At 70.4% G+C, this 56549-nt stretch carries 53 protein-coding genes and 4 tRNA genes (2 of these 57 only partly in view); 32 read left to right on the top strand and 25 right to left on the bottom strand.

What is annotated here, in order from left to right; genetic code table 11:
• The 4 genes from BLV39_RS01625 to BLV39_RS01640 all read right to left on the bottom strand — a co-directional run.
• Window positions 1-7: the beginning of a serine/threonine-protein kinase gene (locus tag BLV39_RS01625; protein WP_090786333.1), read on the bottom strand. It extends 959 nt beyond the left edge of the window; 7 of the gene's 966 nt are visible here — the first part of the coding sequence; the start codon lies at window positions 5-7; its stop codon lies beyond the left edge, outside the window.
• Complete coding sequence (locus tag BLV39_RS01630) at window positions 4-759, bottom strand: NUDIX hydrolase (RefSeq protein WP_090786336.1); 756 nt, start codon at window positions 757-759, stop codon at window positions 4-6. The genes BLV39_RS01625 and BLV39_RS01630 overlap by 4 nt, the downstream gene beginning before the upstream one ends.
• 101 nt (window positions 760-860) lie before the next feature.
• Entirely contained in the window at window positions 861-1721 is an 861-nt protein-coding gene (locus BLV39_RS01635) for a MaoC/PaaZ C-terminal domain-containing protein (protein ID WP_090786338.1), read from the bottom strand.
• A complete protein-coding gene (locus BLV39_RS01640; RefSeq protein WP_090786339.1) occupies window positions 1721-3040 on the bottom strand; it encodes a 3-oxoacyl-ACP reductase in 1320 nt (439 codons plus the stop codon). Before BLV39_RS01640 ends, BLV39_RS01635 begins: the two co-directional genes overlap by 1 nt.
• Window positions 3041-3079: 39 nt before the next feature.
• On the opposite strand from BLV39_RS01640, the gene BLV39_RS01645 reads away from it, so the two are divergent.
• The 3 genes from BLV39_RS01645 to BLV39_RS01655 are packed head-to-tail and all read left to right on the top strand — an operon-like array spanning window position 3080 to window position 6230.
• Window positions 3080-4372 carry an acetyl-CoA C-acetyltransferase gene (locus BLV39_RS01645; protein WP_090786341.1) on the top strand — a complete coding sequence of 431 codons (1293 nt, stop codon included), beginning with the start codon at window positions 3080-3082 and terminating at the stop codon, window positions 4370-4372.
• A 53-nt stretch (window positions 4373-4425) separates the two neighbouring features.
• Window positions 4426-4974 (top strand): ArsR/SmtB family transcription factor, encoded by a 549-nt coding sequence (locus BLV39_RS01650; RefSeq protein WP_090786343.1) that lies wholly within the window; start codon window positions 4426-4428, stop codon window positions 4972-4974.
• Complete coding sequence (locus BLV39_RS01655; RefSeq protein ID WP_239084080.1) at window positions 4971-6230, top strand: MFS transporter; 1260 nt, start codon at window positions 4971-4973, stop codon at window positions 6228-6230. The genes BLV39_RS01650 and BLV39_RS01655 overlap by 4 nt, the downstream gene beginning before the upstream one ends.
• On the opposite strand, the gene BLV39_RS01660 is transcribed toward BLV39_RS01655, so the two are convergent.
• Window positions 6227-6835, bottom strand: a complete 609-nt coding sequence (locus BLV39_RS01660) for an SRPBCC family protein (RefSeq protein ID WP_090786347.1) — start codon at window positions 6833-6835, stop codon at window positions 6227-6229. The genes BLV39_RS01655 and BLV39_RS01660 overlap by 4 nt on opposite strands.
• A gap of 61 nt (window positions 6836-6896) precedes the next feature.
• Between BLV39_RS01660 and purB the strand changes: the two genes are divergently transcribed.
• Window positions 6897-8321: an adenylosuccinate lyase gene (gene purB, locus BLV39_RS01665; protein WP_090786349.1), complete on the top strand. Its 1425-nt coding sequence runs from the start codon at window positions 6897-6899 to the stop codon at window positions 8319-8321.
• Between the two features lie 54 nt (window positions 8322-8375).
• Here purB and BLV39_RS01670 read toward each other — a convergent pair whose 3' ends face one another.
• On the bottom strand, window positions 8376-9056 hold the full coding sequence (locus BLV39_RS01670) for a S1 family peptidase (protein ID WP_090786352.1): 681 nt from the start codon (window positions 9054-9056) through the stop codon (window positions 8376-8378).
• A 129-nt stretch (window positions 9057-9185) separates the two neighbouring features.
• Between BLV39_RS01670 and BLV39_RS01675 the strand changes: the two genes are divergently transcribed.
• The 4 genes from BLV39_RS01675 (at window position 9186) to purL (ending at window position 13271) form a co-directional block, all read left to right on the top strand.
• Window positions 9186-9803 (top strand): TMEM165/GDT1 family protein, encoded by a 618-nt coding sequence (locus BLV39_RS01675; RefSeq protein ID WP_090791019.1) that lies wholly within the window; start codon window positions 9186-9188, stop codon window positions 9801-9803.
• 125 nt (window positions 9804-9928) lie between these two features.
• A complete protein-coding gene (purS, locus tag BLV39_RS01680; protein WP_090786354.1) occupies window positions 9929-10216 on the top strand; it encodes a phosphoribosylformylglycinamidine synthase subunit PurS in 288 nt (95 codons plus the stop codon).
• Window positions 10213-10896, top strand: coding sequence for a phosphoribosylformylglycinamidine synthase subunit PurQ (purQ, locus tag BLV39_RS01685; RefSeq protein WP_090786358.1), 684 nt, complete (start codon window positions 10213-10215; stop codon window positions 10894-10896). Before purS ends, purQ begins: the two co-directional genes overlap by 4 nt.
• Complete coding sequence (gene purL / locus BLV39_RS01690; protein WP_090786359.1) at window positions 10893-13271, top strand: phosphoribosylformylglycinamidine synthase subunit PurL; 2379 nt, start codon at window positions 10893-10895, stop codon at window positions 13269-13271. Before purQ ends, purL begins: the two co-directional genes overlap by 4 nt.
• A gap of 56 nt (window positions 13272-13327) precedes the next feature.
• Here the strand turns inward: purL and BLV39_RS01695 are convergent, their stop codons facing one another.
• Window positions 13328-14989 (bottom strand): hypothetical protein, encoded by a 1662-nt coding sequence (locus tag BLV39_RS01695; protein ID WP_143049605.1) that lies wholly within the window; start codon window positions 14987-14989, stop codon window positions 13328-13330.
• 433 nt (window positions 14990-15422) lie between these two features.
• On the opposite strand from BLV39_RS01695, the gene BLV39_RS01700 reads away from it, so the two are divergent.
• The 5 genes from BLV39_RS01700 (at window position 15423) to amcA (ending at window position 20167) form a co-directional block, all read left to right on the top strand.
• On the top strand, window positions 15423-15809 hold the full coding sequence (locus BLV39_RS01700) for a sterol carrier family protein (RefSeq protein WP_090786363.1): 387 nt from the start codon (window positions 15423-15425) through the stop codon (window positions 15807-15809).
• Window positions 15810-15910: 101 nt separating this feature from the next.
• Window positions 15911-17491 carry an amidophosphoribosyltransferase gene (gene purF, locus BLV39_RS01705; protein ID WP_239084079.1) on the top strand — a complete coding sequence of 527 codons (1581 nt, stop codon included), beginning with the start codon at window positions 15911-15913 and terminating at the stop codon, window positions 17489-17491.
• 48 nt (window positions 17492-17539) lie between these two features.
• Entirely contained in the window at window positions 17540-18691 is a 1152-nt protein-coding gene (purM, locus tag BLV39_RS01710; RefSeq protein ID WP_090786364.1) for a phosphoribosylformylglycinamidine cyclo-ligase, read from the top strand.
• Between the two features lie 143 nt (window positions 18692-18834).
• Window positions 18835-19941, top strand: coding sequence for a cyclophane-forming radical SAM peptide maturase AmcB (gene amcB, locus BLV39_RS01715; RefSeq protein ID WP_090786366.1), 1107 nt, complete (start codon window positions 18835-18837; stop codon window positions 19939-19941).
• Window positions 19910-20167 carry a multiple cyclophane-containing RiPP AmcA gene (gene amcA / locus BLV39_RS01720; protein WP_090786368.1) on the top strand — a complete coding sequence of 86 codons (258 nt, stop codon included), beginning with the start codon at window positions 19910-19912 and terminating at the stop codon, window positions 20165-20167. Before amcB ends, amcA begins: the two co-directional genes overlap by 32 nt.
• 79 nt (window positions 20168-20246) lie before the next feature.
• On the opposite strand, the gene BLV39_RS01725 is transcribed toward amcA, so the two are convergent.
• The gene (locus BLV39_RS01725) at window positions 20247-20471 is read right to left on the bottom strand and encodes a DUF3073 domain-containing protein (protein WP_090786370.1); all 225 of its coding nucleotides are present in this window, start codon (window positions 20469-20471) and stop codon (window positions 20247-20249) included.
• A 223-nt stretch (window positions 20472-20694) separates the two neighbouring features.
• Window positions 20695-21777, bottom strand: a complete 1083-nt coding sequence (locus BLV39_RS01730) for a Leu/Phe/Val dehydrogenase (protein WP_090786372.1) — start codon at window positions 21775-21777, stop codon at window positions 20695-20697.
• Between the two features lie 167 nt (window positions 21778-21944).
• On the opposite strand from BLV39_RS01730, the gene BLV39_RS01735 reads away from it, so the two are divergent.
• The 5 genes from BLV39_RS01735 (at window position 21945) to BLV39_RS01755 (ending at window position 26276) form a co-directional block, all read left to right on the top strand.
• The gene (locus tag BLV39_RS01735; protein ID WP_090786374.1) at window positions 21945-22784 is read left to right on the top strand and encodes a DUF8083 family protein; all 840 of its coding nucleotides are present in this window, start codon (window positions 21945-21947) and stop codon (window positions 22782-22784) included.
• A gap of 247 nt (window positions 22785-23031) precedes the next feature.
• A complete protein-coding gene (locus tag BLV39_RS01740; RefSeq protein ID WP_007073996.1) occupies window positions 23032-23241 on the top strand; it encodes a BldC family transcriptional regulator in 210 nt (69 codons plus the stop codon).
• A 166-nt stretch (window positions 23242-23407) separates the two neighbouring features.
• Window positions 23408-24196 carry a class I SAM-dependent methyltransferase gene (locus BLV39_RS01745; RefSeq protein ID WP_090786375.1) on the top strand — a complete coding sequence of 263 codons (789 nt, stop codon included), beginning with the start codon at window positions 23408-23410 and terminating at the stop codon, window positions 24194-24196.
• 50 nt (window positions 24197-24246) lie between these two features.
• The gene (locus BLV39_RS01750; RefSeq protein ID WP_090786377.1) at window positions 24247-24804 is read left to right on the top strand and encodes a hypothetical protein; all 558 of its coding nucleotides are present in this window, start codon (window positions 24247-24249) and stop codon (window positions 24802-24804) included.
• Window positions 24801-26276, top strand: a complete 1476-nt coding sequence (locus BLV39_RS01755) for a PrsW family intramembrane metalloprotease (RefSeq protein ID WP_239084078.1) — start codon at window positions 24801-24803, stop codon at window positions 26274-26276. Before BLV39_RS01750 ends, BLV39_RS01755 begins: the two co-directional genes overlap by 4 nt.
• 97 nt (window positions 26277-26373) lie before the next feature.
• Here BLV39_RS01755 and BLV39_RS01760 read toward each other — a convergent pair whose 3' ends face one another.
• The gene (locus BLV39_RS01760) at window positions 26374-27138 is read right to left on the bottom strand and encodes a GNAT family N-acetyltransferase (RefSeq protein WP_204083014.1); all 765 of its coding nucleotides are present in this window, start codon (window positions 27136-27138) and stop codon (window positions 26374-26376) included.
• Window positions 27135-27818: a DUF2786 domain-containing protein gene (locus BLV39_RS44710; protein ID WP_275414341.1), complete on the bottom strand. Its 684-nt coding sequence runs from the start codon at window positions 27816-27818 to the stop codon at window positions 27135-27137. The genes BLV39_RS01760 and BLV39_RS44710 overlap by 4 nt, the downstream gene beginning before the upstream one ends.
• Window positions 27819-27921: 103 nt before the next feature.
• Here BLV39_RS44710 and BLV39_RS01770 point away from each other — a divergent pair, with 103 nt between their 5' ends.
• Window positions 27922-28332, top strand: a complete 411-nt coding sequence (locus BLV39_RS01770) for a hypothetical protein (RefSeq protein ID WP_176984709.1) — start codon at window positions 27922-27924, stop codon at window positions 28330-28332.
• Here the strand turns inward: BLV39_RS01770 and BLV39_RS01775 are convergent.
• The gene (locus BLV39_RS01775) at window positions 28326-28715 is read right to left on the bottom strand and encodes a hypothetical protein (protein ID WP_090786383.1); all 390 of its coding nucleotides are present in this window, start codon (window positions 28713-28715) and stop codon (window positions 28326-28328) included. The genes BLV39_RS01770 and BLV39_RS01775 overlap by 7 nt on opposite strands.
• 50 nt (window positions 28716-28765) lie before the next feature.
• The gene (locus BLV39_RS01780) at window positions 28766-29119 is read right to left on the bottom strand and encodes a PaaI family thioesterase (protein WP_090791023.1); all 354 of its coding nucleotides are present in this window, start codon (window positions 29117-29119) and stop codon (window positions 28766-28768) included.
• A 161-nt stretch (window positions 29120-29280) separates the two neighbouring features.
• On the opposite strand from BLV39_RS01780, the gene BLV39_RS01785 reads away from it, so the two are divergent.
• The 3 genes from BLV39_RS01785 to BLV39_RS01795 all read left to right on the top strand — a co-directional run bounded on the left by BLV39_RS01785 (window position 29281) and on the right by BLV39_RS01795 (window position 31505).
• Window positions 29281-30624, top strand: coding sequence for an ABC transporter substrate-binding protein (locus BLV39_RS01785; RefSeq protein WP_090786385.1), 1344 nt, complete (start codon window positions 29281-29283; stop codon window positions 30622-30624).
• Between the two features lie 55 nt (window positions 30625-30679).
• Window positions 30680-31180 (top strand): hypothetical protein, encoded by a 501-nt coding sequence (locus tag BLV39_RS43910; protein ID WP_090786387.1) that lies wholly within the window; start codon window positions 30680-30682, stop codon window positions 31178-31180.
• A gap of 73 nt (window positions 31181-31253) precedes the next feature.
• Window positions 31254-31505 (top strand): hypothetical protein, encoded by a 252-nt coding sequence (locus BLV39_RS01795; protein WP_090786389.1) that lies wholly within the window; start codon window positions 31254-31256, stop codon window positions 31503-31505.
• 40 nt (window positions 31506-31545) lie between these two features.
• Here BLV39_RS01795 and selA read toward each other — a convergent pair whose 3' ends face one another.
• A complete protein-coding gene (selA, locus tag BLV39_RS01800) occupies window positions 31546-32844 on the bottom strand; it encodes an L-seryl-tRNA(Sec) selenium transferase (protein ID WP_090786395.1) in 1299 nt (432 codons plus the stop codon).
• Window positions 32845-32872: 28 nt separating this feature from the next.
• Window positions 32873-32968, bottom strand: a tRNA-Sec gene (locus BLV39_RS01805).
• A gap of 114 nt (window positions 32969-33082) precedes the next feature.
• On the opposite strand from BLV39_RS01805, the gene BLV39_RS01810 reads away from it, so the two are divergent.
• Entirely contained in the window at window positions 33083-36472 is a 3390-nt protein-coding gene (locus BLV39_RS01810) for a P-loop NTPase family protein (RefSeq protein WP_143049606.1), read from the top strand.
• Window positions 36473-36583: 111 nt separating this feature from the next.
• Here BLV39_RS01810 and BLV39_RS01815 read toward each other — a convergent pair.
• The 8 genes from BLV39_RS01815 to BLV39_RS01850 all read right to left on the bottom strand — a co-directional run bounded on the left by BLV39_RS01815 (window position 36584) and on the right by BLV39_RS01850 (window position 42088).
• Window positions 36584-36657: transfer RNA gene (locus tag BLV39_RS01815), tRNA-Phe, on the bottom strand.
• A 13-nt stretch (window positions 36658-36670) separates the two neighbouring features.
• Window positions 36671-36744: transfer RNA gene (locus BLV39_RS01820), tRNA-Asp, on the bottom strand.
• A 39-nt stretch (window positions 36745-36783) separates the two neighbouring features.
• Window positions 36784-36856 (bottom strand) — tRNA-Glu (locus tag BLV39_RS01825).
• A gap of 153 nt (window positions 36857-37009) precedes the next feature.
• The gene (locus BLV39_RS01830; protein WP_090786399.1) at window positions 37010-37822 is read right to left on the bottom strand and encodes a polysaccharide deacetylase family protein; all 813 of its coding nucleotides are present in this window, start codon (window positions 37820-37822) and stop codon (window positions 37010-37012) included.
• A 134-nt stretch (window positions 37823-37956) separates the two neighbouring features.
• Window positions 37957-38877: a MerR family transcriptional regulator gene (locus tag BLV39_RS01835; protein WP_090786401.1), complete on the bottom strand. Its 921-nt coding sequence runs from the start codon at window positions 38875-38877 to the stop codon at window positions 37957-37959.
• The gene (gene idi / locus BLV39_RS01840; RefSeq protein WP_090786405.1) at window positions 38867-39475 is read right to left on the bottom strand and encodes an isopentenyl-diphosphate Delta-isomerase; all 609 of its coding nucleotides are present in this window, start codon (window positions 39473-39475) and stop codon (window positions 38867-38869) included. Before idi ends, BLV39_RS01835 begins: the two co-directional genes overlap by 11 nt.
• Window positions 39472-40950, bottom strand: a complete 1479-nt coding sequence (crtI, locus tag BLV39_RS01845) for a phytoene desaturase family protein (RefSeq protein WP_090786407.1) — start codon at window positions 40948-40950, stop codon at window positions 39472-39474. Before crtI ends, idi begins: the two co-directional genes overlap by 4 nt.
• 22 nt (window positions 40951-40972) lie before the next feature.
• A complete protein-coding gene (locus tag BLV39_RS01850) occupies window positions 40973-42088 on the bottom strand; it encodes a polyprenyl synthetase family protein (RefSeq protein WP_090786409.1) in 1116 nt (371 codons plus the stop codon).
• 68 nt (window positions 42089-42156) lie between these two features.
• Here BLV39_RS01850 and BLV39_RS01855 point away from each other — a divergent pair, with 68 nt between their 5' ends.
• Both BLV39_RS01855 and BLV39_RS01860 read left to right on the top strand, forming a co-directional pair.
• Complete coding sequence (locus tag BLV39_RS01855; RefSeq protein WP_090786410.1) at window positions 42157-43098, top strand: phytoene/squalene synthase family protein; 942 nt, start codon at window positions 42157-42159, stop codon at window positions 43096-43098.
• Window positions 43098-44294: a cryptochrome/photolyase family protein gene (locus BLV39_RS01860; protein ID WP_090786412.1), complete on the top strand. Its 1197-nt coding sequence runs from the start codon at window positions 43098-43100 to the stop codon at window positions 44292-44294. The genes BLV39_RS01855 and BLV39_RS01860 overlap by 1 nt, the downstream gene beginning before the upstream one ends.
• Here the strand turns inward: BLV39_RS01860 and BLV39_RS01865 are convergent.
• A complete protein-coding gene (locus tag BLV39_RS01865) occupies window positions 44285-45379 on the bottom strand; it encodes a serine hydrolase domain-containing protein (RefSeq protein ID WP_090786414.1) in 1095 nt (364 codons plus the stop codon). The two genes, BLV39_RS01860 and BLV39_RS01865, sit on opposite strands and share 10 nt — an antisense overlap.
• Before the next feature lie 21 nt (window positions 45380-45400).
• Here BLV39_RS01865 and BLV39_RS01870 point away from each other — a divergent pair, with 21 nt between their 5' ends.
• The gene (locus BLV39_RS01870; RefSeq protein ID WP_090786416.1) at window positions 45401-46768 is read left to right on the top strand and encodes a dihydrolipoyl dehydrogenase family protein; all 1368 of its coding nucleotides are present in this window, start codon (window positions 45401-45403) and stop codon (window positions 46766-46768) included.
• Here BLV39_RS01870 and BLV39_RS01875 read toward each other — a convergent pair.
• Entirely contained in the window at window positions 46765-47295 is a 531-nt protein-coding gene (locus BLV39_RS01875) for a Uma2 family endonuclease (RefSeq protein WP_143049607.1), read from the bottom strand. The two genes, BLV39_RS01870 and BLV39_RS01875, sit on opposite strands and share 4 nt — an antisense overlap.
• Window positions 47296-47428: 133 nt before the next feature.
• Between BLV39_RS01875 and BLV39_RS01880 the strand changes: the two genes are divergently transcribed.
• From BLV39_RS01880 to BLV39_RS01905, 6 genes are all read left to right on the top strand, one after another.
• Window positions 47429-48436 carry a LacI family DNA-binding transcriptional regulator gene (locus BLV39_RS01880; RefSeq protein ID WP_090786420.1) on the top strand — a complete coding sequence of 336 codons (1008 nt, stop codon included), beginning with the start codon at window positions 47429-47431 and terminating at the stop codon, window positions 48434-48436.
• Between the two features lie 210 nt (window positions 48437-48646).
• Entirely contained in the window at window positions 48647-50014 is a 1368-nt protein-coding gene (locus BLV39_RS01885; protein ID WP_090786422.1) for an ABC transporter substrate-binding protein, read from the top strand.
• Between the two features lie 71 nt (window positions 50015-50085).
• Complete coding sequence (locus BLV39_RS01890) at window positions 50086-50997, top strand: carbohydrate ABC transporter permease (protein ID WP_090786424.1); 912 nt, start codon at window positions 50086-50088, stop codon at window positions 50995-50997.
• Between the two features lie 9 nt (window positions 50998-51006).
• Complete coding sequence (locus BLV39_RS01895; protein WP_090786426.1) at window positions 51007-51975, top strand: carbohydrate ABC transporter permease; 969 nt, start codon at window positions 51007-51009, stop codon at window positions 51973-51975.
• 90 nt (window positions 51976-52065) lie between these two features.
• On the top strand, window positions 52066-53682 hold the full coding sequence (locus BLV39_RS01900; RefSeq protein ID WP_090791024.1) for a glycoside hydrolase family 13 protein: 1617 nt from the start codon (window positions 52066-52068) through the stop codon (window positions 53680-53682).
• Window positions 53683-53780: 98 nt separating this feature from the next.
• Window positions 53781-56549 carry the 5' portion of a discoidin domain-containing protein gene (locus tag BLV39_RS01905; RefSeq protein ID WP_090786428.1) on the top strand. The gene runs 636 nt beyond the window's last position, so only the first 2769 of its 3405 coding nucleotides appear in the window; it begins with the start codon at window positions 53781-53783; its stop codon lies off the right edge, out of view.

The following is a 56549-nucleotide window of genomic DNA, read 5'->3' on the forward strand; positions in this document are numbered from 1 at the left end:
TCGTCATCGGACGGTCTCCTCTCGGGCCGGCCGCAGCAGGGCGGGGTGCAGCAGTCGGGCGTCGCCGGCCCGGTAGAGGCGGGCGCGGGGTCCGCCGCGCGGTCCGCCGTGCTCGGTGGTCGCGCCGGTGCCCTCGACGAGCCCCGGCACGGAGAGCACCTTGCGGTGGAAGTTTCCGGCGTGGAGCGCGTGGCCCCAGACCGTCTCGTAGACCTCGCGCAGGTCGGCGATCGTGAACTCCTCGCCCACGAACCGGGTCGCGAGTGGCGTGTATTCGAGCTTGGACCGTGCCCGCTCCAGCCCGTCCTCCACGATCTTGCGGTGGTCGAAGGCCAGCTCCCGGGTGGACAGCGCGGTCACCGGCAGCCACTGCGCGTCGCCGGCGTCGGAACCGGCCGAGGGCTCGGGCAGGTCGGGTGCGAAGGCGAGATAGGCGATCGAGAAGATCCGCATCCGGGGGTCGCGCTCCGGCGTGCCGTACGAGGCGAGCTGCTCGAAGTGGACCCGGCGCAGTGGCTCGCCGCCCAGCCCGGTCTCCTCCGCGAACTCGCGGCGGGCGGCGGCGGCGATGTCCTCCTCGGGTCGCACGAAGCCGCCGGGCAGGGCCCAGAAGCCAGCGAACGGCGGTGCGGCCCGCTGGATCAGCAGGACCTGGAGCTCACCGTCGCGGATGGTGAGCGCGACCACGTCGGCCGTGACCGCCACCGCGGGATAGGCCCGCGGGTCGTAACCCGCTAGGAACTCCTGCTCGTTGACCACTGGCTGTCCTTCTCGCTCTAAGAACTTCTCGGCCTAAGAATAACTCAAGCTGAGAATAACCCCGAGCACAGGGCCTTACAAGGGTGCGGCCGTGGTGTCAGTTAGCTCATGGTGCCGATGAGGTGTGGTGCACCGGTCTTCGGATCATGCAGAGCGAAGGTCTCGCCGGGGGTGGCCGAGAACGCCACGGTGCCGGGCAGCAGGATCGGCCGCTTGAAGGCCACCTCGACCGTGTACGCGTCGGGCAGCCGGCCGTCGAGGGCGGCCAGGCAGCGGGCCTTGCTCCACATGCCGTGCGCGATGGGGCGCGGGAAGCCGAACAGTCGGGCGCCCAGCCGCGAGGTGTGGATCGGGTTGCGGTCGCCGGAGACCCGGGCATAGTCGACGCCCACCCGAGCCGGAACCCGCCAGGTCGCCGATGCCGGCGGCGGCACGTCGCGCGCCGCCGCACCAGGAGCACCAGAAGCACGGCCCCGACGCAGGTAGGTCGACACGTCCCGCCACACCTCGACGCCGTCGACGGTGGCCACGGAAACCACGTCGAACTGCCGGCCCCGCTCGTGTGGCCGCAGGTCGACGGCCCGCACGGACAGGTCGAGCCGCTCGGCGGCGTCGAGCGGACGGGTCACGCTGATCCGGTTGGCGATGTGCACCAGGCCGACCACCGGGTACGGGAAGTCGGCGCCGGTCATCAGCCGCATCGCCAGCGGGGTGGCCAGCACGTGCGGAAAGGTCACCGGGAGCTGGTCGCTGAGCCGGAACCCGCACACCCGGTCGTAGTCGGCAAGATGGCTCCGACTCACCGCCACCCCGCGGAGCACGAGCTCGACGTCCGGCAGCACCTCGATCGGCGGCCGCCGGTCGGTGCCCGGCATCAGGCCGATCCGGGGCAGCGCTCGGATCGCCGCCCGCCGGTAGATCGGACCCAGCTCCGGCGGGCCGTCGAGCTCGATGATGGACATCAGGCACCCAACCACATCTGGCCGCAGACGCGCACCACGTTGCCGGTCACCCCGGCCGAGCCCGGCGCGGCGAGCCAGGCGATCGTCTCGGCCACGTCGACCGGCAGGCCGCCCTGGGACATGCTGTTCATCCGGCGGCCGACCTCGCGGGCGGCCAGCGGCATCCGGGCGGTCATCCGGGTCTCGATGAAGCCCGGCGCCACCGCGTTGATCGTCACGCCCTGCGGCGCGAGGATCGGGGCCATCGACTGCACCAGCCCGATCACGCCGGCCTTGGAGGTCGCGTAGTTGGTCTGCCCACGGTTGCCGGCGATGCCGCTGGTGGACGAGACCGAGATGATCCGGCCGCCCTCCGGCAGCAGCGGGATCAGCGCGTCGTTGATCCGTTCCTGGCTGGACAGGTTGACGTCGATCACGGCGTCCCACTGCTCGGCCGACATCTTGGCGATGGTCTTGTCGCGCGTGATGCCGGCGTTGTGCACCACGATGTCGACCTTGCCGTGCCGCGACAGCAACTGGGCGGCCAGGGTGGACGGTGCGTCGGGCCGGGTCAGGTCGAGCTGAAGTGCGGTGCCACCGATCTCGTTGGCCACGCGGGCCAACGCCTCGCCGGCGGCCGGCACGTCGAGCACCACCACCCGGGCACAGTCGCGGGCCAGCACCCGCGCGATCGCGGCGCCGATGCCCTGGGCCGCGCCGGTGACCAGGGCGACCTTGCCCTCCAGCGGGTGGTCCCAGTCGGTCAGCGGCGACGAGCTCACCTGGCCGATCCGGATGACCTGACCGGAGACGTACGCCGAGCGCCCGGAGAGCAGGAAGCGCATCGTCGAGTCCGTGAACTCCTCGGCGCCGGGTGCGACGTAGACGAGTTGGGCGGTCATCCCGCGACCGAACTCCTTGCCGATGCTGCGTGTCAGCCCCTCGAGCGCGCGCTGCGCGGTCGCCTCCCGCGGCGAGGCGCAGGCGGCCGGTGGGGTGCCGAGCACGATCACTCGGCCGCCCGAGGTCAGCGACCGGGCGTTGGCGTGGAAGAACTCGTAGAGCGGGTGCAGGCCCGCGGAGTCGACGATGCCGGTCCCGTCGAACACCAGTGCCGACCAGCGAGGCCCGCCGTCGAGGGCGACGCCGGCGATGGTGAGCATCTTGCGCACCGGGCCGTCGAGCCGCCCGCCGGGTGCCCCGGCGAGCATGACCGGGCCGGTGACCAGCGGATCTCCGGAGTGGTAGCGGCGTAGCACCGGCGGTGCCGGGAGGCCCAGCCGCTTGACCAGCGCGCGGCCAGGACCGGAGTTCGCGAAGCTCGCGTAACGGTCGCTCATAGCGATAGCCTACTTGCGAGTAACCCTGGAGGGGGGCGACTGATGGAGACCAGACGAGTCGCGATCGTCGGCGGCAACCGAATCCCGTTCGCCCGCTCCAACAGCCGTTATGCGGCGGCGAGCAACCTCGACATGCTCACCGCGGCGCTCGACGGGCTGGTCGCCCGCTTCGGGCTGTCCGGTGCCCGGGTCGGTGAGCTCGTCGCCGGTGCGGTGCTCAAGCACTCGCGCGACTTCAACCTCACGCGCGAGGCGGTGCTGGGGTCGCGGCTCGACCCGACCACCCCGGCGTACGACATCCAGCAGGCCTGCGGCACCGGTCTGGAGGCGGCGATCCTGGTCGCCAACAAGATCGCGCTGGGTCAGATCGACGCCGGCATCGCGGGCGGGGTCGACACCACGTCGGACGCGCCACTCGCGCTCAACGAAGACCTGCGGCGCACGCTGCTGCAGATGAACGCCGCCCGCACGACCGCCGCCCGGCTGCGCGCCGCCGCCCGGCTGCGGCCGCACCACGCGTTCATGCCCGAGGCGCCGCGCAACGCCGAGCCCCGCACGGGGCTGTCCATGGGTGACCACGCGGCGATCACCGCGTTGCGCTGGAACGTCGATCGCCAGGCGCAGGACGCGCTGGCCCTCGCTTCGCACCAGCGGCTGGCCGCCGCCTACGAGCGGGGCTTCTTCGACGACCTGGTGACGCCCTACCTCGGGCTGACCCGTGACCAGAACCTGCGCGCCGACACGACGCTGGAGAAGCTGGGCAAGCTGCGGCCGGTCTTCGGCACCCGCGGGCCTGATGCCGAGCGCGCCACGATGACCGCCGGCAACTCCTCGCCGCTGACCGACGGCGCGTCCACTGTGCTGCTCGCGTCCGATGAGTGGGCGGCCGAGCGCCGGCTGCCGGTGCTGGCGCACTTCGTCGACGCGGAGACGGCGGCGGTCGACTTCGTGCACGGCGACGAGGGCCTGCTGATGGCACCGGCGTACGCCGTGCCCCGGCTGCTCGCCCGACACGGCCTGAGCCTGCAGGACTTCGACTTCTACGAGCTCCACGAGGCGTTCGCGTCGCAGGTGCTGGCCACGCTGGCCGCCTGGGAGTCGCCGGAGTTCTGCAAGGAGCGACTGGGCCTCGACACCCCGCTCGGCGCGATCGACCGGGCCAAGCTCAACGTCAACGGCTCGTCGTTGGCGGCGGGGCACCCGTTCGCGGCGACCGGTGGGCGGATCGTCGCGACCATGGCCAAGCTGCTGGCCGAGAAGGGCAGCGGGCGCGGGCTGATCTCCATCTGTGCGGCGGGTGGCCAGGGCGTGGTGGCGATCCTGGAACGCTAAGCTCCCCAACAACTGTTTGACAGTGTGCGTCGATGTGACGCACACTGTCCAACATGTCTTGGGGAGTGGACCCGACGGTCAAGCTGAGGGCGCTGGCGCATCCGCTGCGGCTGCGCATGCTGTCGCTGCTGACCGGCTCGGAGATGACCGCCGCGGAGGTGGCGCGGGAGCTGGACCTGACCCACGCCAACGCCAGCTACCACCTGCGTCACCTGATGGAAGCCGGCGTGATCGAGGTCGCCGGCGAGGAGCGGATCCGGGGCGGCGTGGCCAAGCGCTACCGGCACCGGCCCGATGCCGAGTTCGAGACGCCGAAACCCAAGGTCCCGGATAGCGGTGGACCGACCGCCGACCACCTGCTGGTGTACGAGGCGCTGGCCAGCGAGCTGCGCCGCCGCTCCCGGTCGCTGATGCGCGGGCCCGGCAACCACCTCACCGATGCCGAGCTCTGGGTCGACCCCGCCGTCTGGGCGGAGGTCGGGCAGCAGGTCACCGACGCGAGCCGTGCCCTGCACCGGGCCGCCGTCGCACCCCGTACCCCCGGCGCCATCCGGGTCAACGCCACGATCGCCCTGTTCAGAATGGAGCCGGACGCGAAATGAGCACCATCACCCCTGCTCCGCCGAACGTCGACGACCAACCCCGCCCGGGAATGCTGGCGCCCCTGCGCCACAGCGCCTTCCGGTATCTGGTCGCCGGCCGCACCACCAACATGCTGGGCAACGCGGTGGCACCGATCGCGCTGGCTTTCGCCGTGCTCGACCTCACCGGCTCGGCCCGAGACCTGGGTCTGGTGGTCGGTGTCCGCTCGCTGGCCAACGTCATCTTCGTGCTGTTCGGCGGTGTCATCGCCGACCGGCTGCCTCGACACCTGGTGATGGTCGGCGCGTCCGTCCTGGCCGGCGCGACCCAGGCCGTGGTCGCGTTCACGGTGCTGACGGGCACAGCGACGATCCCGTTGCTGCTGGGCCTCTCGGCGGTCAACGGCGTCGCCGCCGCGCTCGCCTTCCCGGCCATCTCGGCGATGATGCCGCAGACCGTGCCGTCGTCGATGCTCCAGCAGGCCAACGCGATCAACCGGCTGGCGTTCAACTCCGCGATGATCGCCGGCTCCTCGCTCGGCGGTGTGCTCGTCGCGACCGCAGGGCCGGGCTGGGGTCTGGCGGTCGACGCCGGCACCTTCTTCCTCGGCGGCCTGCTGTTCTCGTTGGTCCGCGTGACGAAGACGGCCGAGGCGACCGCCACCGAGCGGCCGGGCATCTTCGCCGAGATGCGGCTCGGCTGGACGGCCTTCGCCAGTCGCACCTGGCTCTGGGCGGTGGTGGCCGGCTTCTGCGTGATCAACGCGGCGTTGACCGGGTCGCTCAGCGTGCTCGGCCCGGTGGTCGCCGACTCGAGCTTCGGGCGGACCACCTGGGGTCTGATCCTGGCCGTGGAGACCGCCGGCATGATCGTCGGCGCACTGGTCGCGATGCGGGTCCGGACCAGCCGACTGCTGTTCTACGGCGTGCTCTGGTGCCTCGGCGACGTGCTGCTGGTGCTGGCGCTCGGGCTCACCTCGACGGTGCTAGTGCTCCTGCTGGCCGGGTTCGCGGTCGGCTTCGCGTTGGAGCAGTTCACCGTCGCCTGGGACACCACCATGCAGGAACACGTGCCGAGCGACCTGCTGGCCCGGGTCTACTCGTACGACATGCTCGGTTCGATCCTCGCGGTGCCGATCGGTCAGGTCCTCGCCGGGCCGCTCGCCGAGCACTTCGGGGTGCGGCACACGCTGCTCGGCGCCGCCGCCCTGATCGGCCTGGCCACCCTGGCCATGCTGCTCAGCCGCGACGTCCGCCACCTGCGGCACGCGATCTAGGAGAGGACGGCCTTCCAACGGGCGGTCCAGGCGGCTTCGACCTCGGCGAACGCGGCGTCGTCGAGGCCGAAGGTGGAGATGGTGACCATGGCGTCGGCCGGCTCGGTGGAGTCGACCGGCGCCTGCGTCACGAGCGCCACGAGGTGGCCGTCGGGGTCGACGGTGATCCGCTGGAACCGACCGGTGTGCCAGGCCGACCCGGCGTCGAGAGCGGCCGCCAGGGTCGCCGGCGCCGCCCGGCCGTCCAGGTAGACGGTGCGCCGGCCCGCGAGGTCCCGTTCGAGCAGGAACCGGAGCTGCTCGAGGAACTGGCGCCAGCCCTCCTCGATCATGTCCAGGTCGTCGGTCGGCGTGCCCGGTGTCTCGATCCGGACCACGGTCCGCGCGGGCCCGACACCGGTGAAGGTGATCGTGTGGTCCTCGCCCAGGCCGATCTGGTCCGGCGCCACCGTCCGTACGTCGTCCAGGAAGATCATCTTGATCTCGTCGTCCAGGCTGGGGTAGTCCCAGCCGAACCATTGCCGGATCAGCGCGGGCTCGCTGAAGTGCCGGCGCACCGTAGCGGCCGGCGCGTCCACTGTGGTCTCCACCTGGAACGGCTCCATGGCAAGCCACTGTACGGGTCGTGAGCCAGGTCACGTCCCCGCCCGGTGCGAGAATGGCCAGGTGACGCAGGTACCCAACGTTCTCGCCGCCCGATACGCCTCGCCCGAGCTCGTCGCCCTCTGGTCGCCGACCGAGAAGGTGAAGCTGGAGCGACGGCTGTGGATCGCGGTGCTGGAGGCGCAGCGCGACCTCGGCATCGACGTGCCGGATGGTGCGGTCGAGGCCTACCGTGCCGTGCTGGACGACGTCGACCTCGAGTCGATCGCCGCGCGCGAGCGGGTCACCCGGCACGACGTGAAGGCCCGGATCGAGGAGTTCGCCGCCCTGGCCGGGCACGAGCAGATCCACAAGGGGATGACCTCGCGGGATCTCACCGAGAACGTGGAGCAGCTACAGATCCGCTCCTCGCTGGAGCTGGTCCGCGACCGGGTGGTCGCGGCGCTGGCGCGGCTGGCCCGCCTGGCCGTCGAACACGAGAACCTGGTCATGGCCGGCCGCTCGCACAACGTCGCCGCGCAGGCCACCACGCTGGGCAAGCGGTTCGCGTCGGCGGGCGAGGAGCTGCTGATCGCGTACCAGCGGCTCGACGACCTGATCACCCGCTACCCGCTGCGCGGCATCAAGGGCCCGGTCGGCACCGCCGCCGACCAGCTCGACCTCTTCGACGGCGATGCGAGCAAGGTCGCCGAGCTGGAGCGCCGGGTCGCCACCCACCTGGGCTTCTCCTCGGTGCTGAGCAGCGTCGGCCAGGTCTACCCGCGGTCGCTCGACCTCGACGTGGTCACCGCGCTGGCCCAGGTGGTCGCCGCGCCGAGCAGCCTGGCCACCACGATCCGCCTGATGGTCGGCCAGGAGCTAGCCACCGAGGGCTTCAAGCCGGGGCAGGTCGGCTCCAGCGCGATGCCGCACAAGATGAACACCCGTTCCAGCGAGCGGGTCAACGGGCTCGCGGTGGTGGTGCGCGGCTACGTGTCGATGATCGGCGAGCTGGCCGGCGACCAGTGGAACGAGGGCGACGTGTCCGACTCGGTGGTCCGCCGGGTCGCGCTGCCCGACGCGTTCTTCGCCACTGACGGCCTCTTCCAGACCTTTCTTACTGTGCTCGACGAGTTCGGCGCCTATCCCGCGGTGGTGGCCCGCGAGCTCGACCGCTTCCTGCCGTTCCTGGCCACGACCAAGATCTTGGTCGCCGCGGTACGCCGGGGCGTGGGTCGCGAGACGGCGCACGAGGTGATCAAGGAGAACGCGGTCGGCGTGGCGCTGGAGATGCGCGAGAAGGGCACCGGCGACAACGACCTGTTCGACCGGCTGGCCGCCGACGGCCGGCTGGGCCTGAGCCGGGGCGAGATCGACGCGCTGGTCGCCGACCGGGCGGCCTTCGTCGGCGCCGCCGGCGCCCAGGTGGCGGCCGTGGCGGAGAAGATCGCCGAGGTGGTCCGCAAGCACCCGGTCGCCGCGGGCTACTCGCCTCGCCCGATTCTGTAAAAGCGCCGTGGCGCCCACCGGGGGAGGGCGCCACGGCTTGTGGGAGAGCGTTGCTCAGACGCCGGCCGTGGAGGTGATCCACGCCCGGTTGTACGCGACGCTGCCGTAGTTCTGGATGTTGACGCCGTCGGCCGTCGAGGCGACACCGACCTGCGCGCCGTTGTAGAACTGCGGACCGCCGGAGTCACCGCGCCACGCGTTGCCGTTGATCCGGGTGCTGCGGATCGCCCGGCCGCCGTAAGCGTCGGTCGCGTTGGTGCTGGTCACCCGTACGGACGCGGTCTTCAGCACCGGCGAGGCGTCGCAGCCGCTGTAGCAGGTCATGCCCCACCCGTAGATCGTGTTGGTCGAGTTGACCGGCGGGTAGGCGCTCGAAAGCGTCACGAAGCTGGTGCTGACCGCGCTGCTCAGCCGCATCAGGGCGAGATCGCTGCGGGTGTAGGAGGCGCTGACGGTGCGGGTCACGCCGCCTGAGCCGCGGTTGACGCTGCCGACGCGGACCGACATCGAGCCACTGATGCAGTGCCGGGCGGTGAGCACCCAGGTCGGAGCGATGATCGTGCCGGAGCAGGTGAACGAGCCACCGCTGAACACGGCAGCGGCCCACGGCGCCGACGCGACCGTGCCGCCGCCGATGATCATCGGCGAGGGTGGTTCGGCGGCGGCCACGCTGGGTGCGATCAACGCGCCGGTCAGACCAATGGTGAGCGCGGCCAGGGTGAGGCGTGTGCGCATCTGGGCTCCTAATCCGAGGGGGGTGGATCGGACTACCGAGACGCTAGTGACACATAGACACATTTACAATCATCAAATCCAGGTCATACGACGCGGTGATGGCGTACGCGCCGATTAGCGTTGGTCGCGATGGAGTTCTTCGTCGCCGCGGTCATGGCGTTCGCGCTGATCCTGCCGGTGGAGCTACCGGACAAGACGTTCGTCGCGACCCTGGTGCTCAGCACCCGGTATCCGCCGCTCCCGGTGTGGCTGGGTGTGATCGTCGCGTTCGGTGTGCAGTGCGCGGTGGCGGTCGCCGTGGGGAGCCTGATCTCCCGCTTGCCGGAACGTCCGGTCGCCCTGGTCGCCGCGGCACTGTTCCTGGCCGGCGCGATCGTGCTGTTCCACGGGGCGCGCAAGGCCGGCAGGCAGCGACCGGAGGAGAGCGACCAGTCGGCGGAGTACGCCGAGCAGATCAAGACCCAACGCACCGGACTGCGCGCGGCGGCCGCGAGCTTCGTCGTCCTGTTCGCCGCCGAATGGGGTGACCTGTCGCAGTTGCTCACCGCCGGCCTGGTGGCGAGTGGCCGAAATCCCATCGCGGTCTTCATCGGCTCGTGGCTCGCGTTGATCGTGGTCTCCGGAGCGGCCGTCCTGCTCGGGCGCTGGCTGCAGAAGAGGGTGAAGTTGTCGGTGATCCGCTATGTGGCCGCCGGTATCTGCCTCGTGCTCGCGGTGTTGACCACAGTTGAGGCGCTGACCACGTGAGTGCTCGTACTCACGTGTAATGCCTGTCCACGATGCCTGTCCGAGGGCTGGGCGGGTGCCGGTCAGCGTCTATCTACCGGGTACTCTTGGCGCGCTTACACGTGTACAAAAGTCAGGAGTGCCAAGTGGCTCGCGTCGTCGTCGACGTCATGCTCAAGCCGGAGATCCTCGATCCTCAGGGCCAAGCGGTCGCGAACGCGCTGCCACGGCTCGGCATCAGTGACGTCAGCTCTGTGCGCATCGGCCGGCGCATCGAGATCGAGTTCGCTGGCGCTGCCGACCCGGAGCGGGTCCGCGAGATCGCCGACAAGTTGCTCGCCAACCCGGTGATCGAAGACTTCACCATCCAAGAGGTCGCCGAGCCGGCGACCGAGGCCGAGGCCGAGGCCGTCCCAGCGGGTGACCCGGCATGAGTGCCCGCGTCGGGGTGGTGACGTTCCCGGGCTCGCTCGACGACGGTGACGCCGCCCGCGCGGTCCGCGTCGCCGGCGGCGAGGCCGTCCGGCTCTGGCACGGCGACAGTTCCCTGCACGGTGTCGACGCGGTGGTGCTGCCCGGCGGGTTCTCCTATGGCGACTACCTGCGCACGGGCGCGATCGCCCGGTTCGCGCCGGTGATGGAGTCGATCATCGACGGTGCCCGTGGCGGGCTTCCGGTGCTCGGCATCTGCAACGGTTTCCAGATCCTCTGTGAGGCGCACCTGTTGCCCGGCGCCCTCACCCGCAACAGCCACCTGCACTTCCGCAACCGCGACCAGTGGCTGCGGGTCTCCGCGACGAACACCGCGTGGACCAACTCGTTCGAGTCCGACCAGGACGTGCTGATCCCGCTCAAGAGCGGTGAGGGGCGTTACGTCGCCGACCAGGCGACGCTCGACGAGCTCGCCGCCAACGGCCGGATCGTGGCGACGTACCAGCGTGGCAACCCGAACGGCTCCGAGCGCGACATCGCCGGGGTCACCAACGAGGCCGGCAACGTCGTCGGGCTCATGCCCCACCCCGAGCACGCGATCGAGGCACTGACCGGTCCGTCGCTCGACGGGCTGGGCTTCTTCACCTCGATTCTCAAGCACCTGGCGGGGGCCTCGGCATGACAACTCAGTCCGACACAGCGTCGAGCGAGGCGGACGAGGCGTCGCTGCCGGCGCAGGTCTCGTACGACAACCTGGACGGTCCTGACACCGTCGAGCGGGCCGGCGCCACCTCGGATGAGCTCCAGCCGTTCGCCGAGCTCGGGCTCCGCGACGACGAGTACGAGCGGATCCGCGGCATCCTGGACCGCCGGCCGACGCAGTCCGAGCTCGCGATGTACTCGATCATGTGGAGCGAGCACTGCTCTTACAAGTCGAGCAAGGTGCACCTGCGGCAGTTCAGCGAGAAGGCGCCGCCGAACGACCGCATGCTCGCCGGCATCGGTGAGAACGCCGGCGTCATCCAGATCACCGACGAGCTCGCCGTGACCTTCAAGGTCGAGTCGCACAACCACCCGAGCTTCGTCGAGCCGTACCAGGGCGCCGCGACCGGTGTCGGCGGCATCGTCCGCGACATCCTCGCGATGGGCGCCCGGCCGATCGCCGTGATGGACCCGCTGCGGTTCGGTGCGGCCGACCACGAGGACACCGCCCGGGTGCTGCCCGGCGTGGTCGCCGGCATCGGCGGCTACGGCAACTCGCTGGGCCTGCCCAACGTCGGCGGTGAGGTCGTCTTCGACCCGACCTATCAGGGCAACCCGCTGGTCAACGCGCTCTGCCTGGGCGTGCTGCCGGTCAACCGGCTGCAGAAGAAGGACGCCGCCGGCCCCGGCAACATCGTGGTGCTGATGGGCGCCAAGACCGGTCGCGACGGCATCGGCGGCGTGTCCGTGCTGGCCAGCGCGACCTTCGACGACGGCAGTGAAGCCCGCCGCCCGGCGGTGCAGGTCGGCGACCCGTTCACCGAGAAGCTGCTGATCGAGGCCTGCCTCGAGCTCTACGACGCCAACCTGGTCGTCGGCATCCAGGACCTCGGCGGCGCCGGCCTGACCTGCGCACTGACCGAGACCGCCGCCTCCGCCGGCACCGGCATGCGGGTGTGGCTGGAGCGGGTGCCGCTGCGCGAGCAGTCGATGGACCCGCACGAGATCCTCGCGAGCGAGTCGCAGGAGCGGATGCTCCTGATCGTCAAGCCCGAGCAGCTCGACGAGGTGCTCGCCGTCGCCGACAAGTGGGGCGTGCTCGCCACCGCGATCGGTGAGGTCACCCCGTCCGAGGTCAGCGGCCTGCCCGGCCGGCTCCGGATCACCTGGCGCGACCACCTGGTGGTCGACGTGCCGCCGGCGTCGCTGGTCGACGACGGCCCGGTCTACGCCCGGCCGATGCGCGAGCCCTCCGACCTGATCCTGCTCCAGGCCGACCGCGCCGAGACGCTGCCCCGGCCGGCGAACCCGGACGACCTGCGGGCGACGCTGCTGCGGATGATCGCTTCGCCGAACCTCTGCGACAAGTCGTGGGTCACCGAGCAGTTCGACCGCTATGTGCTCGGCAACACCGTGCTCGCCCAGCCCGAAGACGCCGGCGTGATCCGGATCGACGAGGAGAGCGGGCTCGGCGTCGCGCTGTCGGTGGACGGCAACGGCCGGTACACCCGGCTCGACCCGTACAACGGCGCCAAGCTGGCGCTGGCCGAGAGCTACCGCAACGTCGCCGTCAGCGGCGCGAAGCCGGTCGCGGTCACCAACTGCCTCAACTTCGGCTCGCCCGAGGACCCGGCCGTGATGTGGCAGTTCGCCGAGGCCGTCCGCGGCCTGGCCGACGGCTGCCTCGAGCTGGGCATTCCGGTGACCGGCGGCAACGTCAGCTTCTACAACCAGACGGGCGCCGCGGCGATCCACCCGACGCCGGTGGTCGGCGTGCTCGGTGTGATCGACAACGTGGCCGACCGGGTGCCGATCGGGTTCGCCCAGCCGGCAACCGGCGACGGCGACCTCATCTTCCTGCTCGGAGAGACGGCCAACGAGCTGTCCGGCTCCGAGTGGGCGTGGGTCACCCACGAGCACCTCGGCGGGGTGCCGCCGAAGGTCGACCTGGCCAAGGAGAAGGCGCTGGCCGAGCTGCTGGCCGAGGCGTCCCGGGTCGGTCACCTGAGCGCGGCGCACGACGTCTCCGACGGCGGCCTCGCCCAGGCGCTGGTCGAGGCCTGCCTACGCAACACCGTCGGCGCCCGGATCGCGCTGCCGGAGGACTTCTCGGCGGGCTCGATGCCGTTCGTCTACCTCTTCAGCGAGTCGGCGGGCCGGGTCGTGGTGTCCGTGCCGCGCGGGCACGAGAAGGCGTTCACCGGGCTGTGCGCCGAGCAGGGCGTGCCGTGGACCCCGATCGGCGTGACCGACGGCAACAACGGCGCGCTCGACATCCGCGGCCAGTTCTCGGTGCCGCTGGAGGAGCTGCGCGAGGCGCACACCTCGACCATGCCCCGGCTGTTCGGAGCCTGATCACAGATACGAAGAAGGGGGCCGCGGAAGCGGCCCCCTTCTTCGTATCTTGTCGCTCAGTCGTCTAGCCAGCCCAGTTGACGCCGGTCTCGGCCACCTTCGGCACCCCGGCCGCCTTCGGCTCCGTGGCGAGCTCCGCGGCCTTCGTTGCCGTCGTAGTACTCGCCCTGCTCGCCGTAGCCGCCGTTGGGGGCGCCGTAGTTGCCGCCGCCGCGCTGCTCGGGCACCCGGTCGTAGCCCGGGGGAGGACCTGCTTCGTAGCCACCACGGTCGTAGCCGTCGTTGCCGCCGGCCGGGTAGCCCCGGGTCTCGTCGTAACCGCCCGCCGGGGCACCGCCGTAGCCGGCGCCCTGACCCTGGTCGTAGCCGCCGCGCTGCGCGCCGCCGTAACCGTTGCCGCCCTGGTCGTAGCCGTTGGGCTCGGCAGCGTAGCCGCCGCGCTCATCGCCGTAACCGTTCGCGGCACCGCCGTAGCCACCGCCGGCCGGCTGCTGGCCGTAGCCACCGCCGCCCTGCTGGCCGTAGTCATCGGCAGCCGGAGTGGGCTGGTAGCGACCGGTCGGCTCGTCGAAGCGCTCGCCGTAGCCAGCACCACCGGCCTGCGGGTAGCCGCCGCCGGGTGCCGTGCCGTAGCCGCCGCCCGAGGACGGTGCGCCGCCGTAGGCCCCGCTGCCCGAGCCGGGCGCTTCGGGGTAACCGCCGGCGCCGTAGCCGCCGCCCGAACCCGGCGCGTTGCCGAACTGGGTGGGCTGTGCGGCGCCGTACATCTGCGTGGCCTGGTCGTAGCCGCCGGCCTGCGTCGCCGGGCCGCCGTAGCCGTTGCCGGCACCGCCGCCCCAGCCGGGCTGCTGCTGACCGGCGCCGTAGGTCGGCGCCTGCGGCGGCATGGGCGCGCCGTAGGGATCGGGGAACTCGTCGGCCGGTGCGCGACTGTGCAGCATGGTCGGCGCGTCGGCGAGGGCTCCGCCGCCTGGACCGGCGATCCGGGTCGCGTCGTTGCCCGCGCCCCGGTAACCGCCCGCGGCCGCCGGCACTGCCGGGCGTACGCCGGTGGTCGAGGTCTGGTCGTCCGGGTCGTCGCTCTCCTTGCGGCGCAGCATCACCCAGACGATGCCGCCGACGCCGAACGCCACCAGCAGACCGCCACCGAGCACGACCAGCCAGTTGCCGAAACCGCCACCCTCTTCAGAGTTGCTGGCCGGGTCGGCGGCGACGGCACTCTCGCTCGCCTCGTCGTCCAGCGGGGCCTCGTCGTCGAGCGGAGCCTCGGTCGGGATCGAGCTCGGGTCGGCAGTGGCCTCGACCTTGAGCTGCAGCGTGATCGCGACGCCCGAAGCGGTGCCACCGGCGTTCACGTTGATGACCTTGGTGTTCCGCTTGTCGTCCTTGGAAGCACCGATGGTGATCCGGCCGGGGGCGATCGGATCCTGCTCGCTGCCCTGGAACCGGAAGTTGCCCTTGTCGTCGGCGAAGTCCTCGTGCAGCTTGCCGGCACCATCGCTCAGCGCGACGTAGGCGTTGTTGATCGCCTTGCCGTCCGCCTGGTTGGTGACCTTGCCGGTGATCAGCTTGACCGTCTCAACCGCGGGCGGCTGCTCTGGCTGGTTGCCACGAACCGACATCGGACGAGAGCCGTTGGCGGTCGCGCCGTCGATCGTGACGGTCGCGTTGACCTGGCCGGACTTGGTCTGGCCGTCGGGCACGTTGCCCGCACGCACGCGCGCTTCGAACTGACCGAAAGCGCCTGGCGCGATGTCCTCTACGTCACCGTCGCAGGCTTCGCAATTCAGTTCGGCGAAGCTGCTCGACACCTGGACGGAAGCCGTGACCGTGTCAGCGCTCGCGTTCCGGAACCGGACGCGTACGGTCGCGGTCTGCCCGGGCGATAGCGTTGCGTTATTAACGCTGACCGTCACGTTCTCAGGTGCGGCCTGCGCGGGGTTGGGAAATACTGTGACCAGTGCGCCAGATATCAGCGCCACGACCACACCGGCCCGTATACGCCAGGCTCGTCGTGGTGTTGTCACGTCCACCGCCTTCCGGTCTCACCCCCGAACGAGTACACCGTCGGTCACTATGCCCTGTCCGACGGGATCAGCGCGACCCAGGGGCCGAAGGAACTAGAACGTGAAGAGGTCGTATCGTCCCGTCATGTCCCCTGCGCACATTAAGTCACCCGCGGTGGTGGCCGTCCTTGCTGCCCTCGACGCCGGGGGGAGCCCCGAGGTGGTCACTCTCCGTGATGCCGTGCGTGCGCTACTGACAGACCTCGCCAAGCGGGCTCCCGGCCGCTCGGTCGAGGTGCGGGTCCCACCATACGGCGCGGTGCAATGCGTTCCTGGACCGCGACATACCCGTGGAACCCCTTCCAATGTGGTCGAAATGGACGGGGTGACCTGGGTGTTGGTCGCCACAGGCCGGCTCGCTTGGGCGGAGGCGCTTGCCGCCGGAAAGATCAAGGCCAGCGGAGGCCGGGCCGATCTCTCCGCATACCTACCCGACCCGCCGGATTTTGGGTCGCCCGAACGGGTCGGGTGACCGTTCGCACGGCCAAGGTGGCCGACTGTGACCGGCGCGAACTCGCGTACACTGGCCCGAGCAAGACGTGCCAGGAATTTGTCAGCAGCGAGGAGCGCCAGGTGCCCCGAGGCGACGGCCGGTTGAGCCAGGACCTCGACCCCCAACGGCCCGGCCCGCAAGATGCTTGCGGTGTCTTCGGTGTCTGGGGGCCGGGTGAAGAGGTCGCCAAGCTGACCTACTTCGGGCTCTACGCCCTCCAGCACCGCGGCCAGGAAGCGGCCGGCATCGCGGTCAGCGACGGTTCCGGCGTGGTGGTCTACAAGGACCTCGGCCTGGTGGCGCAGGTCTTCGACGAGCCCACCCTGGCCAGCCTGCGCGGCCATCTCGCCATCGGCCACACGCGTTACTCCACCACCGGTGGCTCCACCTGGGAAAACGCGCAGCCGACGATCCGGGCCACGAGCGCCGGCACGACCATCGCGCTGGCGCACAACGGCAACCTGGTCAACACCGCCGACCTGGCTCGGGAGGTCGCCGAGCGGGGGCTGTCCACCGACCCGTCCACCACCTCCGACACCGCCCTGGTGACGGCGCTGCTCGCCGGCCGGCCGGACATGTCGGTCGAGGCCGCCGCGCTCGAGGTGCTGCCCACCCTGCAGGGCGCCTTCAGCTTCGTGTTCATGGACGAGACCACCCTCTACGCCGCCCGCGACGCCCACGGCGTGCGCCCGCTGGTGCTCGGCCGCATGGAGCGCGGCTGGGTGGTGGCCAGCGAGACCGCGGCCCTCGACATCGTCGGCGCCAGCGTCGTCCGCGAGGTCGAGCCCGGTGAGCTGATCGCGATCGACGAAGACGGCCTGCGCTCCTTCCGGTTCGCCGTGCCGGAGCCCAAGGGCTGCCTCTTCGAATACGTCTACATCGCGCGCCCCGACACCACCATCTCCGGGCGCAACGTGCACGCCGCCCGGGTGCAGATCGGCCGTCAGTTGGCCAAGGAGCACCCGGTCGAGGCCGACATGGTGATCCCGGTGCCCGAGTCGGGCACGCCGGCCGCGATCGGCTACGCCGCCGAGTCCGGCATCACCTACGGCTCGGGCCTGGTGAAGAACGCGTACGTCGGGCGCACCTTCATCCAGCCCTCGCAGACCCTGCGTCAGCTGGGCATCCGGCTGAAGCTCAACCCATTGCGGGAAAACATCCGCGGCAAGCGGATCGTCGTGGTGGACGACTCGATCGTCCGCGGCAACACCCAGCGGGCAATCATCCGAATGCTCCGCGAAGCCGGCGCGCTCGAGGTGCACGTGCGCATCTCGTCGCCGCCGGTCAACTGGCCGTGTTTCTACGGCATCGACTTCGCCACCCGCGCGGAACTGCTGGCCAACGGCCTCGACAACGAAGGCATTCGGCGCTCGATCGGTGCCGACTCGTTGGGATTCGTATCACTCGGCGGTCTGGTGGCCGCGACCGAGCAGCCGAAGACGCGCTTGTGCCGCGCGTGTTTCGATGGGGAGTATCCGATCCCGCTGCCGGCCGGCAACCTGATCGGGAAGCACGTGCTCGAAGGCGTCGCGCGTCGGGTCGACGCCGAAGCCGAGCAGCGCAGCGATGGCGGAGCCGACCGTGGCGCGCCGGGCGACCTTCCGTTGGTCGTCCAGCGGATGGCGGCCAGCTCCAACGGCGGCGGCACGCACCATTCCTAGCCGGCGTCTCCAGCGAGACACCGCGCGTAAGGCGTAAAGGGAGAAATCGTGACGCACGTTACTGAGCGGGGCGGCGGCCCGGCCAACAACTCGGGCACCGAGGGTCTACAGCCGTGGACAGCCGGATCCGGACGGACCAGTCGCAAGCGCACAGTCACGTACGCCGACGCCGGCGTCTCGATCCACGCCGGCGAACGCGCCGTCGAGCTCCTCAAGAGCAAGGTGGCCAAGGCGCAGCGCCCCGAGGTGCTCGGTGACCTCGGCGGCTTCGCGGGCCTGTTCCGGCTCGACACCAAGCGCTACAAGAACCCGATCCTGGCTTCGTCGACCGACGGCGTCGGCACCAAGCTCGTGATCGCGCAGCAGCTCGACATCCACGACACGGTCGGCATCGACCTGGTCGCGATGGTCGTCGACGACCTGGTCGCCTGCGGTGCCGAGCCGCTGTTCCTGCTCGACTACATCGCCTGCGGCGAGGTCGTGCCCGACAAGGTCGCCGAGATCGGCGCCGGCATCTCCGACGGCTGCCGCTACGCCGGCTGTGCCCTGCTCGGCGGCGAGACGGCCGAGCACCCCGGTGTGCTGCGTCCGGACGAGTACGACCTGTCCGCGACCGGCGTCGGCGTCGTCGAGGAGAGCGAGATCCTCGGCCGCGACCGGGTCGAGGTCGGCGACGTCGTCATCGCGATGCGCTCCTCCGGCCTGCACTCCAACGGCTACTCGCTGGTGCGGCACGTGCTGCTCGGCGCCGGCCGGATGCGGCTCGACACGGTGGTCGACGACTTCGGCAAGCAGCGCACCCTCGGCGAGGAGCTGCTCACGCCCACCAAGATCTACGCGCGCGACTGCCTCAAGCTGATCTCCGAGGCCGAGGTGCGGGCGCTGGCCCACGTCACCGGCGGCGGCATCCCCGGCAACCTGGTGCGGGTGCTGCCCGAGCACGTCGACGCCGTGGTCAACCGGTCGACGTGGAAGCCGCAGCCCATCTTCGACCTGGTCCAGTCCAAGGGCCGGATCGAAGACTCGGAGATGGAGTCGACGTTCAACATGGGCGTCGGCATGTTCGCCATCGTCTCGCCCGAAGACGCCGACCGGGCGCTGGCGTTCCTCGCCGGCCGCGGCATCGACGCGTGGCAGGCCGGCGAGATCATCGAGGGCACGGGGACCGTTCAGATGATCGGCCAGCACACGCGCGGCTGACCCCGCGCCTGATCTAGTTGATCCTTCGCCCACCTGATTGGGTCTTACCCGATTGGCCACCGCCGCCTAACCTAAAGTCCAGCCTCTACACCTCGACGGGGAGAGGAGGGCGGGTGGTTGTCCGGCGGGGCCAGTTCACCGGTATGCACGGCATCGCCCCAGTGCCCTCCTACGTCGTCATGCAGCCCACCACGCTGTGCAATCTCGACTGCGCCTACTGCTATCTCCCGTTTCGGTCCGCCGATCGGAAGATGCCGGTCGGCGTAGCCGCCGCCGTCGCCGGGCCCGTCAACCGATGGGCCCGCGACGGCCGGTTCTCGGTGGTCTGGCACGGTGGCGAGCCGCTGGCCGCGGGCCGGGAGCACCTCGCCGCGCTCCTGGCGCCGTTCGACGCCGGTGTCGAACACCACGTGCAGACCAACGCGACGCTGATCGACGACGCGTGGTGCGAGTTCTTCGCCGAGCACGAGTTCCGGGTCAGCGTCAGTGTCGACGGCCCGCGCGACCGCAACGGCGACCGGGTGACCCGGGGCGGGCGCCCGGCGTACGACCGGATCGTGCGCGGCATCGAGACGCTCCGCGCGCACGGCATCGGCTACTCCGCCCTGTGCGTGGTCTCGGATCCCGCGCCGGGCCGGGCGGCCGAGCTCTATGACTACTTCCTCGACCTCGGGTGTGACGTGCTCGGCATCAACATCGAGGAGACCGAGGGCACCAACACCCGAGACAACACCCACCCCGCTGGTCAGGTCGTCGACTTCTGGGCGGAGCTGGTGGCCGCCTGGCGGCGGGATCCGCGGATCCACCTCCGCGAGATCGAGTGGTCACTGCGCTACACCGAGGCAGTGCTCGCCGGCTCGGCCGACAGCGTGCTGCCCCGCCAGCTCGACCCGATACCCACCGTGGCCTACGACGGCTCGGTGGTGCTGCTGTCTCCGGAGCTGGCCGGTTTCGAGGATCCCCGGCACGGTGACTTCAGCAGTGGAAATGTCCTCGCGACGCCCCTTACCGAGATCATCGCCGGCGCGGCACGTCGCACGCCCTGGGTCGCCGAGTTTCTCGACGGCGTCGAGGCGTGCCGGGCGAGCTGCCCGTACTTCGGCTTCTGCGGCGGTGCACACGCGGCCAACCGCTATTTCGAACACGGCCGGTTCGACACGACCGAGACCGACCACTGCCGCAACAGCAAGATCCGCCTACTTGAAGGGGTGTTGCAGCATGCCCGAGACCACCAGCCTTCGGCCGTCTGACCCGCGGGGCGGTGCCACCGGCGAGCGAGCCACCGAAGGCGACCCCGGCGACCTCGCGGAACGGGTCGCCGGTGTCCGGGCAGGGCTGACCGCACTGTTGTCCGAGGCGGAGCAGGCACGCCGGCTACGCGCCGAGGCGGCCGATCCGGCCGGCGGGGCGGTATGCGCCTGGAACCACTTCGAGAACATCCCGACGTTCTACAACTGGAACAACCGCCCCCGCTGAGAACACCGAAGGACCCGCTGACCCCTTGGACACGGGCGAGCACGCGGTGTGACCCGCGTGCTCGTTGGTGACCTGGGGGTCAGCGGGAGCGAGACGACCAACTGTTGGAAGCGTCGTCTACTGCGTTGTCGTCCTCGTCTTCGTCGTCGACTTGGTTGTTGCCAAGCTCGTCGTCGAAGTCGTGGTCCGTATTGCCGCTGCCTCCGAGTTCTCGCTGCAACGCGGCGAGGTCGGTGTTCGGGGAGTGATACTTCAACTCCCGGGCCACCTTCGTCTGCTTGGCCTTAGCACGGCCGCGCCCCATGGCTCGACCCCCTCGCACAGAATTCGGGGCAGCACGAAGGCGGGCCCCGATGACGTCAGGCATCTCTCGTGGCTCTTACGGTACATGGGGATGGCCAGGTTCGACACCTCGGGTTGCCCCGTGCGGCCGGCGCGTCGATCACGTTTTTGATCAGCCCCCCGTCGGACGGCCGTATCGCCCACCGACGGGCGGTCAGCGATACGGCCGGTAAGGGGCGCTCCGGTCAGCGCAGATGGATGGTTCGCAGTCGGCCGATCTCGGCCATCCGTCGCTCTGCCAGGCGATCCGCGGCCACCGCGGGCGGCACGCCCTCGGCCTCGGCGAGCTGGAGGATTTCGCGCGTGGTGTCGTAGATCCGCGTCGCGCGCAGTTTCGCCCGCTCGAAGTTGAAGCCCTCGATCTCGTCTGCGACCTGGATCACACCGCCCGCGTTGACCACGTAGTCGGGGGTGTAGAGGATCCCGCGGTCGGCGAGCTGCTTCTCGATGCCGGGGTGGGCGAGCTGGTTGTTCGCGGCCCCGGTGACGATCTTGGCGCGCAGCACGGGCACGGTGTCGTCGTCGAGGGCACCGCCGAGCGCACAGGGCGCGTACACGTCGATGTCGGCGGCGACCATGGCGGCAGCGTCGTCGACCAGGTCCACCTGCGGGTAGTTGGCCCGGACCCACTGCACCGCCCGCTCGCTGACGTCGGTCGCGACGACGCTGGCGCCGTCCTCGATCAGGTGGGCGGTGAGGTGCTTGCCGACCTTGCCCAGGCCGGCCACGCCGACCCGGCGCCCCGCCAGGGTCGGGCTGCCCCAGATGTGCTCCGCCGCGGCCCGCATGCCCTGGAACACGCCCCAGGCGGTGAGCACGGACGAGTCGCCGGCGCCACCGTGCTCGACGCTGCGGCCGGTGACGAAGTTGGTCTCGCGGGCCACCACGTCCATGTCGGCCACGTAGGTCCCGACGTCGCAGGCGGTGTAGTAGCGGCCGCCGAGGGACTGGACGAACCGCCCGTACGCCCGCAGCAGGCTCTCGCTCTTGTCCTTCTCGGGGTCGCCCCAGATGACTGCCTTGCCGCCGCCCAGATCGAGTCCGGCGAGGGCGTTCTTGTACGCCATGCCGCGGGAGAGCTCCAGCACGTCATGCAGGGCCTCGGCCTCGCTGGCGTAGGGGTAGAAGCGGGTGCCGCCGAGCGCGGGGCCCAGCGCGGTCGAGTAGATGCCGATGATCGCCTTCAGGCCACTCTGCTTGTCCTGGCAGAAGACGACCTGCTCGTGGCCGGTGGAGTCCGATTCTTCCGTGCTGGCGAATACGCCCATCGCTGCTCCTGGGTTCGACGCGCGTCCTCGTGGGGCGCACGCATGCTGGGTCAGACCGGCGGGGTGGTGCAGGTCTCTGCGCACGACGATATTCCCGTTGGCAACCGGGTGCGGACGCGCGTCACCTGTCGTTACGGAGCGGGCCCGATTCGTGGGAGGATCGCGCCGTGCCGTCGCTGTTCGCTTCCTACCTGCGCGTCTACGAGCCACTGACCGCATTCGATCGCGAACGTCAGGTCTTCTGGCGCCGCTATGTGCGGGAAGGCCGGGCCGTCGCGCCGCAGGAGGGTCCGGTCCGTCAACGCACCGCCGTGATCGAAGGCCTGGGCGCTGGCTGGACCCGGCTGCCCGACCTGCCCGAAGAGGCCTACGTGCTGGAGGCCGACGACACCCTGCTCGTCTGCCCGTGGAACCTGCGGCTGCGGGTCGCCGAGGCGGCGCTCAGCGCGCGCGACGGGGTGCCTTCGGTGATCGCCGACGCGTTCGTGCCGCCGGTGCTCGCCGGCCAGGCCCGCGCGGTGGTCGACGACTGGCGCAGCGGGGCCCGGGTGCTGGAGCACGGCGTGCCCCGGGTGCACGAGCAGATCGCGACCTGGGGTGTGCCGCTGCGCTGGTTCGTCTTCGTCGACCTCGGCGAGCGCGACCTCGTGCTGCGCGCGGACCGCCGGTCGCTGCGCTACCGCACCGAGATCTCCAAGGCCCGCCGTCGCGCTTCCCGGGCGCTGTCCGTGTTGCGCAAGTCGGTCGGCGACGCCCCGATCACCGAGGCGGTCGAAGAGGGCGCCCGGTGGCTCGAGGAGTTCCACCCGCGTTCGGTCGTCGAACTCGACTACGGCGGGCTAGTGGATCTTCTCTCCGACACCATCCTGGAGGAGGACGACTCGCCTGGTCTGGTCGCTGCCGGACTGGCCGCTTTGTCCCGTGGTGATGCTGATGGGGCCACAGAGGTCTATGAGAACTTGGTCACTCGTTGGCGCGCGATCCAGCTCCTCGAACGGTGTAATTAGGGTGCAAATAGGTGGACTTGAATGAGGTAACCTCGTGTTTTCCTGAACACGAACGGTGACGCAGAGTCCAAATAAGGCGGTTTCTGGCATATAAAATCGCTATAAATCGGTCATTGCTCATCCGTCCATCCAGGGACGTTCGGCCGTTCGGCCCATGTCGGACATCGGGGACTAGCCGGACCATGAGAGACGCGTCGGCCGGCGGGACCCCGGCCGATGTCTATAGGTACCTGTGGAGGAGTGACCGATGGCATCGCGTACGCACGAACCCGAGCCGCTACTCACGCCGGCAGAGGTCGCGTCGATGTTCCGTGTCGACCCGAAGACGGTGACCCGGTGGGCGAAGGCCGGAAAGCTCAGCGCGATTCGCACGCTGGGCGGCCACCGCCGCTACCGTGAATCCGAGGTTCGCGCCCTGCTGCAGGGGCAAATTCCCCAGCAGCGCCAGGGCGACTGACCGACCCCCCGGTCGAACGATCGTCGGACAGGGGCGGGAGCCACACAATCGTGTGGGTCCCGCCCCTGATGCGTTGTTAAGAACAGCGGCGGGAGCCACACAATCGTGTGGGTCCCGCCCCTGATGCGTTCCCAGGGCCGCCGGAGCAGGGCCTAGAGTTCGGCCTGTGCAGGTACAACCCCTTGTGGGCGACGCGTTCGGCGAGCTGATTCGTGACGCGCTCGCCGTGGCCACCGGGGTCGGACCCCGGCCGCTGGCCGGCGGACGGCTTCCCCGACCCGTCATCGAGATCATCGAGCGGGACGACGGCCTGATCAACGGCGCGCCCGCCGCCCCCTATCTCGAGCCGCCGGAAGCGTGGCCGGATCACGATCATCGAGCCCTTTCCCGCGTACGCGGACGCGTGCTCGACATCGGCGTGGGCGGCGGCCGGATCGCCCTCGAACTGCAGCGCCGCGGCATCGACGTGACCGGGCTGGACGTATCGGCCGGTGCGATCGAGGTGAGCCGCCGGCGCGGGGTGCGTGACCTGGTGCTCGGCACGGTCGCCGAGCACGCCGCGACCGCCGGGCCGACGTACGACACGTTCCTGCTCCTCGGCAACAACCTGGGCCTGATCGGCGGCGCGGACCAGGCGCCGGGCTTCCTGGCCGCGCTGGCCGAGCTGGCCCGCCCGGGCGCCCAGTTGATCGCGCACGGCACCAACCCGTACAACACCACCGACCCGGTGCACACCGCCTACCACCGGCTCAACCGATCGCGGGGCCGGCTGGGCGGGCAGTTGCGGCTGCGGGTGCGCTACCGGGAGCTGGCCACCGAGTGGTTCGACTACCTGGTCTGCTCCGTCGACGAGCTGCGCGGGCTGATCACCGGCACGCAGTGGCGGATCGCGGACATCGATGACGCGGACGCCCCTTACTACCTGGCGACGCTGGAGCTGGCCGCCACCGGGTAAAGGCGAACAAACCTCGGAAATCCGACTTGCCCGTCGGTAGCGTGCCCTCTATGAGGGTGGCACGCGGCACGCTGCTGCGGAACCTCGCCGGCAGCATCGGGGTGTTGTGCACCGTGGCCGGGCTGGCGTTCGGGCTACCCGCGATCGACAGCGCCCTGCCCGCCGCCCGTCCGGTCGGCGCCGGGCCGTACCCCGTCGGTGGTGGGGTGACCGTCACCCCTCCGCCGGGCGCTCGCCTCGACGTCACCCTCACCCGACCGAGGGACACCCGCGGCACCGCGGTCTTCCTGGTCGGGACCGTCCGCTACGTGATCGTGGTCGCCCCGTTCGACGGCTCGCTCGAGAGGGCGGCGCAGCGGCTGCGCGACAAGATCACTCGCGGGCACCAGATCACCGGGAAGGAGTTCCCGACCCGCACGGCCACCGGCCTCGACGGTGTCCAGGGCACCTACGCGGCATCCGGCCGAGCTGGTCGTTACCTGGTCTTCCTGGCCGGTGACGTGGCCATCGAGGTGACGGTGGCCGGCAGCGCACCCGCGCTGCGCGCCGCGCTCGGCGCGATCGAGGCGAGCACCCGCACGATCGCGTACCGCGGCGGCACGCCGTGACGCCGGTTCACCCCACCCCGCAATGGGCGCACCCCGGCAAGTCACTCCTGTTGCCGGCGTTCTGGGTGGTGCTGATGTTGATCGCCGGCGGCGCGGTCCGGCTCGGGCTGTTCGTGCGCGAGTCGTTCGCCGCGTACCCCACCGCCACCCTGCTCGCGTTGGTGCTGTTCGGCCTGTACGCGGTGCCGTTCTGCGTCTTCGTGGCCGCCCTCGACTACCTCGAGCGGGAACCACCGCTGCTGCTGGCCACCGCGTTCGCCTGGGGCGGCCTGGTTGCCACGTCGATCTCGATCCGGGGAAACGCGGCCGTGCACAACCTGGTCGCCAAGCTGGCCTCGCCGGGCCTGGCCGCCGAGTGGGGCTCCGCGCTGGCCGGCCCGACCGTCGAGGAGATCGCCAAGGCCCTCGGCATCGTCGCGATCGTGCTGGTCGCCCGGGCGCAGGTCAACAGCGTCCTGGACGGCGTCGTGTACGGGTCGCTGGTCGGACTCGGCTTCCAGGTCGTCGAGGACGTCGTCTACGCGGTCAACGCGGTGGCCGTCGCGGGCCGGGGTGACCAGGTGGCCCCGGTGGTAGCGACGTTCCTGCTCCGCGGCTTCCTGGCCGGCCTGTGGAGCCACACCCTGTTCGGCGCCCTGGCCGGTGCCGGCATCGGCTACCTGGCGGTCCGCACCGACCGCCCACTGCTGATCCGGCTGTCGGTCGCGGTGCTGTCGGTACTGGGCGCGATGGGCATCCACTTCCTGTGGAACTCACCCCTACTCAGCCTGGGCGGCGGCGCCGGCATCTTCGGCGACCTGTTCGTCAAGGGCATCCCGCCACTGCTGATGATCCTTTTCCTGGTACGCGGCGTGCGGCACCGCGAGGCGGACTACTACATGGCCCAGTTGGCGGCACTCGGCGACCGCCGGATCGCGACCGAGGACGAGCTGCGGGTGCTGGCACAGGGCCACCTGCGCGCGGGCGCCCGCCGGCACGCTCACGGCCGGTGCGGGGTCAAGGGCCGCCGGGCGGTGAGCCGCCTGCAACGCGCCCAGGCCCGGCTGGCGGTCGAGCTCAGCCGTGCGAGCGGGGTCGGCATGCCCGGCCTACGCATCGGCCCGGCGGTCCCGGCCGGCACGAACGTCCCGGCTGACCCGCTGGTCCCGGTGGTCCCGAGCGCCTCGGCTGACTCGCTGGTCCCGGCCGCGGCGGCTGGCTCGCCGCTTTGTTCTCCTGCCGGGGTGGCGGTCGGGGTGGCGCGGGTCGTGGCCGCGCCGGTCCAGGCCCGGGTGCTGGGCGGCCCGGCCGCGGTCCGCTGGCGCGACCGGGTCCTGGTCGAGCGCGGGCGGATGCTGGCCCTGGGCCACCCGGAGGCCACCGCACCCCTGACCCGCAACGGCAGCGTCCGCCGAGTGGTCGGCGGCATCGCCGTGTTCCTGGCCGCGATGGTCACGGTCGGTCTGGCCCTGATCGCTCTCGGCGCTTCCTGACACCCGGGCGCCGATCGCCTCGGAGACCCGGCCGGCGCGGGTCACCGACCTGACCGCCCGCGCCGAGGGCGTCCCATGCACGGGCAAGTGGGCGACCTCAAGGCCGAATGGCGTGCTCGACGACGTCGCCGCAGGCGGCGAAGCCGAGGCGCTCATAAACGGTGACCGCGTCGAGGGCGGCCTGCAGGATCGCCGTTTGGCACCCGTCCGCCGCGGCGAGGTCCAGGCCGAAACTGAGCAGTGCGTTCGCCCAACCCCGTCGGCGTTGCGCCGCGAGTGTGCAGACGTTGTAGAAGCCGGCCACGCCGGCGCCGAAGCAGAGCTCGGCGGCCGCGACCGGGCGGTCGTCCGCGTACCCGATCAAGTATCGGGATGGGCTGTCCGGGGCCAGCGCCCACGGCGTCGTCCGGGCGAAGAACTCCACCACGGTCGGCGAGGGCGGCAGCCAGTTCGCCGCGACCACGCAAGCCCAGTCGGCGAGCTCCGCCCGCGTCGAGACGACCCGGACCGGACGGTCCACCGGTCGCGGTCCCGTCCGGCACCACATGGCCAGCTCGCGCTCGCCTACCGGAAGGCCCGCCGCCAGCAGCCGCTCGGACAGGTCGGTCGGCTTCGAGCTCGGGCCGACCCACCAGGTGAAAGGGCGGCCGGTGGCCCGAACCACGGCCAGGGTCGCCGCGATGCGGGCGTCCGCGTCACGGCCGCCGAACCGGGCCGCGGCCACGATGTTGAACGTGTCGTCGGACAGGCCGCTGTCGCAGACCAGCACGTCGCCCGAGGTGAGCACGCGCATGCCGGGCGCGAACCGGTGCAGGTGGGACGCGTGCCACGCCAGGTTCTCGTCCAGCGCCGCCAGGTTCACGGCAGGGCGTCGCGGGTGCGGGTGCCGACGTGGGAGCCGCCGCCGAGGTCGGCGGTGGTGCCGGCCGCGTAGCCGGACGCGCCGCCGTCCCCGGACAGGCGCCGCGGTCGGGCCAACCGGGCCGTCGGGTAGGCCTCGTCGCGCCGACGTTCGACCACGCCGGAGCGGTCCGCCAGGACCAGGTCCATCGACGGTACGGCCGACGAGGCCGCCGACTCGGTGGCGCGCAGCCGAGCGGCGATCGCCGCGGCGAAGCCGGCCAGCCAGGAGCGGCGGAACGCGGCCGGGTGCTGGCCCCAGGGCACCGCGGTGGCCGCCAGGCCGTGTGCCGCCTGCACCAGCAGCGACGTGTAGAGCAGCTCCGCGCGGGTGACGTCGCTGTCGAAGCCGAAGAGGTGCACCGCGATCGAACCCGCCCGCGAGAGCCGCACCGTGCGGCAGCGCAGCGGGATCGCGACACCCACCAGCAGGCCGGCCTTGTCCGTGGCGTACGGCGCCGGCACCTCGATCATGCGGTCGACCACCGGGTCCCGGGCCGGGTCGCGGGCAGCCAACAGCGCCTGGTCGACGCCGTACTTGGCGATCAGCTCGGTCGCCTTCGCGGTCAGCGCCTCGGCCTCGGCCGGCGAGCAGGCCGAATCCTCGGCCTTGGCCAGCAGCTTGCGCACCTTGTCAAGCACGAGGTCAAGAGATAGCACATCGCCGGAAACGTCTGCCCGACATCGATATCTATAAGTATGCTGACGGCGAATCCAGTGAAAGATCCACGATGGAGGCCGCCGCGTGTCCCGAATCGTCCGTGCCCTGATGGCGCTCGCCACCATGACCGCACTCGGCGTCGTCACCGCCGCGCCGGCGCGGGCCGAGCCCAGTGGCGACCTGGCCGCCGCCGCGACCTGCTACGGCGGGTTCGTGCGCAAGTCCCTGCCGCGCGGTGGCACCGGCTTCGACGCCGGGCCGTACACGACCTCGACCCGCTGCGTCGACATCAACGTCCGCAACGCCAGCGTCTACCCGTTCAAGGTCTGCGTGATCTTCGTGAGTGTCGGCACCTGCAACTACTGGACCACCGTGCCCACGAGCGGAGCCTGGCGGGTCGCCGCCACCAACGTGCGCGACAACACGCGCTTCTACGTGCGGGTGGTGTTGGCGGAATACAAGTACGAGCCGCTGGTGATCGACACGGCCTACTGAGTGCGGCGGCGGAGCGTGGCGACGGCCGAGCCGGCCAGCGTCAGCAGGCACTCCGGCAGTTGACCGTCGGCCAGCGCGGCGCCGAACAGCGCTTCGCCGGTCGGCGCGTCGCTGTTCGCGTAGGCGCTGACGAACCGGGCCACCCAGCGCGTGTCGTACCCGGCGTCCTCGATGTCGGGGAAGTCGAGCGTCCAGCGGCCGACCGGCACGCTGTCACCGACCATCGTCGCGGCCAGGCACCAGGCGACGTCGTAGGCGCCGACCACGCCGGACCGGTCGACCACCGCGTCGAACGCGTTCGCGACCGCGTCGCTGTCGCCGTCGAGCGCGAGCCGCAACACCTGCGCGGCGTCGTCGACCGCATCCGGGGGAACCTCGACCACGGGCGAACTCTACGACCCAGCGTCAACCTGGACCCAGGGCCGAGCCGGGTTCACCCGGCGGAGCGCAACAGGCAGGTGAGCCGCGCGGTGCAGACCCGGTCGCCGGTGTCATCGGTGATAACGATTTCGTAGGTGGCCACCGCGCGCCCGCGGTGTGCCGGCGTCGCGACACCGGTGATCGTGCCGTCGCGTACCGCCTTGTGGTGGGTGGCGCTGATGTCGACGCCCAGGGCGAGGCCGCGGCCGATCGAGTGCCCGTGCAGGGCCGCGGCGAACGAGCCCAGCGTCTCCGCCAGCACGCACGACGCACCGCCGTGGAGCAGGCCGTACGGCTGAGTGTTGCCCTCGACGGGCATGGTGCCGACCACCCGCTCAGGAGTCAGCTCGGTCAGCTTGATGCCCATCCGGTCGGCGAGCGCGCCGGCGCCGTGGTCGAGGATTGATGATGTTGACACACCGTTACGTTACCCGTCGATATAACGGGTTCCGTCAGGCGCTATCCCACATTTCGGCCTCGGCACGCTACTGTGCCCTGGACTTCAGGGGAGGAAGGACGGACACCCCCATGCTCGTCTCCCGCGGAGCGCGCCACTTGGCCATCGCCACGTGCGCCGCCCTCGTGCTGACCATCGCCGCGTGCGGCAAGGACGCGCCGCCGCCGCAGGCTGCCGACACCGTGGCCAACCCGGCCAGGTTGTACGGCACCGACGGCAACATGATCAACTCATTCGGCGATGAGTTCAAAGACCAGGCGGGCATGCTCGCCGGGATGAAGGGGACCACCCCGCTCACCCGACTGTCCGATGACTTCAAGGCGCGGCTCAAGGCCCTGCGGCCCAGCCTGCCGGACTTCTCGTACGCGGGTGAGACCTACGACGCGATCGTGATCAGCGCGCTCGCCGCCGAGCAGGCCGGCACCAACGTGCCGAGCGAGATCGCCAACCAGATCAACTCGGTCACGACCGGTGGCACCGAGTGCACTACCGCGAAGGCATGCCTGGCGCTCGCCCGCGCCGGCACCGACCTCCAGTACCGCGGCGTCTCGCTGACCCGCGGTGGGTTCACCGACGCCGGCGAGCCGTCGACCGCGAGCTACGCGACGCTGCACTTCGACTCGACGGACAAGCTCGACGACGCCAAGACGGAGTACGTCGGCGCTGGTGACGAGTCGGCGACCACGACGAAGAAGCCACCGTCGGGCGGATCCACCGGCGGCAAGCAGGCCGAGCTGAAGATCGGTGGCCTGCTGCCGGAGACCGGTGACCTCGCCATCGCGTACCCGCCCATGGAGGCGGCCGCCGCGCTGGCGATCAAGGAGATCAACGCGGCCGGCGGCGTCTTCGACAAGGACGTCACCTGGGTTCCCGGCGACGACGGCACCAACCCCGACGTCGCCAAGGCGACGGTGGACAACCACATCAACGCCGGGGTCAGCGTGATCATCGGCGCGGGTGCTTCGAGCATCTCCCGCGCGGTCCTGCCCGCCGTGGTCAAGGCCGGCCTGGTGCTCTTCTCGCCCTGCAACACCGATGCCGGGCTGAGCACGGTCGACGACAAGGGCCTCTACTTCCGCACCGCGCCGTCGGACATCCTCCAGGGGCGCGCGCTCGCCGACGTCATCCTGCGCGACGGTCCGCACAAGATAACGATCGTCGCGCGCAACGACTCTTACGGCACCGGCCTGCAGGGCAACGTCAAGTCCGAACTGGAGCGCGCCGGCTTCCCGGTCGACATGATCCAGACGGTGACGTACGAGCCTCCGACGCCCGCCGCTCCCGACATCGACTTCACCGCGGGCGCCAACCAGATCAAGAGCGGCGGTCCGGACGGCGTACTGGTGATCGGCTTCGGTGAGTCGGCACAGATCATCAAGGCGCTCGACAAGGCAGGCATGGAGATCCGCCACTGACCACCTGGCACGTTTCCGGGAGCCGCGGCCGGTGCGCCGGCCCTAGTTTCAGGGCATGAGCGAGTGGGACTCTTCGTACCTGGCCAGTGACCAGGACGCTACGGACGGCTTCGGCAGCAATGACGATCCGGCCGGCTTCGCGGACGGGCCGGCCGGTTTCGGCGCACCGCACTCCATCGTGGAGCTCGACGTCGACGGTGGTCGCCGCCTCATCACGGATTCGGACGGCGACGGCTACGCCGACCTGGTCGCGCTCGACGGCGACCACGACGGCGTGATCGAGACGGCCTACCACGACAGCGACGGCGACGGTCGACTCGACACGACCATGCGCGACTACGACGAAGACGGCGTGGCCGACCAACTGCTGCAGGACGTCAACGGCGACGGCCGCACCGACGTGGTCGCCAGCGACGTCAACAACGACGGCCGGGCGGACTCCGTCTCCTTCGACACCAACTTCGACGGTCGCATGGACGCCTGGGTACGCGACACGAACTACGACGGCCTCCCCGACACGACCACCATGCGGTCCAACCCGTACGCGACGAACTGAGCGTCGAGTCGCGGCCGGGCCCCGGTGGCCGTAGGTTGTGCCGGAGCACACACCGCACCCGCGAGGAGATCCGATGAGCGAGTCCGAAGAGGTCGTGGAGACCCGCGGCGACCAGCACGTCGAGCTGATGACGGCCGACGCCAACAACGACGGCAAGACCGACGTGTGGGTGGTCGACACCGACGGCGACGGCAAGCCCGACCTGTTCCAGTTCGACACTGACGGCGACGGCAAGCCCGACGTCACGATGGTCGACCTCGACGAGGACGGCACGCCGGACGCGGTCGTCGACGGCGACGGCGGCCACCCGCCGACGTCCGCCTGACTTTTTCGATGAGAAGGCCCGTCCCCCCAGGGGGCGGGCCTCAGGTCTGTTTGGCCGCCGACAGGACCGCGTTGAGCAGGTCGGGGTCGTCGTGCGGCGCGATCGTGCGTAGGTCCAGCAGGCACCGGCCCGCGGAGACCCGGCCGACCACCGGAAGCTCGCCCGCGCGCAGCACCGCCGCGTACGCCGTGGGCAGGCTCAGCGCCACGCTCGGCAGCACCACGCCCGGCGCGCCGCCACCGCCGACCGTGGACCCGCTGTCGACCACCTCGACGTCCACGCCGGCGTCGGCGAGGGTCGCGGCGAGCCGCTCCGCCCGTTCCCGCAGCACCGTCACCGACGCGCGCAGTGCCGCCGTGGTCGGCGGCAGCGGTCCCCGCACGGTGGCTTCCAGCGCGGCCAGGGTCAGCTTGTCGACCCGCAACGCGCGGGCCAGCGGATGCCGGGCCAGCCGGGTGACCAGGTCGGCGCGGCCGAAGATCAGGCCGGCCTGCGGGCCGCCGAGCAGCTTGTCGCCGCTCGCGGTGACCATGGCGGCCCCGCCCGCCAGCGCCGAGGCGGCGTCCGGCTCGTCGGGCAGCAGCGGCTCCGGTGAGAGCAGCCCGGAGCCGATGTCGTAGACCACCGGCACGTCCAGCGTCGCGAGCTCGGCCAGGCTCGGCGCCGAGGTGAACCCGGTGACCCGGTAGTTCGACGGGTGCAGCCGCATCACCAACGCGGTGTTCGGGCCGATCGCGTCGGCATAGTCGCTCAGCCGGGTGCGGTTGGTGGTGCCGACCTCGCGGAGCACGGCACCGGCGGCGGTGAGCAACTCGGGGATCCGGAAGCCGTCGCCGATCTCGATCAGCTCACCCCTGCTGACCACGACCTCGCGGCCAGAGGCCAGGGCGAACACGGTCAACGCCAGCGCGGCCGCGTTGTTGTTGACGACATGCACGGCCTCGGCGCCAGGCACCGCCGCGCGCAGCGCGCTGAGCACTTCGGCACCGCGCTTGGCGCGTACGCCGGCCGCCAGATCGAACTCGACATCGGTGTAGCCGGCGGCGTCCGAAACGGCGGCCACGGCGGCCGGGGACAGTGCGGAGCGCCCGAGGTTGGTGTGCACGATGACACCGGTCGCGTTGAGCACGCGGCGCAGCGCCGCGGCGGACGCAGGCAGCGCGGCGACCGCCATGTCGGCGGCGGCGTGCGCCGGCAGCCGCCCCGAGCGCACCTCGTCGAGCGCCCGGGACACCGCGGCCCGGACCAGCGCCGGCCCGAGCCGCTCGACGGCCGCGATCAGGCGTGGGTCGGCGAGAACGGCGTCGACCCGCGGCGTCGCGCGGCGTGGATCGGTCATCGCACCCCCGGGTACGGGTGGCTGTTTTTGGCGGAGGCGTACGGGAATCGAACCCGCCTGACCCGGATGCCGGGTCACGCCGGTTTTGAAGACCGGGAGGGCCACCAGGCGCCCACTCGCCTCCGGCGCGACTATAAGCGACCGGAGATCCCGAGGCACGGCAAACGGCCGGTTGTGAGCACGAGCGGCCCGGGCATGGAACGAGGGTTACCGGGGTGACGGTCGCGTACCCGACTCAATGCGACCTGCCCTGGCAGCAAGATGGGTGTCGATCCGAACCGGACACGGGGAGATCCTCGAAGGGACCGAGTGGATGGCAGGCAATGCCGAGCCGGCGAACTACCTGCGGACCGCCGCGGACCTCGGTGAGGTGTCAGGTGTCCCGATCCACGTTCGCGTGACCAGCACCCCTTGGGACCTTGAGACCGACGCGCTGGCGATCTCCGTGGGTGCTTCCGGCTACGGCAGCCTCGGCTCCAGGGTGGTAGCGCAGCTCCCAGAGGCAAGCTGGCCGCAGAACAGGCTGGGGGAGCTGGTCCCGGACGAGCCGACCATTGTGGAGATCCCCCTTGGGAAACGGCAGCTCCGTTGCGTGATCATGACGACTGTGCGGGAACCCTCCCGCGCGCCCTTCGCCGAACGGCCGGCGACGCTGGAGGGGGTCGCCCGCGCTACCGCCTCCTGCGTCCGGATCGCCGGCGATCGCGGTCTGTGGCCGTTGGCTCTCCCACTGCTGGGCGCGGGCTCGATCGGGATGCCGGCGGTCACAGTGGCGGCCGTCATGGCGCAGTCGCTGCGCTCGGCGCTGCGGAGTCGTGCGGCGGACTCGAACCGCGCCAGCGTGGTCCTCTTCTGCCAGACCGCGGCGGACCGGCAGGCGATCGAGATCGCGTGGGGCTACTACGAGATCCTGCGATCGGCGCGCCGGGAGGCGCTGGCCATGGCGTCGGTGCGCGATCGGGCAGCGGCCGCAGATCTCGACGATGTGCGGCTGCACAGCGCTACCGACCTGGACGAGGAGTCGTTGTGGCGGCCGTGCGCGGCGCAGCTCAACGAGCTGCGCGAGATCGACGCCGACCGGGAGACGCTGCGGCAACGGCTCATCGGTCCGATCGAGCGCGACGCGGCCGCCGTGCCCCCGGACCGGGCCGCCCGGTTCGAGACCGAGATCGCCGGCACGCTCGATGGCAACACGTTGTGGCACGAGCTGACGCGCCGGCGAGAGTCCGCGGCGGGCGTGCTCGAGCGGGCGCTCGTGGACCACACCTTCGTCCCGCTCCTGCGCGGCAGGATCGACGAACACGAACGGTCGCGCCGCCGGGAGCAGAGCCGAGAAGAGCTGCGGAACACCTACCGGCAGCCTTTGGAACCTGCCACGACCAACCAGCTACGGAGCGAGTTCTCCATCGAGACGCTGGTGCGGACCGAGCCGTATGACGAGATCACGGCGCTGCTCGAACCCAAACGCTCGCCGCGCCTGAGCCTGGGCGTGGCCGGACCGCGGGGTTGCGGCAAGAGCACTCTCCTCTCAGCGGCGTACGAAGGCTGGGCAGACCGCGGGATCAGGATCGAAGTGCCAGCGCCCGCGAGCTACGTGCCGAGAGAGTTCCTGCTCCACCTCTACGGTCTCGTGTGCAAGGAGACACTGCGCCGCGATCCGATCCTCCGCGACATCGTCGACGAGGATCTGCCCCGGGGGGCACACGTGCGGTCGGTCAGCGCGCTGACGTTGGTCGCGCTGCCGGCGCTGGTGCTGTTGGCGGGGATCGTGCTGTTGGTCTACGCGGCACCAGGTCTGGCGACCGTGATCGACCTGCGGATGGCCGCCGCAGGAGCGACAGCCATCGTGGTGGCCGGGATCCCGTTCGCACTGCTCGTCTGGCAGACCCGCCTTGAACCGAAACCGCCCTCACCCGGCGCGCCGGGGGTTCGCGATCCCCTGTCGGATCTGTACGTCGGCAGCCGTCGGCGCGGGCTGCGCAGGCCGAGCTCGTGGTTCGTTCTCCTGTGGGTGGTGCTCTCGGGCGCCACCGCGTTGTTGGTGCCACTCCACTTCCTAGCGCCCCACCAGGTGGCCGGCATCGCGCTGATCGCCGGCGCGGTCTTCACCATGCGGTTGCGATCGCCGCTGTACCCGTCGGCATTTCGCCGCGTTCCGGACGACGAGCGAAGCGCGTCGTCGCTCGAGGCTCACGACCTGGGCGGCTACGTCCGGATCGGTCGCTCAGCCGGCGGGCTGACCGGCCTCGCGGCCGCCCGGTGGGTGGCGCTCTTCGCTGGAGCCGCACTTCTCTGGGGCGTCGTCGGAGTCACCCTGACCGGCTGGTGGATCGCCGGCTCGGCGCTGGCGGCCGGCGGCTGTGCGGCGCTGTTGACCGGCCTGCGGTGGCAGAGCCGGATCAGTCAGCAGCTCGAGTGTTGGGCCGGCGCCGGCGCGGACCGGAGCAGTCGGCAGGCGCTGCGCGACCTGGCGCGGATCCGCTACCAGACGTCGGTCGTCTCCGGATGGACGAGCACGCTGAAGCTGGCAGGCGGGTCCTGGTCGCCATTCGGCGTGGATTCCGCCGTCAGCGGGAGCACGACGGAGGCCGACGCTCCGCTGGGCGTACCGGAGATCATCCACGGCATCAAGAAGCTTCTCCCGGCGCGCGGTGCGGCACTCGTCGTAATCGACGAGCTCGACAAGATCGAGTCGGTCGAGAAGGCCCGTGAGTTCCTCAACGAGATCAAGGGGGTGCTGGAGGCGCCGAATACCTACTTCGTGATCTCGGTATCTGAAGACGCGATCGCGAGCTTCGAGCGACGGGGCCTGCCGTTCCGGGACGTCTTCGACAGCGCGTTCGACGAGGTCGTTCATGTGACCTACATGAACGCCGAACAGGCCCGGAGCCTGCTGGCCGAGCGCGACGTCGTCGTGCCGCCGGCGTACGGCGCGCTGGCCTTCTGCCTGTCTGGTGGTCTGCCGCGCGATCTCATCCGGGCGATGGACCGCATCGCGTCGTCGGTGCGGGCGGACGCGACGCCGATCCCGCTCGCCGACGTGGTGCATCAAGTCGTCCATCGCGACCTCGTTGCGAAGGTCGGTGCCGTCACGTCCGCGATCAAGACCATTCTCATCGAGCCCGACGTCTCGCGGTTGCTGCGGATCTTCCAGGAGCTGGACCGGTGCGTTCCCGGCGCGTCGGCGGGCGGTGCCTGTTTCCTCCGCGACGACTGGCTGGCCGGCGTCGGCATGTTGGAGCCGATACTCGAGCCGGCCGCGCCGGACCAGGCCAAGCGAAGCGAGCTGTTGCGGCTGTCAGCCGAACTGCTGGGCTATTTCTACTACTGCCGCACCCTGGTCGAGTTGTTCCGCGTCAAGGCGGACCCCGAGGTCGACCAGTTGATCGAAGCGGAGACCAGGGACCACGGCCAGGCCCTCGACGACCTGGTCCACGCCCGCCAGACGTTCGCGGTCAACCCGTTCCTCGCCTGGCAACAGCTGAGCGCCGTCCGCACGTCGCTGGGGCTGGACGTGCACGCCCTTCCGGCCGCGATGACGGTCACGCGCGCGCCGGCGGCGCCTTCAACCACGCCTCCACCCCGCGCGGTCAGCAGGTCAACGCGACGTAGGGGATCCGGACCATGATCGGCTGGCCGCGGCAAATGGATCTCCAGGCCGGCTGCTGAGCCGCAGAAAGCAAAACGCCCACCGGCGTTTCCGCTGGTGAGCGCTGCAATAGCCCGGCGAAAGGCTATGTGGCCAGGGGCGGGGTCGAACCGCCGACCTTCCGATTTTCAGTCGGACGCTCGTACCAACTGAGCTACCTGGCCGTGGCACTAAACGCGGTCCTGACGGGACTTGAACCCGCGACCTCCGCCTTGACAGGGCGGCGAGCACTCCAACTGCTCCACAGGACCTTGCTCCTTGCGCCCCGGCCGAAGCCGGGGGTCTTGCCGTGCCCCCAACGGGATTCGAACCCGTGCTACCGCCTTGAAAGGGCGGCGTCCTGGGCCGCTAGACGATGAGGGCGGCCCCGCAATCATCGCACATGTGGATCCAGGCGCGAATCTGCGGCAGTGCTCCCATCCGGCGCCGCCGGAGGCTTCGAAAGCATACGCGATCCCGTACTCCCTCTCCAAACCGGCACCTCCGGTACCGCAAAACGGCACAAACCCCACCGGCTCAGCGCAGCGGAGCGATGCCGAAGCGGCCTTTCAAGTTTTTGATCACGTTTGGGCACGCGGAGAGGGTGCCCTTTCGGTCGCCGCCACCGTCGTGCATCAGGATGATCGAGCCGGATCGGGCGCCGCCGATCACCCGGGACCTGATCAGTTTCGCGTCCTTGGTGTCCCAGTCGCGGGGGTCGACGTCCCAGTCCAGCGGCAGCATGCCGAGCGAGCGGGCGACCTTGACCGCGTTGGCGGTCCACTTGCCGCCGGGGTGCCGGAAGTAGCCGATCTTCACGCCCGGTACCGCCTTGCGGATCTCTCGGTTGGTCTTCTCGAGGTTGGCCTTGATCACTGCTGGCTTCTTGGTGCCCAGGTCGAGCTCGTGGTGCCAGGTGTGGTTACACAGCGTGTGTCCTTCGCGGACGATCCGCCGCACGAGCTCGGGATATTTCCTCACCTCGGTGCCGACCAGGCAGAAGGTGGCCTTCACGTGGGCCGCCTTGAGCTGGTCGAGCACCTTCGGTGTCCACACTGGATGCGGGCCGTCGTCGAACGTCAGCGCCACGGTCTTGCGGCCGGTCAGTTTCAGGCTGCCGAAGGGTCCGCTGCCCGCACGCTTCGCCGTCGGTGGTTTCGGCGCCGCGACCTGCGTCGGCGGGGCCGACGGCTCCGCGGACGGCGGCGGCGACGCCTTCGGTGACGTGGGACTGGCCGGCACGGTGGTCCGCTGGTTGGCCAGCACCGCCGACCGGTTGGTCACCCAGCGCGAACCCACCAGCAGCGTGAGGACGACCAACGCGGTAGCGACCGCGAGGCGTCTCGTCATCGTCGACTCCCGGGGCGGGAGCGGGGGCGTGCTCCCAAGGGGCGCCGGCGCGAGCCGGCGGGGACGGGACACACGCTAGCGGAACCAGGCCAGGTATTTCGACTACCTCATGCTCAATCGTGTCGATCTCCGGGCTAGATCGCTGTTCCGCTCCACGATTGAGTGAGCCGCAATGCCTCGCCGAGGCTGGTCGGTGCGACCACCCCGGTGGGCAGCGAGTCGCCCAGCCAACCCGGACCACCCGCGAGGATCAGCACCGGCCGTCGCGGTGCCTCCTGCAAGGCCACGAGCTGGGCCAGGTGAGCGGTCTCCGGCACGTGCGACCACAGCATGACCACATCGGGACCGGTACGTTCGACCGTGTCGCTCAGCGCTCCCGGTGGCACCCGAGCGCCCAGCAGCCGGCACGAGATGCCGTCGGCGGCGAGCGCCGCGGCCAGCGCCTCCAAGGGCAGGCTGTGCTGCTCCTCGTCGGTGCACGCGAGCAGGATCCGTGGCGGTTGGCCGCCGCGTGGGCGGGGCACGGCGGCGAACACCTCGGTTGCCGTGCGGGAGAACAGGTGCTCGACCTCGATCAGCCGTTTCGTCGCCATGTGTCGCTCGCCGATGCCGGCCAGCACCGGGCGCAGCACCAGGTCCCAGGTGGACACGACACCGAGCTCGGTGACCGCCCGGGCCATGATCTCGTGCATCGCGCCGACGTCGAGCCGGATCGCGGCCCGGGCCAGGCCGCGCGCGGTCGGCCCGGCGCGACCGACGGGGATGGCGAAGCCACCACCGGAGCGGGCGGGCGTCGGGGCCGGCGCCGATTCGGACGGTGGCACGTCCGGCGCGTAGCGCGCCCAGCGGGCCGCCTCGGCCGGCGCGATGCCCTCGGCGGTGAGCCGGCGCATCACCTCCAGCCGGGACAGGTCCTCGGCCGTGTAGCGCCGGTGGTGGCCGGGCACATGGCGACTCGGCCCCAGCCCGTAGCGCTGGTGCCAGGTGCGCAGCGTGGTGACGGCGACCCCGAGGCGACGCGCGACGGCCCCGGCGCTCAGCGCCTCATCGGCCACCTGACCGCTCCGCCGTGTCGCTGTCGGCGTCGGCCGGGCCCGCGGCGGCGCCGACCGAGCCGGAGATCGCGGCGACCTGGTTGATCACCCCCGCGAGCCAGGGCGAGTAGAGCGTCGGCTCCGCCCGGATCGACTTCGGCAGCACGTCGGGGTCGACCCAGGCCAGCTCCGCGACCTCGTCGGGATCGGGCAGCAGGGGCTCGTCGCCGGTCACCCGGCCGAGCAGCACGTGGTCGTACTCCCATTCGACCCGGCCGGTCGCCGGGTCCTCGGCGTAGTAGACGTAGACGCCCAGCTCGGACAGCGCCACCGGCGCGGCGCCGAGCTCCTCCTTGAGCCGCCGGTTGGCGGAGACCGCCAGCTCCTCGCCCGGTGCCGGGTGGCCGCAGCAGGTGTTGGCCCAGCGCAGCGGGAAGCGGGTCTTCACCGCGGCCCGGCGTTGCAGCAGCACCCGTCCGGCGGGGTCCATCAACACCACCGAGAACGCCCGGTGCAGCCGCGCGGGCCGCTGGTGTGCGACCTCGACGGTCTCGCTGCCGATCGGCAGGCCGTCGTCGTCGACGAGCTCGACGAGGTGTCGTTCGCGAGAGTCGGTCATGTGAGTCCTCCGACGATCCGGGAAGCGGCGAGCTTGCCGGAGATGAGCACCATGGGCACACCGACACCGGGCTGGGTCCCGGAACCGACGAACACCACATTGGACAATGAGCGGTGCAGGTTGCCCGGGCGGAACGGCCCGGTCTGGAACAGGCTGTGCGCGGCGGCGAACGGTGTGCCCGCGGCCATTCCGGCGGCGGCCCAGTCGGCGGGCGTAACCACGTGGGACACCTCGACTCCGGCGGAGAAGCCGCGGTAGCCCCGCTGTTCCAGGGTAGTCATCAGCTCGTCGGCATAGCGCCGGCCGAGCGGGCCGCGCCAGTCGAGCGGCGCCCGGTCGAGGTTCGGCACCGGCGCGAGGACGTAGTAGCTGTGCCGGCCGGCCGGGGCGACCGAGGGTTCGGTCCGGCTCGGGTTGGTGACCAGCAGGGACGGGTCGGACATCAGCTCGCCGCGGTCGATGATCTCGGCGAACGTACGCCGCCACGCCTTGCCGAAGTGGATGTTGTGGTGCGCGATCTTCTCGTACCCCTGGCTCGACCCGATGTGCAGGACCACCGCGGAGGGCGAGTAGCGCATCGGTCGCCTGGGTTCGCCCAGCAGCGTCTCGGAGGCGATCGGCAGGTCCGGGTTGAGCACCACGACGTCGGCCGGGATCCGCTCGCCGGTGGCGGTGTGCACCGCGACCGCGCGACCACCGGCGGTCTCGACGCGGGTCACCGTGGTGTCGTAGCGAATCTGCACGCCGTGCTTCTCGGCGGCGCCGGCCAGCGCGCGCGGCAGGGCGTGGATGCCCCCGCGCGGATAGAACACCCCGGCCACCGAGTCCAGGTACGCGATCACCGCGTAGATGGCCAGCGCGTCGTGCGGCGCGAGCCCGGCGTACATCGCCTGGAACGAGAAGATCCGGCGGGTACGCGGGTCGCGGAAGAACTGGTCGACCTTGGTCTGCAGGCGGCGGAACGCGCCGGTGGCGAACAGCCGCAGCAGGTTGCCGGTGAGCAGGTCGGTCGGCGCGTCGAAGTTGCGGGCGATGAAGTCGTCGCGCTCGAGCTTCCAGAGCTGCTGGGCGAAGTCGACGAAGCGCAGGTAGCCGTCGGCCTCGCGGGGCCCGCACACGCGGGAGATCTCGGCCGCCATCCGCGCGGTGTCGGTGATGACGTCGAGCGTCGAGCCGTCGGGGTAGTGCGCCCGGTAGGCCGGGTCGAGCGGGACGAGGTCGAGCCAGTCGCCGAGCTCCTCGCCGACCGCGGCCAGCGCCTCGGCGATCAGGTCGGGCATGGTCAGCACGGTCGGCCCGGTGTCGAACTCGTAGCCGTCGAGGCTGAGCCGGCCGGCCCGGCCGCCCGGGACCGCCTCGCGCTCGACGATCGTGACCTGTCGGCCCGCGCCGGCCAGGTGCAGGGCCGCGGCGAGCCCGCCGAGGCCCGCGCCGACCACGACCACGCGGTCGGTGGGTCCGGTCACAGTTCGCACGCGCACCTCCTGAAGTTAGGCGTCATGACTGCCTGTGCGTGGCCATCACGGCGAGGGCACGCAGCGCGGCGTCGGCGGTGCCGTCGATCGACGCACCGTCCAGCGCGGCGAGCGCAATATCGACCCGATTGTCGATCATCGCTTCGACCGTGGCCACCGCGCCAGTATCGGTGACGATCTCCGCGATGCCGGTGAGGTCGGCTGAGTCGGTGCGGGTCAGTTGGGCCGCCTGCGCCGGTGTGGCCAGCCGCCGCGCCAGCAGGAGCAGCGCGGTCGGCTTGCCGGTGCGCAGGTCGTCGCCGGCCGGCTTGCCGGTCACCGCCGGGTCGCCGAACACGCCGAGCAGGTCGTCGCAGAGCTGGAACGCCTCGCCGACGGCGGCCCCGTAGCGCTGGTAGGCGTCGGTGACCTGATCGCCGTGGCCGGCCAGGGCCGCGCCGAAGAGCAGCGGCCGGGTGACCGTGTAGCCGGCGGTCTTGAGCCGGGCGACGCGCAGCGCCCGGTCGACTGACCAGCGGTCCGGCTCGGCGTCGCCGAGCACGTCGAGATATTGCCCGGCGATGGCCTCGACCCGCATCTCGTCGTAGACCTGCCGGGCCGCCAACAGGGCCGCCGCCGGCACCTCGGCCTGCGCCAGCAGCCGGTCGGCCCAGACCAGGCACAGGTCGCCGACCAGCACGGCGCCTGCGGTGCCGAACCGGTCGGCCGGGCCGCGCCGCCCGGCCCGGACGTGCTGGGCCGCGAGCACCTGGTGCGCGGTCGGCCGGCCGCGCCGGGTGGCGGAGCCGTCCATCACGTCGTCGTGGATCAGCGCGAAGGCGTGCAGAAGCTCGAGAGCGGCGAACGCGGGAAGCACCGGGTCCACCGCGGGCTCGGGACCGGCAACGCCGCGCCAACCCCAGTGTGCGAACGTCGGCCGCAGGCGCTTGCCGCCGGCCAGCACGCTGTCGCGAGCCAGCGCCGCGAACGGGCGCAAGGCGGCATCGGTGGACTCGAGGATGGCGGATTCGTGCCGGAGGAAGTTGGCGAGAGTGGTGTCGACCGCGGCGCGGAGCCGCCCATCACCCGGCGGAGAGATCCGCTGCGGGGGAGGGCACCGGACGTCGCGGATGTCCCCCACGAGCGTGTCGTTGGCCACGAGGCCGAGCGTACCCTAGACTTACGAGTTGCGTCGATTGCTGAGTCGATTTCGACGCGGGAGGCGTGATGGACCACCTGCTTGCGGCGTCCTACGAACGCTGCCGTGACCTGCACAAACAACACGGTCGCACGTACTATCTCGCGACCCGGCTGCTGCCCGCATGGAAACGACGACACGTGCACGCGCTCTACGGCTTCACCCGCTACGCGGACGAGATCGTCGACCGCACCGACGACCTGGCGCCGGCCGACCGCGCCGCCGAGCTCGCCAAGTGGTCCGAGCGGTTCGTCGCCGGCCTGCACGGCGCGCCCGTCGACGACCCCCTGCTGCCCGCCGTGCTGCACACCATCGCCGTCTTCGACCTCGACCGCGACGACTTCGCCAGCTTCCTGCGCAGCATGGCCATGGATCTGACGGTCACCGACTACGCCACCTACGAAGACCTGCTCGACTACATGGAGGGCTCGGCGGCGGTGATCGGCACGATGATGCTGCCGATCCTGGGCAGTTCGGACCCGGGTCTCGCCCGGGGGCCGGCCCGCCAGCTCGGCCTCGCCTTCCAGCTCACCAACTTCATCCGCGACGTCGGCGAGGATCTCGGCCGGGGCCGGACCTACCTGCCCGACGAGGACCTCGAGAAGTTCGGCGTCACGCGGGCCGACCTCGCCGGCGCGGTCACCCGCCGCGCCGCGACGCCACCGATCAAGAACCTCATCGCGTACGAGGTGGAACGCGCCCGCTTGCACTACGCCGCGGCCGCGCCCGGCGTGGGGATGCTCGCGTCCGGGTCCCGCGCCTGCATCCGGGCCGCCTACACGCTCTACGGCGGGATCCTCGACGAGGTGGTCGCCGCCGACTACGACGTCTTCGTGCGGCGCGCGACGGTGCCCAACCGCCGCCGTGCGGCGGTGGCCGCCCGCGCGCTGCTGGCCGGCGCGAACAGCCCGATCGTCGTGCCGCCGAGCAACCTGCGCACGGTGTCCCGTGCTCCGGTCGAGGTCGCCTGATGCGCACGGCCGTCGTGCTGTTCACCCGGGACCTGCGGGTGCACGACAACCCGGCGTTGGCCGCCGCGTGCGCCAACGCCGAGCGGGTCGTGCCGTTGTTCGTGTTCGACCCCGCCTTGGCCGGCCGGTCGCCCAACCGCGACCGGTTCCTGCACCAGTGCGTCGCGGATCTGCGTGGCGTGTTGCGCGACCGGGACAGCGACCTGGTCGTGCGCCAGGGCGACCCGGTCGCGGAGACGGTCCGGCTGGCCGGCGAGGTCGGCGCCGAAGGTATCGCCGCCGCGGCTGACGTGAGCACCTACGCCCGGCGGCGGGAACGCCGGCTGAGCGCCGAGGGTGAGCGGCAAGGGCTGTCCGTGCGGTTCTTCCCCGGACTGACCATCGTGGACCCCGGGACGCTCAAGCCGGGCGGAGGCGACCACTACCGGGTGTTCTCGCCATATCACCGGGCGTGGATCGCGGCCAAGTGGCGCGAGCAGGTGGACCTGCCGAAGAAGGTGCCGCTGCCGTCCGGTGTCGCGGTCGGCCGGCTGCCGGCCGAGCCCGCCGGCGAGTCGCCCGATGCCACCCGGGGCGGCGAGACGGTGGCCCGGCAACGCCTGCGCGGCTGGCTCGGCGAGGTCGAGCACTACGACGACGGACACAACGACCTGGCCGGCGACCGCACCTCACGGCTCAGCCCATACTTGCGCTTCGGTTGCCTGTCCCCGTTGGAGGTCGCGCACGCCGCGCTGGGCCGGCCCGCCCACGACCCGTTCGTCCGCCAGCTCTGCTGGCGCGACTTCTACTACCAGGTCGCGTACGCGTTCCCGGAGCTCGGTCGCAAGGCCTACCGGCGCGGGGCGACCGAGAGCTGGCAGGACGACGACGCCGGCTTCCGGAGCTGGGCCGAGGGTCGCACCGGCGTGCCCATTGTGGACGCCGGCATGCACCAGCTTCGCCGGGAAGGCTGGATGCACAACCGCGCCCGGCTCGTCACCGCGTCCTACCTGACCAAGGATCTCGGCATCGACTGGCGGCGCGGCCAGAACGAGTTCTACCGCTGGCTCATCGACGGCGACCTGCCCAACAACTCCGGCAACTGGCAGTGGGTCGCGGGCACGGGCAACGACACCCGGCCGTACCGCAAGTTCAACCCCGAGCGCCAGCGCGAGCGGTACGACCCGGACGGGTCCTACGTGGAGCGTTATGCCTGAACGACGGCCATGACCGCGTTCTCGAGCTCGTCGATCCGGTCGAAGTCCGCCAGGTGCCGGGTGACGAAGCTGATCGCGAGGTCCGCACTGGGCAGGGCGTAGCCGCAACTGCCGCCGATGCCGCCCATGCCGAAGCTGCCGTCGTCTTCGATCTGGAAGCCCAGAGACCACTTCACCGAGCGGTCCAGCAGTAGGTCCGGCCCGTCGTGCTGGACCCGAATCATCTCCGCCACGGCCTCGGTGCTCAGGATCCGCCGGCTGTCGAGCACGCCGCCGGCGAGCATTCCCTGGTAGAACCGGACGACCGCGTGCGCTGTGGCGTGCAGGTTGACTGCCGGCACGTCGGTCTGCCGCCACAGTGGACCGTTGAGCACGGAGAGGTCGCGGCAGCCGTCCGGGTTGGCCAGGCCGCGGTGCCGCAGGCTGCCGGGCGCACCGACCGAGGTCGTCGGCCAGTCGGGAGCACCGAACATCAGGTCGGCGACCTCGGCCCGACCGCCCGCACCGAACGCCAGGTCGAGGTGCCACGGCCCGGCTACCTCGTCGGTCAGGAACCGGCCGATCGGCCGGCCGTCGACCCGGCGCACCAGCTCGCCGACGAGGTGGCCGTAGGTCAGCGCGTGCTCGGCGGCCGTGCTACCCGGCGTCCACATGGGAGGCGTTGCGGCGAGGTCGGCGGCGAGGGTGGCCCAGTCTGCCCAGGCGTCCGGCGGGCGAGGGGTCAGGAAGGCCGGGCGCCCGGCGGTGTGCGCGAGCACGTGCCGGACCGTCGTGCCGTCGTCGGGGAACTCCGGCCAGTGCCGGTGCACCGGGTCGTCGAGCCCGACCCGCCCGCGGTCGACCAGGATCATCAGGCAAGCGGCGGCGAACGGCTTGCTCACCGAATAGACGGCGACCGCGGTGTCCGGCGTCCACGGGTGCTGGCGGGCGTCGTCGCGCCAGCCGCCGACCAGGTCGACCACGACCCGGCCGGCGCGCACGACGGCGACGCCCGCGCCGGTGTCCCGGCCGTCGGCGAAGAAGCTCTCGAAGACCTGGCGAACCGATGTGAAATCCGGGTCGGTGTGGCCGGTCACCTGCGACATGGCCGCCACTCTAGGGCTTTAATGGGATGCGTGGCACAGCGTGTGGACGTCGTCGTGGTGGGTCTTGGCGTCGGTGGCGAGGAGGTCGCCGGCAAGCTCGCGGAGGCCGGGCTCGCTGTCGTCGGCATCGAGAGCAACCTGGTCGGCGGTGAGTGCCCGTACTGGGGGTGCGTGCCGAGCAAGATGATGATCCGGGGTGGCAACGCGCTGGAAGAGGCGCGCCGGGTCGCCAAGCTGGCGGGCTCGGCGACGGTGCACCCCGACTGGACGCCGATCGCCAAGCGGATCCGCGAGGAGGCGACGGACGACTGGGACGACACGGTCGCGGTCGACCGGTTCGTCGGCAAGGGCGGCCGGTTCGTCCGTGGGTACGCCGCGTTGACCGGCCCCCGCACGGTCACGGTCGCCGACCAGGAGTTCGAGGCGACCCGCGCCATCGTGATCGGCACGGGCGCCGCACCGTCGGCACCGCCGATCGAGGGCCTGGCCGGCACCCCCTACTGGACCAACCGCGAGGCGATCGAGGTCGAAGACCTGCCGGTCTCGCTCATCGTCCTCGGTGGCGGCGCCATCGGTGTGGAGCTCGCCCAGGTGTTCGCCCGGTTCGGGGTGCGGGTGACCGTGGTCGAGTCGGCCGACCGGCTCGTGCCGATCGAGGAGCCCGAGGCGTCGGCGCAGGTCAGGACGGCGCTCGAGGCCGACGGCGTGGTCGTGCACACCGGCATGCATGCGAGTCGGGTGCTGCACAGCGAGGCCGAGGGCTTCGCGGTCGAGATCGGCCAGGGCGCGCCCGCGGTCACCGGCGACCGGCTCCTGGTCGCCACCGGCCGGCGGGCCCGGATCGCCGACCTGGGCCTGGAGACCGTGGGGCTGGACGAGACGGCGCGCTGGCTGGAGACCGACGACCGGATGCGGGCCGCCGACGGCATCTGGGCGGTCGGCGACGTGACGGGTCGAGGCGCCTTCACCCACATGGCGATGTACGAGGCCGGGGTCGCGATCCGCGACATCCTCGGTCAGGAAGGCCCGCCGGCCGACTATCGCGCGGTGCCCCGGGTGACGTTCACGGATCCGGAACTGGGCTCCGTCGGCCTGACGGAAGCGGAAGCCCGCGACCGCGGGATGAGCGTCCGAGTAGGACTGACGGACATCACCACGTCGTCCCGAGGCTGGATCCACAAGGAAGGCAACGCCGGCCTGATCAAACTGGTCGCCGACGGCGAGGTCCTGGTCGGCGCGACGTCAGTAGGCCCAACCGGCGGCGAGGTCCTCAGCATGCTGACGCTAGCGGTCCACGCCCGCGTGCCCTTGGCTCAACTGCGCAGCATGATCTACGCCTACCCCACCTTCCACCGAGCCGTAGAAGACGCCCTCCGCAACCTCGCCTAGAAAATCTCGGCCGGATCGATCCGAAGTGGGAACGGGAAATTGGACCGCCAGACGTCGCCCGGATGGAGCACGGCGCGGTCCGCGTATCTGTCGTCGTTCCCCAGGTGCAGGATCGTGAGCGACTGATCGCGGCGGTCGGCGATCCAGTACTCGGGGATCTTGAAGCGAGCGTAATAGTCCCGCTTGATGACGAGATCGTTGCTGGCGTTGGAGGGTGAGACGACCTCGACGACGAGCAGGGTCTCGTATGGTCGCGCGCCCGGTGCATTGCCCTTCAGCACTTCCTGCGGGAGGACGACCAGATCAGGAATGAAGTAGTTGTGCTCGTTGGCATAGACGCCGACACCTTCGACCACCCGCAGGTGCCGTGGAGCCTGGTCGTAAAGACGATCACGCAGGTTCGCGGTCGCCACCGCGTGTGGAAGCGGCGGAGGAGGCGTCACCAGGAGGCTCCCGTTGAAGATCTCGCGCCGATTGCCATCGTCTGGCATGTCAAAGAGCGCATCGACGGAGTAGGGAGTTGTCACTGTCACGCCTCCTTTCTACGGGTTCAGCGTTGCATCTGCGTTTGATCGATTACAACCTGTGGATAACCCGGGCCTGTCGGGGTCGGACAAACGGCTGTCATGTTTTTGCAAAACGATGACGTACCCTTGCGCCGTGACCAGACGACTGACCGAGGTCGCGCGCAAGGCCGGCGTCAGCGAGGCGACCGTGAGCCGGGTGCTCAACGGTCGTGACGGCGTCTCCGAGTCGACGCGCACCGCGGTGCTCACCGCCCTCGACGTGCTCGGCTACGAGCGCCCGACGAAGCTGCGCGGCGAGCGCGCCCGGCTCGTCGGCCTTGTGCTGCCCGAGCTGCAGAACCCCATTTTCCCCGCCCTCGCCGAGGTGGTGACCGGCTCGCTCGCGCAGCGCGGCCTGACCCCGGCCCTCTGTGCCCGCACCATCGGCGGCATCTCGGAGCCCGACTACGTCGACATGCTGCTCGACCACCAGGTCTCCGGCGTCATCTTCGCCGGCGGCTCGTACGCGTTGGCCGACGCCAAGCACGACCACTACCGCCAGCTCACCGACCGCGGCCTGCCCGTGGTGCTGGTCAACGCGGGCGTCGACGAACTGCCGTTCCCCCGGGTCTCCACCGACGACGCGGTCGCGGTCGAGCAGGCCTTCGGTCACCTGCGCTCCCTGGGCCACGAGAACATCGGCCTGGTGCTGGGTCCCGAGGACCACGTCCCGTCCCGGCGCAAGCTCGCGGCGATGGTCGAAGCCGCCGGCTGGGGTCCGGAGGAGCAGAACACCTGGGTCGGGCGCACCACCTTCTCGATGGAGAGCGCCCGGGTCGCGGCCACCAAGCTGATCGACAAGGGTGCGACCGGGCTGATCTGCGCGAGTGACGTGATCGCCCTGGGCACCATCCGGGCCGTACGACGGCTCGGCAAGCAGGTGCCCGACGACATCTCGGTGATCGGCTACGACGACTCGGGCCTGATGACCTGCACCGACCCGCCGCTCACGACGATCCGCCAGCCGATCGAGATGATGGGCCAGGCGGCCGTCGACATCCTCGTCAACCAGATCGAGGGTGCCGGCGTCAACACCGACGAGCTTCTTTTCGAGCCGGAGTTGGTGGTGCGCGGGTCGACAGGCCCGGCCAGCTCGCGCTGACCTGCGTCGATGGGGCGGACCTGTACGGTCCGCCCCATTTTCATGCCGATACTGGGAGCGCTCCCAAGAAAAGTCTTGTTTTTTCTGAGACCAGTCGGCTTCTTGCGAGAGCTAGTTCGGCTTTGTATCGTCATCGCCACGAAACATGCACGTACGAGAGCCACATCACACCCGAGACTCCTCGCTCCACCCAGGAAGGGCGTTCACCTCATGAACAGATCCAGGTTGCGTAGCGCCGTCGGGCTGCTGCTGGTCGCCGGGGTCGCGCTGTCGGCGGCCGCGTGCGGCTCGGACGACGGCGGCGAAGCCCCGGCATCTGACCCCAATGCGAAGGTCACGCTGGTCATCAACGGCCTGCCGCCGGACACCGAGGCGGTCAACCGCAAGCACTTCCTCGACAACGTCGCCGAGTTCGAGAAGTTGAACCCGAACATCGACGTGGATGCCAAGGAAGGCAAGATGGACCCGCAGACCTTCCAGTCGAAGCTCGCGGGTGGTCAGCTCGAAGACGTCTTCTACGTCTACTTCACCGACCCGGCCAGCCTGATCGCGAAGCGCCAGGTCGCCGACATCAGCAAGTACCTCGACGAGTTCGCGCCGACCAAGGAGATCCGCCCGGATCTCATGAAGATCTTCTCGGACGACGGCGGCAAGGTGTACGGCCTGCCGGCCAAGAACTACTCCCTCGGCCTGCTCTACAACCGGGAGCTGTTCACCCAGGCCAAGCTGGACCCGAACAACCCGCCGAAGACCTGGGAAGAGGTCCGCACCGCCGCGAAGGCGATCGCCGGCCTGGGCAAGGACTACGTCGGCTACGGCGACTACAGCAAGAACAACACCGGTGGCTGGCACTTCACCGCGGAGACGTACTCGCTCGGTGGCGACATCGCCGTCAACGAGGGTGGCACCTGGAAGGCCGCCTTCAACAACGACAAGGGCAAGCAGGTCCTCCAGCAGCTCAAGGACATGCGCTGGACCGACAACAGCATGGGCGCGCGCCAGCTCCTCGAGTGGGCCGACCTGCTCCAGCTCATGGGCTCCGGCAAGCTCGGCATGTACATCGCGGCCCCGGACAACATCGAGACGATCGTCAACCAGTTCAAGGGCGACTTCAACAAGTACGGCCTGGGCCCGATCCCGAACGGCACGGCGACCCTGGCCGGCGGCGAGGGCTACATGTTCAACGCCAAGGCCACGCCCGAGAAGATCCGTGCCGGCCTGAAGTGGCTGACCTACTGGTGGAACAACCCGGACCGGATCGAGGCGGAGTACCAGTGGGCCGCCACGCAGAAGACCCCGGTCGGTCTGCCCGAGCCCGCGCTGTGGACCGGTGACGCGAAGGCCAAGCAGCAGGCGGCCATCGACAAGCTGAAGAACCTGCCGGTCGAGAACTACAAGCCGTTCGCCGACGCGACCGCCAACATCCCGCTCAAGGTCGAGCCGCCGAACGCGCAGCAGATCTACGCGGTGCTCGACGTGCCGATGCAGAAGGTCCTCACGGACAAGAACGCCGACATCGACAAGCTGCTCGCGGACGCCGAGACCCAGGTCAACAGCATCCTCGCCAGCGTCAAGTAACCGATCGTGGCCGCCGCCGGGCCGACAACGGCCTGGCGGCGGGCCGCCCGAATTGAAAGAGGACGCTGGAGATGGCGGTCGCCACCGCCGGCCCCCGGCCTGCGCTCCGCAGCCGCCTGGGCCGGAAGATCCAGGACAACCTCATGGCGTACGCCTTCATGGCCGGAGGCATCGCCTGCTTCGCGCTCTTCTCGTGGTATCCGCTGGTCCGCGGCGTCATCCTGAGCTTCCAGCAGATCAACTTCGTGACCGACCCGTACTGGGTCGGCACCGAGAACTTCTCCGCGATCTTCAACGATCCGCTGTTCGTCACGGCCTGGAAGAACACCCTCGTCTTCACCGGAATAGCGCTGATCTTCGGCTTCGCCGTGCCGCTCGGGCTGTCGATCCTGATCAACGAGATGCGGCACCTCAAGGGCTTCTTCCGGGTCGCCGTCTATCTGCCGGTGATGCTCCCGCCGATCGTCGGCGTGCTGCTCTTCCGTTACTTCTACGACCCCGGCTTCGGCCTGTTCAACACGGTGCTGCGCGGGGTGGGCCTGCCCGAGTCGCAGTGGACCCAATCGTCGTCCACCGCGATGATCTCGCTGGTCCTGGTCTCCACCTGGGCCAACCTGGGCGGCGCCACGCTGATGTACCTGGCCGCGCTGCAGAGCATCCCCGGCGAGCTGTACGAGGCGGCGGAGCTCGACGGGGCCAGCGCCTGGCGCCGGCTGCGCCACGTGACGTTCCCCCAGCTCCGGTTCATCATGCTGGTCCTGCTGCTCCTGCAGATCATCGCGACCATGCAGGTCTTCATCGAGCCGTACCAGCTCACCGGCACCTCGAACCCGGACACCGTGACGGTGATGGTGTTGATCTACCGGTACGCGTTCACCGTCAACCAGGACTTCGGCATGGCGGCCGCGATGAGCGTGCTGCTGTTCGTGGTGCTGGCCATCTTCTCCGCGATCTACCTGCGGGTCACCCGGGACCGGGACTGAGGGACCATCATGACGATCACCGCGCCGATCAGGCCCCTGCCCGCCACCCCGCCGGTCACGTCACCACCCCGCCGGCGCCGCGGGTCCGGCAACACCGACGGCCCTCGTACCCTCTTCTCCGAGACCGAGATCGGCCGGGGTAAGGGCCGGGTCGTCTACTGGCTCGTGCTGGCCCTGGTCTTCCTGCTCTTCCTGACGGTGTTCATCTTCCCGCTCTACTGGATGTTCAGCAGCGCGGTGAAGACCCCGGAGGAGTACGCCCAGCCGGACCCGACCTTCTTCCCGCAGTCCTTCGTTCCGGAGACGTACCAGCTCGCCTGGGACCGGATGCGGATCGCCAAGTTCTTCGGCAACACCGCGTTGTACGCCTTCGGCGGCTGGCTGATCCAGATCGTCTTCCAGGTCGGCGTCGCGTACGCGCTCTCGAAGCTGCGGCCGTTGTTCGGCAAGGTCGTCCTCGGCGGGATGCTGGCCAGCCTGATGCTGCCGGCCACCGCGCTGCTCATCCCGGCCTACCTGACCGTGACCGACGTGCCGATCTTCGGCTGGAACCTGCTCAACACCCCGTGGGCGCTGTGGCTGCCCGCGGTCGCCAACGCGTTCAACATCTACGTGCTCAAGCGGTTCTTCGACCAGATACCCAACGACCTGCTCGACTCCGCGGCGCTGGACGGTGCCGGCCGGTTCCGGGTCCTCTGGAGCATCGTGCTCCCGCTGTCCCGGCCCGTCCTCGGCGTGGTGTCGATCTTCTCGATCGTGGCGATCTGGAAGGACTTCATCTGGCCGCTGCTGGTGCTGCAGGACCCGGAGACCCAGACGCTCAGCGTCGCGCTCAGCCGGCTCGCCTCGACCAGCCAGGTGCCGCCGACCCAGCTCATGGCCGGCTTGGCGATCGCCAGTGTCCCGATGATCGTGGTGTTCCTCATCTTCCAACGCAGCATCATCGGCGGATTGGCGGCGGGGAGTATGAAGGGCTGACTTAGACCTGAACTGCACCGACAGTGGCGGTCAGAGACGACCGCGCGCCGAGAAACACCCGAAAAGAAAGAAAGCAGGTATCCAGTGTCCATCGCAGAAAGCCAGCCGTGGTGGCGCGGGGCGGTGATCTACCAGATCTACCCCCGCAGCTTCGCCGACGGTAGTGGCGACGGCATCGGCGACATCGCCGGCATCCGGGCACACCTGGACCACCTCTCCGGGCTTGGGGTCGACGCGGTCTGGCTCAGCCCGTGGTTTCCGTCCCCGATGGCGGACGCCGGCTACGACGTGTCCGACTTCCGGGACATCGACCCGCTTTTCGGCACTCTCGAGGAAGCCGAGGCGATGATCGCCGAGGCGCACGAGCGGGGCATTCGGGTCATCATCGACATCGTTCCGAACCACTGCTCGGACCAGCACCCCTGGTTCCAGGCGGCGCTCGCCGCCGGGCCGGGCTCACCGGAGCGCGAGCTGTTCTGGTTCCGGCCGGGTCGCGGCCCGAACGGCGACGAGATGCCCACCGACTGGCGCGGCGAGTTCAAGGGCACCACCTGGACCCGCACGACCAACCCGGACGGCACTCCCGGCGAGTGGTACCTGCACCTGTTCGCGCCGGAGCAGCCGGACTTCAACTGGGACCACCCCAAGGTCCGTGCCGAGTTCGAGAGCATCCTGCGGTTCTGGTTCGACCGGGGTGTCGACGGCATCCGGATCGACTCCGCGGCGCTGCTGCTCAAGGACCCGACGCTGCCGGAGGTCGAGTCGGCGCCGCGGCACCCGTTCCACGACCTGGACGGCGTGCACGACATCTACCGGAGCTGGCGGCGGATCGCCGACGAGTACCCGGACAAGCGCGCGCTGATCGGCGAGGTCTGGCTGCCCGACGCGCAGCGGTTCACCAACTACCTGCGTCCCGACGAGCTGCACGCGGCGTTCAACTTCGACTTCCTGACCTGTGCCTGGGATCCGGACCTGCTGCGCGCCTGCATCGACCGCACGATGGAGACGCACGCCCTGGTCGGTGCGCCGGCCACCTGGGTGCTCGCCAATCACGACGTCACGCGGCCGGTCACCCGCTACGGCCGCGAGGACACCAGGTTCAGCTTCGACACCAAGCGAGAAGGGACGCCGACGGACCTTCAGGTCGGCTACCAGCGGGCCCGCGCGGCCGCGTTGCTCGCGCTGGCGCTGCCCGGCGGCGCCTACGTCTACCAGGGCGACGAGCTCGGCCTCTGGGAGGTCGAGGACATCCCGCCGGCGTTGCGCACCGACCCGATGTACCCCCGGTCCGGCTTCGTCGACCCCGGCCGCGACGGTTGCCGGGTGCCGCTGCCCTGGTCCGGTGTCGAGTCGCCGTTCGGGTTCAGCTCGGCCGGCGCGACCGCACCCTGGCTGCCGCAACCGGCGGACTGGAAGGACCGCACGGTCCAGGCGCAGACCGGCGACCCGCACTCGATGCTCGAGCTCTACCGCACCGCGCTGCGGGTCCGGCGGGGCGCGGCAGCCCTCGGGGACGGCGACATGCACTGGCTGCCGTCCGCCGACGGGGTGCTGACGTTCGCCCGCGACCCGCGCTTCGTCTGCGTTTCCAACCTCTCTGGCCACAGCGTCGAACTGCCCGAGCACGAGGAGCTCTGGCTGGCCAGCGGCCCGCTCGACGGTGACCGGCTCCCGCCGGACACCACCGCCTGGCTCCGCACCGCATAACGACTGACCGGCTCCACGGAACACGAGAACACACGGGGGTACACGCACCAAGGGCAACACCGCACGGGGGGAACCGCCCGCCTCTCGAAAGGGAACCCATGCCCCAAATCGACGCCGTCGCTGCGCCCACAGCCGGCACCCGCCGTCGGGCGGGGCTCGCCATACTGGCGAGTTCCGCCCTGGTCGCCACCAGCATCGCCGTGGTCACCCTGACCACCGGAGTTCCGGCCGTGGCGGCCGGGCTCTCCCCGTTCGACATCACCGGCCGGGGCGCGACCGTTCCCTTCGTCGAGCAGGAGGCGGAGGAGGTCGCGCACACCGGCACCAAGATTGGGCCGACCCGGTTCTACGGACAGCTTCCCGCGGAGGCGTCCGGCCGCGAGGCGGTGACGCTCGACGCGGTCGGCGAGTACGTCGAGTTCACGCTGACCGCGGCGGCCAACGCCGTGACCTTCCGCTACAGCATTCCGGACGGCGCGTCCGGCCAGGGCCGCGACGCGACCATCGACCTGCGCGCCAACGGCAGCCTGCTCAAGACCGTCCCGGTCACCTCGAAGTACGGCTGGTACTACGGCGGCTATCCGTTCAACAACAACCCTGGTGACACCAACCCGCACCACTTCTACGACGAGGCGCGGGCCATGTTCGGCTCGACGCAGCCGATCGGCACCAAGATCCGGTTGCAGGTCAACTCGACCGCGCAGTCGCCGACGTTCACCATCGACCTCGCCGACTTCGAGAACGTCCCGGCCGCGATCGCCAAGCCCACCAACGCGATCGACGTGGTCACCGACTACGCCGCCGACCCGACCGGTGCCACCGACTCCACCGCCAAGTTCCAGGCCGCCGTCAACGCCGGCCAGGCGCAGGGCCGTCCGGTGTACGTACCGCAGGGGAACTTCACTCTCTACGACCACGTGGTGGTCGACGGCGTGACCCTGCGCGGCGCCGGACCCTGGTACACGGTCCTCGGCGGCCGGCACCCCACCGACCGCAAGCGGGCCGCCGGCATCTACGGCAAGTACGTGCCCGGAGGCGGCTACACCGGAGAGATCCGGTCACACGAGGCCAACGGGCCCAGCCGCAACGTCACCGTCCGGGACCTGGCCATCATCGGCGACATCCGGGAGCGGATGGACGACGACCAGGTGAACGCGTTCGGCGGTGCGATGACGAACTCCGTCATCGACAACGTCTGGATGCAGCACACGAAGGTCGGTGCCTGGATGGACGGCCCGATGGACAACTTCACGATCCGCAACAGCCGGATCCTCGACCAGACCGCCGACGGCGTGAACTTCCACACTGGCGTCACGAACTCGACGGTCACCAACACGTTCCTGCGCAACACCGGCGACGACGCGCTGGCGATGTGGGCGCAGAACGTGCCGAACGTCAACAACACCTTCAGCAACAACACGATCGGCGTCACGCTGTTGGCCAACCACCTGGTCAGCTACGGCGGCCGGGACATCAAGATCATTGACAACGTGGTGGCCGACTCGCTCAGCAACGGCGGCGGCATCCACGTCGCCAACCGCTATCCGGGCGTGCAGGGCGCGACCGCGGTGCACGGCACCTGGACGGTCGCCCGCAACACCTTGATCCGGGCCGGCAACTCCGACTACAACTGGAACTTCGGGGTCGGCGCGATCTGGTTCTCGGCGCTCAACGAGTCGTTCGCCAGCGACGCGACCATCAACATCACCGACACCGACATCCTGGACAGCTCCTACGCCGCCCTGCACTGGATCGAAGGGCAGACCCGGGGCATCAACTTCAACAACGTGAAGATCCAGGGCGCCGGCACGTACGCCCTCCAGGTGCAGGCGGCCAGCCAGGTCTCCTTCACCAACGTGGTGGCCACTGGCATCGCCCAGGCCAAGCCGATCCACAACTGCGTCGGCTCGGGCTTCCAGATCACCCAGGGCACCGGCAACTCCGGCTGGTACACCGCGACGCCGGACTGCGGCCCCTGGCCCGCGCCACAATGGGACAACGGGCCGAGCAACCCGCCGACCACCACGCCGCCGACGCCGACCGGGCAGATCGTGGCGAACCCGACCAGCCTTACCTTCGGCACGCAGAACCTCAACACGACCAGCGCGGCGCAGACCGTGACGTTGCGCAACAGCGGCACCGCCAACGCACCGGTGTCCGGCATCTCGGTCAGCCCGGCCGACTTCAGCCAGACCAACAACTGCCCGGCGACGCTGGCACCGAACGCCACCTGCACGCTGAGCGTCACGTTCCGGCCCACCGCCGCCGGCAACCGGTCAGGGATGGCGTTCGTCCAGACGACCCCGGGTGACCTGGTGATCGGGCTCTCCGGCGTCGGCTTCGACCCGGCCGGCAACCTCGCGGCGGGCCGTCCGGTCACCGCGAGCAGCAGCAACGGTCCGTACCCGGCGAGCAACGCGGTCGACGGCAACGTGGCCTCCTACTGGGAGAGCGCCAACGGGCAGTTCCCGCAGTCGCTGACCGTCGACCTGGGCTCTTCCCAGTCCGTCGGCCGGCTGGTGCTCAAGCTGCCGACCAACTGGGAGACGCGCACCCAGAACCTCACCGTCCTGGGCTCGACCGACGGCAGCTCGTACAGCCAGATCCTGGGTGCCGCCAACTACACGTTCAACCAGGGCTCGTCCGTCACCGTCAACCTGCCCGCCGGCACCCGGCGGTACGTCCGGCTGACCTTCAACAGCAACAATGTCTGGCCGGCCGCGCAGCTCTCCGAGCTCGAGGTGTACGGCGGTGGTGGCTCCACCGGACCCGCCCTCAACGTCACTCCGGGCGCGCTCACCTTCGCCAGCCGGCAGGTCAGCACGACCAGCCCGGCGCAGCAGGTCAGCGTCACCAACACCGGCAAC

This window comes from Asanoa ishikariensis (assembly GCF_900107455.1).
In the GTDB taxonomy this organism is placed as follows: Bacteria; Actinomycetota; Actinomycetes; order Mycobacteriales; family Micromonosporaceae; genus Asanoa; species Asanoa ishikariensis.

What these genes read in the sequence shown, in the direction of transcription:
- BLV39_RS01660 (WP_090786347.1), bottom strand. Translation starts at nt 6,835, where the DNA reads ATGGAGCCGTTCCAGGTGGAGACCACAGTGGACGCGCCGGCCGCTACG.
- BLV39_RS01650 (WP_090786343.1), top strand. Translation starts at nt 4,426, where the DNA reads ATGTCTTGGGGAGTGGACCCGACGGTCAAGCTGAGGGCGCTGGCGCAT.
- BLV39_RS01830 (WP_090786399.1), bottom strand. Translation starts at nt 37,822, where the DNA reads ATGACGAGACGCCTCGCGGTCGCTACCGCGTTGGTCGTCCTCACGCTG.
- amcA (WP_090786368.1), top strand. Translation starts at nt 19,910, where the DNA reads ATGCCCGAGACCACCAGCCTTCGGCCGTCTGACCCGCGGGGCGGTGCC.
- BLV39_RS01635 (WP_090786338.1), bottom strand. Translation starts at nt 1,721, where the DNA reads ATGTCCATCATCGAGCTCGACGGCCCGCCGGAGCTGGGTCCGATCTAC.
- BLV39_RS01895 (WP_090786426.1), top strand. Translation starts at nt 51,007, where the DNA reads ATGACGATCACCGCGCCGATCAGGCCCCTGCCCGCCACCCCGCCGGTC.
- BLV39_RS01865 (WP_090786414.1), bottom strand. Translation starts at nt 45,379, where the DNA reads ATGTCGCAGGTGACCGGCCACACCGACCCGGATTTCACATCGGTTCGC.
- BLV39_RS01740 (WP_007073996.1), top strand. Translation starts at nt 23,032, where the DNA reads ATGGCATCGCGTACGCACGAACCCGAGCCGCTACTCACGCCGGCAGAG.
- amcB (WP_090786366.1), top strand. Translation starts at nt 18,835, where the DNA reads ATGCACGGCATCGCCCCAGTGCCCTCCTACGTCGTCATGCAGCCCACC.
- BLV39_RS01780 (WP_090791023.1), bottom strand. Translation starts at nt 29,119, where the DNA reads ATGGGCATCAAGCTGACCGAGCTGACTCCTGAGCGGGTGGTCGGCACC.
- BLV39_RS01675 (WP_090791019.1), top strand. Translation starts at nt 9,186, where the DNA reads ATGGAGTTCTTCGTCGCCGCGGTCATGGCGTTCGCGCTGATCCTGCCG.
- BLV39_RS01730 (WP_090786372.1), bottom strand. Translation starts at nt 21,777, where the DNA reads ATGGGCGTATTCGCCAGCACGGAAGAATCGGACTCCACCGGCCACGAG.
- BLV39_RS01860 (WP_090786412.1), top strand. Translation starts at nt 43,098, where the DNA reads ATGCGCACGGCCGTCGTGCTGTTCACCCGGGACCTGCGGGTGCACGAC.
- BLV39_RS43910 (WP_090786387.1), top strand. Translation starts at nt 30,680, where the DNA reads ATGAGCGAGTGGGACTCTTCGTACCTGGCCAGTGACCAGGACGCTACG.
- BLV39_RS01870 (WP_090786416.1), top strand. Translation starts at nt 45,401, where the DNA reads ATGGGATGCGTGGCACAGCGTGTGGACGTCGTCGTGGTGGGTCTTGGC.
- purQ (WP_090786358.1), top strand. Translation starts at nt 10,213, where the DNA reads ATGAGTGCCCGCGTCGGGGTGGTGACGTTCCCGGGCTCGCTCGACGAC.
- BLV39_RS01670 (WP_090786352.1), bottom strand. Translation starts at nt 9,056, where the DNA reads ATGCGCACACGCCTCACCCTGGCCGCGCTCACCATTGGTCTGACCGGC.
- BLV39_RS01890 (WP_090786424.1), top strand. Translation starts at nt 50,086, where the DNA reads ATGGCGGTCGCCACCGCCGGCCCCCGGCCTGCGCTCCGCAGCCGCCTG.
- BLV39_RS01810 (WP_143049606.1), top strand. Translation starts at nt 33,083, where the DNA reads ATGCGACCTGCCCTGGCAGCAAGATGGGTGTCGATCCGAACCGGACAC.
- BLV39_RS01795 (WP_090786389.1), top strand. Translation starts at nt 31,254, where the DNA reads ATGAGCGAGTCCGAAGAGGTCGTGGAGACCCGCGGCGACCAGCACGTC.
- BLV39_RS01750 (WP_090786377.1), top strand. Translation starts at nt 24,247, where the DNA reads ATGAGGGTGGCACGCGGCACGCTGCTGCGGAACCTCGCCGGCAGCATC.
- BLV39_RS01640 (WP_090786339.1), bottom strand. Translation starts at nt 3,040, where the DNA reads ATGAGCGACCGTTACGCGAGCTTCGCGAACTCCGGTCCTGGCCGCGCG.
- BLV39_RS01855 (WP_090786410.1), top strand. Translation starts at nt 42,157, where the DNA reads ATGGACCACCTGCTTGCGGCGTCCTACGAACGCTGCCGTGACCTGCAC.
- BLV39_RS01700 (WP_090786363.1), top strand. Translation starts at nt 15,423, where the DNA reads ATGTCCCCTGCGCACATTAAGTCACCCGCGGTGGTGGCCGTCCTTGCT.
- BLV39_RS01885 (WP_090786422.1), top strand. Translation starts at nt 48,647, where the DNA reads ATGAACAGATCCAGGTTGCGTAGCGCCGTCGGGCTGCTGCTGGTCGCC.
- BLV39_RS01655 (WP_239084080.1), top strand. Translation starts at nt 4,971, where the DNA reads ATGAGCACCATCACCCCTGCTCCGCCGAACGTCGACGACCAACCCCGC.
- BLV39_RS01725 (WP_090786370.1), bottom strand. Translation starts at nt 20,471, where the DNA reads ATGGGGCGCGGCCGTGCTAAGGCCAAGCAGACGAAGGTGGCCCGGGAG.
- purL (WP_090786359.1), top strand. Translation starts at nt 10,893, where the DNA reads ATGACAACTCAGTCCGACACAGCGTCGAGCGAGGCGGACGAGGCGTCG.
- BLV39_RS01785 (WP_090786385.1), top strand. Translation starts at nt 29,281, where the DNA reads ATGCTCGTCTCCCGCGGAGCGCGCCACTTGGCCATCGCCACGTGCGCC.
- selA (WP_090786395.1), bottom strand. Translation starts at nt 32,844, where the DNA reads ATGACCGATCCACGCCGCGCGACGCCGCGGGTCGACGCCGTTCTCGCC.
- idi (WP_090786405.1), bottom strand. Translation starts at nt 39,475, where the DNA reads ATGACCGACTCTCGCGAACGACACCTCGTCGAGCTCGTCGACGACGAC.